This window comes from Flavobacterium rakeshii, from assembly GCF_009741375.1.
Taxonomy (GTDB): domain Bacteria; phylum Bacteroidota; class Bacteroidia; order Flavobacteriales; family Flavobacteriaceae; genus Flavobacterium; species Flavobacterium rakeshii.
Window position 1 is genome coordinate 1 of record NZ_WOWP01000005.1, and the last position, 57671, is coordinate 57671.

Consider the following 57671-nt stretch of genomic DNA (forward strand, 5'->3'; position numbering starts at 1 on the left):
GGTTCCTGTATTTCCTTCGGCTAACCATAGCTCGTAAGCACTTTGTCCATCAGTACCATTTGTTCCTGCTGCACCATCGGCTCCGTTTGCTCCAATTAACGACGTTAAAAAGTCAGTGATGGTTCCTGTATTTCCTTCAGCTAACCATAACTCGTAAGCACTTTGTCCATCAGTACCGTCAACTCCGTTTAATCCGGCAGGAAGTGTTACAGTTACAGCTGTACCTTCCTCATTAGTATAAGTAACAGTTCCGTCACCATTATCAACTAATGTGGTTACTGTTTCATATTGCGTTACAAAATCTGATATGTTAATTACGGTAGTTTGCCCAAGTTCATTTGTAAAAGTTATTGTACCAGCATTTACATTTGCAACAATACTTGTTACTGCCTGATTATCCTGAATTATACCTGCAAGATTAATATTGGTTTGGTTACCGTTTTCATCTGTATAAGTAATAGATCCGTCAGCATTTTTAACTAAAGAAGTTAATGTCTCGGCATTTTGTACCAATGTAGGCAAATCAATAACAACCGGATTATTATTCTCATCCGTATACGTAAGTGTATTAGTTATTTGATCGTACACTAAAGTAGTTAACGTTTGATTACTTGGTATATCGATAACCGTTACTACTCCGTCTTCACTGGTGTAAGTATAAGTACCGTTACCATTATCAATAAGCGTGGTGATGGTTTCGTTAAGGACATCAACATCAGTTAAAATCCTGTTCCATTTATTATCATACCAATAATAATAGCCAGGGATTACATCTGCTATTTTTGAAGTATTGTAAACTAAAAGGCTTGAAACGTTACCATTTGTAATGGTTGCAGTGTCTGTCGTATCTGTTAGGGAAACCTGTGGTATTAAAATACCTTTATCTTCAGATACAATTTCGAGTTGTGCAGAGGCATTAGGGCTGGAGGTACCTACACCTACCTGCGCGTTTGCAGCTGCCGCTCCCAGTAACAAGACCAGGGCAGACAATAAGTTTTTCATCGTCATTAGTAATTAAATTTCTTTTTGGGTTTTGATGTCTAAAAGTCTTTGGGGAAAACTTTTAAATATTTTACGGTATTTGTGGGGGCAATTTTGTAATTTACATCTCTGTTTATAGATTTATATTAGACATATTTAACATCTCATTATATCATAACATATAACAAAGTCTTAAATACTGCCTTATGTAAATTCCAATTTTTAATCACCCGGACGGGGTTGTCCTAACAAACCCACATCACCTCTTGCAGCATGTTCTTTTTTGTTTCAAAAAACTGTAAAAAGCATTAACCAATACTTAAATTATTTTACAGATTTTTTACTCCTCAGGGGAAAAAATCAGGAACGGTTACTTTTTGGGGGCAGTTATCGTTCTCTGTTAATAAAAACTTAATTTTCTGATGCAAATGTCTAATTTTAAATCGCATATGGCGTAAAAAATAATTGGAAAAATAGCTTTCCCAATTATTTGAACATAGACAAAATATAGAATTCAAGCTTTAATTAAAGTTTAATACACAAACAATTATAATATTTACAAAACAATTATTATTTTACGTTATTTTTTACTCCAAACAAGCCACTTCTAAATCTTATAGAAACAAAAAATAATCGAGAATACACTTAAATCAAAGAAGTCAATTAAAACAAAATAATAAACACCCAATAAGAGTTGCACCACTAGCACCACTTGGTGAGAAGTTGCGATATATTATTTTTAGGATATTTAAAATAACACGAATAAAAAAGCCGAACTTTTTAGGTCCGGCTTTTAAAGATAGTATATGGAATTGGTATTTGGTGGTCTTAAACTATAAACACGTGTGTAAATTATTTTTATTGTAATTGAGATTAAAAGAGATTACTAATTTTTCAATACTCTAAAAAAACATTATGCCACGCCCTCCTTCTTAGTATAGTCTGACGGGGTACAACCCATGATATTTTTAAAATGTCTGTTAAAGGAAACTTTAGAATTAAATCCACTCTCAAAAGCAACTTCTTCTATTGTCATTTCACTTTCATTATGCTGAAGCAACCCACACGAATAACTTATACGATATTTATTAATGTATTGATTAAAATTTTCACCTATGTAAACATTAAATAATTGCGTAAGATGGTGCTTAGAAAGTTTCATTTTCTCTGCTAGCACCTCAAGAGAGATATCGTTATCAAGATATACTTTTTCATCGTCAAAAAAGTAATTCAATTTTTCTTCATACACTTCAAACATACTTTCGTTAAGTGCAGATTTAGCATATTTTTGAGGTGAATTTTTTAACGAAATAACATCCTTACTTTCTGTATTTACATCAATTATATTGTTAGATATACTTTGAGGATGTGAACTTAAACTTTCAACTAATCTATTACCCTCTTCCTCATCTGTTCCTTTACTAAAGTCATCATTTGCCGATCGTATATAAGCAATAAAACTATATACTTTATATCTAAAGGCTATAGCTACCATAAACAAGGCAAGTAAATAAAGAATTGAACTGAAAATTATAGGGTTAACTTTATCGGTATTTAAAAATTCTTTAATGAGATAAACTGAAGAGACAGTACTCACAAGTATAACAAGAACTGACGAAAAATTTAAAAGCTTACGAGCTAAAGGATCATTGTCGTGTTCATTTTTATCTTTATCATATAAAAGTGCCCAAACAGAATAAGATGTCATCGATACAAAAACCGAAAGAAACATTATATTATTATATGTCGGCAAATAATCATTTAAGGAGCTAAATTCATTTACAATGAGATAAGCAAAACAAAAAATAAAAGACGGGATAAAATGAACATAAACCGCTTTTCTAGAAAACTGATTATTAATACGTGAGTTTACAGCATAATATTTAAACGGGCCATATGTCAAAAAGAAAGGCACTGCCATGAAGGTATAATTACCACCTGCATATATACTAACTAAGGCAAATAATGCCTGCAGTGATGCAAATACCAAAAAAGCATTACATATCCTGTCGAATAATAAAACCGACTTTATTTGCGACGCAATATAAAGTGTAGCTGCTGTAAGAACAAGCAGTCCAATTAATACTAATTCAATCATAACAAATAATCATTTTTGCACGTATGCAGTTAAAGGATTACTATGCTTATCTTATACAATTCAGTTAAAAAAATCAGTTACATAATTAAAATTTTTCTGAAATAAATACACGACAATATACCAAGCGATTAAACCCGGAAATAATCATGAATAAATTCAGACTAAAACTAATCTACTTCTGTCTTGTAAAGTTTAGTATCAGATTGATGAGCATTATTGAAATTAAATGCCTTTAAAACTTTTAGGGGGGATTTTAAAAACATAGCATTAGTAAATTAATTTTTAGTTGTATTTTTATTTAATGGGGCGATGCAAATCTATGTATTAAATTTATATCATTGCATAAAATTATTTTTTTAGTTCTGTAGAATTATTTCTACAAATTAGGAATTGATCAAAAACATACAATAAATTTGGTTGATTTATAAGTTAAATTCATAGCCCCCGAAATGAATTATTTTCAATCTTTTATCTTATTGCTGCTATGCGTTGGCTGTAATACTATTAGTGCGCAGGAAAAGTTCCTGCATACTTGGTATTCAGCCGATAGTAACAACCTGCCTCAAAATACGGTTAACTCAATAGTAAAAGATAAATACGGCTATATATGGTTATCTACAGAGAATGGTATTGCACGATATGACGGACAAACATTTGACATTTACAACTCTGAAAATATTCACGGGCTCATATCAAACAGAATGCGACTTTTTAGCGGTATACCTGAAAAAGACAGCATTAATTTATTAAATGAAAGCCATCAGTTTTTACTGATTAATAACAGAAAAATTAAAAACCTCAACAAAAGAATATCTGAGCCTTATAAATCGGTTAAAGAAATAATTGAAAGCAATCACAACCCTGTATCATCATTATCATTTACAGAAGACTGTGAATATATAGACATTCAGGCTAACCAAAATTTATACATAATAGGAAACGACAGTATAAAACGGTACAACAAGCAAACAAATACGGCTGTAGAAATTGCCTACAAATATCCGGCTAACTCTCAGTTTTATATAATTAACTCATCACTTTACCTGAACACTAAAGACAGTAAAGCCATTGTTTTTGATTCAAACCTTAAAACCAAATCTGTAGAATACGACAGAAAATTTTCATCTCCTTATTTCATCTTCACCAACAATGCTGCCAGGCAATCGTTTATTTATACCCAAAAAAAGCTCTACTATTTAAAACCTCATAATAACTCAATAAAAACCGTTTTGGTTTCAGAAGACTTCGATATACCTCATAACAACATTATATCCTTTTTATATGACGAGTTCTCTAAAAAACTATATCTGGGAAGTGCTAATAAAGGATTGCTCGTAGTAAGAAAAGTAGGTTTTAATCATATCATACCCTCGCTTCCTCATACTATAGGTACAGATGGTGTATACTATGCCCTTTCGGATATTGGGCAAAACAAAATTTTAAGCAGTACCGGGGAAATATTTACCTCAAAAGGTTATAAAGAAATTACCGATATGGCTGGCTACTCAGACAAATACATGATGGTAGTTGATAATCATGGGGATGTTTGGACTAAACACAGCAAGATACTGTATCGTTTTAAAAAAGACTCTGATTATAAATCTTTTGACAAATGGACTCTTGATGTAAGCATTACAGCAATGACGAAGGCCCCCGACGGAAAAATATGGTTTGGAACATTAAATAAACCTAACATAAAGGGTGGATACCTTTACTATATTGACCCTAAAGACAGGCATTGCCGCCCTACTGTTTTCCTGAGAGTAAAAGAGGCTGCTGCCTCTATCAATGTACCTAACAACACTACGATTTGGACAGGAACATGGAAAGGACTAAGCAAATATGATATAAAAAGTAAAAAATGTTATAAAATACCCGACTTCCCCAGTTGCAATGTACGATCACTATACGTAGAACCTACCGGAGAAGTATGGGCCTCTAGTTATGGTAAAGGCTTCTTCCTTTATAAGCATAATAAAACCACTCAGTTCCCTCCCGATAAAAACCAATACCTGTTAACCAGTCATTGTATAATGGAAGACAATAACGGCTTTTTTTGGATTACCACAAACAAAGGTATATTCCAGATTAAGAAGCAGGACTTGTTAAACTATGCCGCAAAGGAATCTGCCGGTATATATTACCACAGTTACAATAAAAACTCAGGCTTCCCTAATAATGAGTTTAATGGCGGATGCCAGCCTTGTGGTGTATACCTTAAAAACCAAACAATATATTTCCCTTCAATGGAAGGTATTGTTTTTTTTAATCCGGATGATATATCCCCTATTGTACCAAAAAACCCTCTATATATTGATGAAATTGTAGTAGATGATAAAACACTACACACCTGTGAAACAATTGAGTTGGAGCGCAATTTTGGCCGATTAAACTTTATAGTAAACAGCCCTTATTTTGGTGAACCCTATAATGAAAATATTGAGTTTATGCTGGAAGGTCCGGTTAATCAGCAATGGACTGTACTAACCGAAAAAACAATATCATTCTCAACCCTACCACCAGGAGAATACATTCTAAAAACAAGAAAACTAACCGGATTCGGTTCAAAATGGACCTATAAAAATGTAGCATTCTCCATAAATCCTGCATTTTGGCAAACAACCTGGTTTCAGTTATTCATCCTAATTGTTGGCATCCTGCTAGTACTGCTTTTCATTAAACTACGTATAAAATACATACGCTACAAAAACACTGTACTGGAAAGCAAAGTTATACTGCAAACTTCACAACTGCAGGAAACTATACTAACACTAAGAAAAACAAAAGATGACCTGAGTAAACAAATTGATAATCATAAAAAGCTTATTAAGTCCATAACTCACGATATCAAGAGTCCGCTTAAGTTTCTTTCCATAACAGGCAGGTACCTGTATAATAATATAGATACTAATCAGGACAGCTTGAAAGAGAACCTGCAGTCTATATACACCTCATCATTCCAGCTGTATCATTTTGTAGATAACTTTTTAGAGTACGCAAAAGAAACAAACATTAACAACGATGAGTCTACACCTTACTCTTTATATCAACTGGCTGAGGAGAAAAAAGACTTTTTCAAAAACATAGCGCTTGCCCAAAAAACACATATTCAAAACAATATACCCCAATACTTTACAACTACTATAAACCGACATTTGTTATCTATCATACTGCATAACCTTATAGATAATGCTACAAAAAACACAACAGAAGGACTGGTTATAATAAGTTGTACTACAGAAAAAAATGGGTTAACCTTGTCTATTGAAGACAGCGGAAAGGGAATGACCAACAAAGAGCTTGAATACTACAACAAAATACTTCAGGGTAACTTAATGCAGGAAGAAACCTCAACTAAAGGAATGGGATTACCAATGGTTGCAGAGCTTGTTCATATTTTAGAAGGAAAAATAAATATTGCCCGCACTCAAAGTGGCGGAACAAACATTATAATAAACTTTATTGTTTAGCTCTGCTCCCGGTACATTTTAAACTTCTCTACCAGCGATACAACATTATTAATACCCAGCTTATCAAATATTCGGCTTTTATAGGTACTTACTGTAGACATTTTAATATCTAATCTGTTGGCAATTTCAAGATTACCCTCTCCCCGTGCCAGCAAATCTGCAATTTCAAGTTCTCTGTTAGAAAGACTATCTAATGGATTATCGGGTATTTTATTAATTACATTTTCAAATATGCGTTCCTTTACTCTATTACTAAAGTACCTCCCGCCCTGTAATATCTCGGTTACGGCTTCTACTATTTTTTCTTCAGAGCTAAGCTTATTCAAATAGCCATCAACTCCTGCATGCAGGTATCTTAAAGCATATTGTTCTTCATCAAAAGCAGAGAACATCAAAATTTTTGTAGCAGGCTGCAAATCCTTAACCCTACTAATCATCCCAACACTATTGCCTCCCGGCAAATTAATATCAAGAAGAAGTAAGTTAACAGATTGCTTCCTCAATTTCACTACAACTTCCTGAAAACTGTCTGCGTGATATATTTCAATGGTCTTGAACGCTTCCCTCAAAATCAATGCTACACCCTGCCTTACAACACTGTGGTCATCGGCTATCAATATATTCATACTATTTTTCGTTATACGGTGGGGATATAACTTTGTTTGATAAAAGTACTCAAAAATTCAAAAAAAAACATAAAAAGAAAATTAGACAATTTAGTTTTTAGTAAATTTTTAACTATAATATACTAAAGTAATCTTACTTCATATACAATATTCGCAGGTTTTAAACTCAATTTAACCTAAATCATCAAAAACAAAACCTCATTTTTTTCAAAACCATGAAGTTTATCATTAAGTTGATTATCTCAAAAAAACAACTTATACACTGTACATTTCTTCAAAATATTAAAAACAAATATTCTCAGGAAATAACCACAAAGGCTTTTCCGGAAAAAATAAATAAAAAATAACACTAAATAAACACTTAAAAAATAAGCTATTGATTTTATTTCCTTTAATTTTTAATATGCATGCATAAAAAATTTATTCAAGCCAAATAATTTGTAACTTGGTAAAAAACTAATTCAGAATTAAATTATGAACTATACTAATAAAATGCTTCGTGATAACGCGCTTGAGGGTAAAGTGATTGTTGTTACAGGTGGCGGTAGTGGCCTTGGTAAATCCATGACTAAATACTTTATGGAACTGGGAGCAAAAGTTGCTATCACATCAAGAGATTTAGAAAAACTACAAAACACAGCTAAAGAACTGGAGCAGGAAACAGGAGGAACTTGCCTGGCAGTGCAATGTGACGTTCGCCATTATGAAGAGGTAGAAAATATGCTTCAGGCTGTTTTAAAAGACTATGGTAAAGTAGACGTACTGCTTAACAACGCCGCCGGCAACTTTATCTCTCCTACCGAAAGACTATCGGCAAATGCATTTGATACCATTATAGATATAGTACTTAAGGGCTCTAAAAACTGTACGTTAGCCTTTGGTAAACACTGGATAGACACTAAACAGGAAAACACAGCAATACTTAATATAGTAACCACCTATGCATGGACAGGATCTGCTTACGTAGTACCAAGTGCCACAGCAAAAGCAGGTGTACTTGCCATGACCAGAAGCCTGGCTGTAGAATGGGCCAAATATGGCATTAGAAGTAATGCCATTGCACCAGGACCATTCCCTACAAAAGGTGCTTGGGACAGATTATTACCGGGCGATTTAAAAGAAAAATTCGATTTAGCTAAAAAAGTTCCGCTTAAACGCGTGGGAGACCATCAGGAACTGGCAAACCTTGCTGCCTATCTGGTTTCAGATTACTCAGCCTACGTAAACGGCGAAGTAATTACCATAGATGGTGGCGAATGGTTAAAAGGTGCAGGACAATTTAACCTGCTTGAAGCAATCCCCGAAGAAATGTGGGATATGCTTGAAGCAATGATTAAAGCCAAGAAAAGCAAATAGTTATAGTAACACATAAAAACACAAAAGCCCGAAAATTAAATTCGGGCTTATTTTTTTTATTCTATTTAGAATAGGTTTAAATAAAAACAATATATTTGCATCATTATTTTAAATCAATCTAAATAAAAAAACAATGAAAAAAGCTTTACTTTCATTAGCTTCTATTGTACTTGGGTTTTCAGCAATAGCCCAAGAAGTAGACGAAAACGGATATACAACCGTAAATGTTTCTATGCAGCCGGCTTATGCTAATCAGGTATATTTTAAGTTAGAAACAAATACACAAACCCCTGCAGTAACATCAAGCTGGGATATTGCCTTTCAAAAAGCAGGTGGTATGAGTCTTGGTGCTGTAAGAGTAAATGACGGGAAGGTTACCTGTTTTGAAGCATCTGCAGATATTACTGCTTGGGAAAGCATAGATGTTGCTAACGAAAGCAACTGGACACAGCTTTACAATTCAGAAACAGAATGGAGCACAGGTGCTTTTGATAACGGTAGTGAAAACACTCCATCATTTGGTTATGGTTGGGGTGTGTATGACATGACAACACACCACGTTACAGGTACAAGAATTTTTGTACTTAAAACTTCGGCTACTAATTACAAAAAAATAATTCTTCAGGATCTTGATCCAATGGCAGGTACATTTACATTTAAATATGCAACATGGAACGGCACAGAATGGTCTGAAGATGAAACTACTGTAATTGACTTCTCTGAAAATGAAGGAACAGAATTCATTTACTATTCAATGGAAACTAATAACACCGTAACAGTAGCACCTGCTGATACTGACTGGGATTTTGTATTCAACAAATACTTCGGAGAAGTTAGTATGGGAGGTACAGACACTGTTATGTATTCTGTAACCGGAGCTCTACACAACAGCAACACAGGAATCACTGTAGCAGTTAAAGATGAAGCAGGAGAAACTTCAGAAGATATTACATTACCTGCAGATGAAGATTATACCGAAGACATTAATACTATTGGTGACGATTGGAAAGCATTTGATCAGTCTACCATGTCGTATACCATTCCTGAAAAAACATACTATGTTAAATATGAAGACGGAACCGTATACAGAATGTACTTCCTTACATTTGAAGGGACATCAACAGGAAACCTAAGCTTTAAATACAAAAATGTATCATCTTCATTAGGAACAGGTGATTTTGATATGCTAAACACAAACTTTAGCTTATACCCTAACCCGTCATCAGACAAGAATGTAACGCTAAACTTCAGCACTCAAAACACTGATGCAAACCATGCAAACATAACTGTATATTCAATTACAGGAAGCATGGTTTACAATACAGTTATTACAAACGGGCAGCCACAACAAATAAATCTTTCTGCACTTAACTCAGGTTTATACCTTGTAAAGGTACAGGCAGGTAACTATACTGATACTAAAAAACTTATCATTAAATAACCAAAACAACCAATTAACCTTTCCGGAAAAGCCGATAATTAAATTTATCGGCTTTTCTGCGTTATTACAGGAAACACGGGGCAATAGCAAAACAAAAATTAATGTTAACAAATTCCACTTTCAAAAACCATAAATAATTGTATTTTTACGGTTCTAAAATTATTAAACATTCATGGGTAAGATCATTGCTATTGCTAACCAAAAAGGTGGCGTAGGAAAAACGACAACTTCAGTAAACTTAGCCGCAGCGCTGGGTGTATTGGAAAAAAAAGTATTACTAATAGATGCTGACCCTCAGGCAAATGCCAGCTCTGGGCTTGGCATTGATGTAGAAACTGTTGAGAGAGGCACCTACCAGATACTGGAACATACCAATACTCCGGATGAAGCTACTATTGACTGTAACGCTCCTAATGTTTCGGTTATCCCGGCACACATAGACCTTGTGGCTATTGAAATTGAGCTTGTGGATAAAGAAAACAGAGAATACATGCTTAAAACTGCGCTGGAAAGCGTTAAGGATAAGTATGATTATATACTGATAGACTGCGCCCCTTCTTTAGGACTTTTAACACTTAATGCCTTAACGGCTGCAGACTCTGTGGTTATTCCGATACAATGTGAATACTTCGCACTTGAAGGTTTAGGCAAACTACTTAATACCATTAAGAGCGTACAGAAGATACATAACCCTTCACTGGACATTGAAGGACTGTTACTTACCATGTATGATTCACGCTTAAGACTGTCTAATCAGGTGGTTGAAGAGGTACAGAAACACTTCAACGATATGGTTTTCAATACCGTTATACAACGTAACGTGAAACTTAGTGAAGCGCCAAGTTTTGGCGAAAGCATCATTAACTATGACGCAACAAGCAAAGGTGCTATTAATTACATTCACCTTGCAGAAGAAATAATAAAGAAAAACACACTAGTACAACAGTAGGTTCATGACAAAAGCAATTAAAAAACAAGCACTTGGAAGAGGATTATCTGCATTATTAAAAGATCCGGAAAACGACATCAAATCGGTTGAGGATAAAAATGCTGATAAGGTTGTTGGTAACATAATAGAGCTTGAAATTGATGCTATAGAAATTAATCCGTTCCAACCAAGAACAAACTTTAACGAAGAAACACTACAGGAACTAAGCACCTCCATTAAGGAACTGGGTGTCATACAGCCTATTACCGTTAGAAAACTGGAATACAACAAATACCAGCTTATATCGGGAGAGCGTCGTTTACGTGCTTCTAAACTGGCAGGCTTAAACACTATACCTGCTTACATTCGCCTTGCAGACGATAATGAATCGCTTGTTATGGCTCTTGTAGAGAATATTCAGCGTCATGACCTTGACCCTATTGAGATTGCCCTTTCTTACCAAAGGCTTATAGATGAAATCCAGCTTACTCAGGAACAAATGAGTGACCGTGTGGGTAAAAAGCGTTCTACAATTGCTAACTACCTGCGTTTATTAAAACTGGACCCTATAATCCAAACTGGTATTCGTGACGGCTTTATCTCTATGGGACACGGCCGTGCCATAATTAATATTGAAGATCAGGACGCTCAGGCAAATATTTACCAGAAAATAGTTAGTGGAAACCTATCGGTTAGGGAAACAGAAGCACTGGTTAAAGCTTATCAGGAAAGCCTGAAGCCTGAAAATGAAAAAACTACCGTAAAAGCAAACTCTTTTGCAGTAGAAGACGAGCAGAAAAATACAATCACTGAATTCTTTGGCGCAAAAGTTGATGTAAAGGTTGATGCAAAAGGTAAAGGTAAAATCACCATTCCTTTTCACTCAGAAGAAGATTTCAAAAGGATTATTAAACTTATCAAAAGTTAGTGAAAAACATACTGTTCATATTTATCTTTTTAATTACTTCGGCTTCATTTGCGCAGGAAAAAGAGAACGACTCCCTGCAGCTTACAATGAATACCGATGTTACTTTAAACAAACATGTCCATCAGGATCCCTTAGCACCGTCTAAAGCAGCATTTTATTCGGCTGTACTACCGGGACTTGGACAGGCTTACAATAAAAAATACTGGAAAATACCTATTGTATATGCTGCAATAGGTACTTCCCTGTATTACTATTCCTGGAACAACAAAAAATACCACGAGTACAGGGATGCCTACAAAACACTCTTAGCAGGCGGCACCGTAACAGGAGAACTTGCCGACATTGGCGAAGACAGACTTATTAGAGCCCAAAAGTTTCATCAAAAAAACAGAGACCTCTCAATGCTACTAGCATTGGGATTTTATGTTTTAAACATTGTTGAAGCCAATGTTAACGCCCACCTTATGCAGTTTAACGTTAGCGATAACTTATCGCTAAGACCTCAACTGCAACAAAACCAAATTGATTACAAACACAACATGGGATTAACCCTTAGTTACCAATTTTAATATATGAAAATTGCACTTTTAGGCTACGGAAAAATGGGAAAAGTAATCGAAAGGATTGCTTTGGAAAGAGGCCATGAAATTGTATTACGAAAAACAAGAGACAATTCTTTTGACGGACTTGAAAATGCCGATGTAGCAATAGAATTCAGTATTCCTGATGCAGCCGTTGAAAACATATCACAATGCCTTAATAAAAATGTACCTGTAATATCGGGAACAACAGGCTGGCTTGAAGAATACCACAACATAGTTAAACTGTGTGAAGAAAAAAAGGGAGCTTTTATTTATGGCTCTAACTTTAGCCTTGGAGTTAATATTTTCTTCCAGCTAAACGAATATCTTGCTAAAATGATGAGCAAACTGGAGCAGTACAAGGTATCTATGGAAGAGATTCACCATACTCAAAAACTGGATGCTCCAAGTGGTACTGCTATCAGTTTAGCAAAAGGAGTTATAGAAAACAGTAACTACTCCAGCTGGGCACTTAGTGATGCTAAACAGGATGAAATACTTATTGATGCCAAGCGTATAGAAAACGTTCCGGGTACGCATTCGGTATTCTATGATTCAGAGATTGATTCAATCGAAATTAAGCATACAGCACACAGCCGTGAAGGTTTTGCACTGGGATCGGTAGTCGCTTCCGAATGGATAATTGGTAAACAGGGTATCTTTACCATGAAAGATGTTTTGGATTTAAAGTAACATTTTTACCAAAAGACATACATATATAAAAAAACAATTTAAAGATGACTTTACTACAGTGGTTTATTTTTTTCCTGGCAGTACAGGTAGTACATTACCTTGGAACCTGGAAACTTTACAAAAAAGCAGGTAGAAAAACATGGGAAGCAGCAGTCCCTGTATACAATGCAGTTATACTGATGAAAATAATAAGAAAACCGGTTTACTGGGCTATCTTGTTATTCATCCCCATTGTTAACCTTATTATGTTCCCTGTAGTATGGGTACTTACATTAAAGAGCTTTGGTAAAAAATCATCTTTAGATACCATTTTAGGAATCGTAACCTTAGGGTTTTACATATACTACATAAACTATGTTGAAGATGTAAAATATATCACTCAGGAAGAATATGATGCCGAAAAGAAAAAAGAAAGCACTTTAGGCTCATTATTATTTGCTGTTGTAGTCGCTACTATAGTACATACCTATGTAATGCAGCCGTTTACCATACCTACAGCTTCCCTTGAAAAAACATTACTTATTGGTGACTTCCTTTTTGTAAGTAAATTTCATTATGGTGCCCGTACACCAATGACTGCTGTTGCTGCACCAATGGTACACGATACTTTACCTGTAATAGGTAAATCATATACAAACTGGCCTCAACTCCCTTCATTCAGGTTCCCTGGTTTTGAAGAGGTTGAAAAAAATGACATTGTAGTATTTAACTGGCCTACTGATACCGTTAGATATTTTGGAGACACAAAATCAATTGGCTTAAGAAAACCTATCGATAAAAAATCGAACTATGTTAAGCGATGTGTAGGTACACCGGGAGATACACTGTCTATTAAAAACGGCACTGTTTATATTGACGGAAAAGAACTTCAGTTATCAGACAGGGCTAAGCTTCAGTATTTCCATACTATATACATTAAGCCCGGAACACTTTCTACACAACAGGTATACCAAATACTTCATGAAAACGGTTCAACCGAATTCGGACAGGTTAATTCAAAAAGTACAGTTTTTGCAAACCTTACTTTAGAAGGTGCTGAAAAAATCAAAAGTATTACAGGTATTGATTCTATAGTAAAATACATCAACCCAGCCGAAGGCACTAAAACATTCCCTCACACCAAACCTTCATGGAGCGGTGATAATATGGGACCTGTTTATATACCTGAAGCAGGAAAAACAGTTACACTTACAAAAGAGACACTTCCTTTTTACGAAATGATTATTAAGGAGTATGAAGGTAATAAACTTCAGGTGATGGGTGATGAAATCAGGATAAACGGAGAAATAGCCACATCATACACCTTTAAACAAAACTATTACTGGATGATGGGTGACAATCGTCACAACTCATTAGACAGCCGTTACTGGGGATTTGTACCGGAAGACCATATTGTTGGTAAACCTGTATTCATTTGGATGAGCCTTGATCAAAATGTACCCTGGAAAAACTTTAGCAAAAAAGTACGCTGGGAAAGAATGTTTACTACTGTAAGCGGTGAAGGCAAACCGGTTTCTTACTTTAAGTACTTCCTTATACTACTTGCCGGATGGTTTGTATTTGATTACTTCAGAAAGAAAAAGAAAAAAGCAAATAGTTAATTTGATTTTTGTTTATTGGTTTATTTGATAGTTGATGTATACATATTCTTTTGAAAAATTGGAGGTATGGATAGAGGCTAAAGAGTTTACAAAAAACTTTATAGCGTAACTAATAGTTTTCCGGATTCTGAGAAATTCAGTTTGGTTTCACAATTAAGGAGAGCCTCGGTTTCTGTATGTTCAAATATTGCCGAAGGATCTGCAAGAAATACAAACAAAGACAAAGCACATTTTACCACAATGGCATTTGGATCGGCAGTTGAAGTTCTAAATCAGATAATAATATCATTTGAATTAGGCTTTATCAACAATAATGTATACCAAGAACTTAGACTATTAATAGAAAGTATTACAAACAAATTAAATGCATTACGCAACTACCAAATAAACAAATAAGCGTATTCACAAACAGACTTTCATAATGAGCATTTTAATACACCCTACCTACTTCCCTTCTATCAGTCACTTTGTTGCTATGACAAAAACAGATAAAATTGTTTTTGAAGCAGAAGATAATTTCCAGAAGCAAACAAACAGGAACAGGATGTATATATACAGCCCTAATGGTATACAGCTTTTAAACATACCGGTAAAACATAATACCGACAATAAACATCAAAAGTTTAAAGACGTTAAAATAGAGCCTGCTTTTAACTGGCAAAAACAGCATTTTAAATCACTTGAAGCTGCTTACCGAACCTCACCCTTCTTCGAGTATTTTGAAGACGACATAAGGCCTGTATTCGAGAAAAAACATACCTTCATGATGGACCTTAATTTCCAGATAATGGAAATCGTTACAGATTGTCTTGGAATGGATTTCTCTTATGAAAAAACTGCAGAATATTTTCATGAAGTTGAAGGTATACAGGACTTACGACATCTTGCAAACGGAAAAAAAGATCCTTCTCAGTTTGAACCTTACACACAGGTTTTTGAAGAAAAACACGGCTTTATAAACAACCTAAGTATACTTGATCTTTTATTTAATGAAGGTCGTTATGCTATGGAGTACTTAAAAAATCAGGAGCTGTAAAAATAATTACTCCTTATCCTTTTTCACAAAAGCCAGTCTTGATATTATAGGGTAATGATCAGAATTTACAAACATGTCATATGTTTTAAATTCTTTTACATGCAATCTGTTATCAGCAAATATATAATCTATCCTTGCAGGGTAGTATTTGTAGTTATACGACTTCCCAAAACCGCTACCTGCCTCTTCAAACGAATCTTTTAAATCTCCCCTTATGCTTCGGTAAACATAAGAAAAAGCACTGTTGTTAAGGTCTCCGCAAATAATCATTGGGTAGTGACAGTCTTTTTTATGCTGCTGTACTATTTCGGCCTGTAATTGTTGCTCTTTAAAAGCCTCACTTAAACGCCTGAATATTATTTTTGATTTCTCCTCATCAATTTTCTCATGAATATCCGGGCTTATTTTAACCGATTGCAAATGCATACTGTAAAACCTTAATGTATCTTTACCTTTTGTTACATCGGCATATATAACACTGTTACCCGTATTAGGAAAAGTAAGACTCCCCGTATTTAAAATAGGAAACTTTGAAAAAAAGGCATGTTGGCTCTTCCCTTTTTCCTTATATATATAACGATATTCAAACTGCTTAAATAAGTCGTTCCCCTTTTTATTATACTCCTGTAAACAAACTACATCAGGTTTTCTTTCCTTAACGAAATTATCTATTTTTTGAGGCACAAGAGTATCGTCTATCCATTTGTACAAATTGAACATCCTTACATTATAGCTCATCACTACAAAATCATCGGGAGTTACTTCTTCTTTGTCAGATGAGAATCTGTACAGTTTACTAACAAAAGTAATCCCGAGTAACAGTACCAAACCCGAAAGCAGCATTTGTCTTTTGGTTTGCAGCAACCAGTACATAAAAAAGATGAAATTAAGCACCAGCAGCAAAGGCAATATTAAAGTAAAAACAGAAAGTAACGGAAATAACTTAGGCGCCAAAAAAGGTAAGACATAAGCAAGGAACGTCAGCACGGTTAAAACCATGTTGATAAAGTACATTAGCTTATTAAACCAGGAAAGGTTTTTCATGGGGAAACCCGGTTATTTATTGGTTGTTATTTGCCTACTTTAAACAAGAATTCTTTCTCTTCTTTAGTCAGGCTGTCATAGCCTGACTTACTAATCTTGTCCAGTATATCATCTATTTTTTGCTGTGTAATATCTTTAGACTGCTTTGCGAAAGTTGAACTTGCTGTACTCCTGTTATTAGTCGTAGCAGTATTTTTATTTCTGTGTACTTTTTTAAACGGGGTAGACTTTTTAGGTTTAAACAAGTTAGCAAAAAAATCGATTATCACTGTTATTATACTGCTAAGATCGGTTCCTCGTTGTAATAACCTTATATAAATGTATCCAAACAAAGCTCCGGAAAGGTGTGCTATATGCCCGCCAGAATTGCCACCGGAAGCCTGGATAAGATCAAGCACTACATAGAATAACGCAATATGCCACAATTTAAGTGTACCTATAAGCGGTAACCTAACAGGATAATAAGGCGCATATACAGCCGATGCTATTAAAATAGTCATAATAGCTGCCGATGCCCCTACCATTTTTGCCTGAGACAACACTAAGCCCGGAAGCACATTAAAGCTTAAAATAAATATTAAGCCTGCAAACACACCTCCTAATATATAGAGACCAAAAAACTGTTTTTGTGTAAAGAAGGTCAGGAAAAACCTGGCAGAGAAATACAACATAAGCATATTAAAAAGCAAATGAAGTACGCCTGCATGTAAAAACATATAAGCTATTAACGACCAGGGTTTCCATAGTAAATCGGCCGGGTTAGAAGATAAACTAAGCCAGTCAACCCCTAAACTATTCCAGTTTAAAAAAGACAGGTTAGCACCAAATAAAGGAAGTACCCCAAACAGAATCATTGGTATGGCAAACAAACCTATATTCCAAAATATAAGTCTTTGTGTAATACCTCCCATACGGTACTCCATTTTTAAGTCGTCTAAAATTCCCATATTAATTCCATCTATTATTTTTAAACTGATGATTTTTCCAATACAGCATCATAAGGAAACCTATAAGTGCTCCTCCTACGTGTCCAAAATACCCTACTCCACCTGCAGCTCCTATAATCATTTGTCCTTTAAAACCTGATATTAAATCTCCTATTATATAAAAAGCAATAAGATATTTAATTTTTACAGGAAGAACAAACATTAAATAAACCTCTCTGTTTGGGAAAAGAAATGCAAATGCAGCCAGAACCCCATATATGGCTCCGGAAGCACCTATACCAATCACCCTATAACTCATAAGGTTATTAAACTCTCTTAGAGTAAGAATCTCCTCCCATTTAACCATGGATTTACCTTCATTCAACACAGCCAAAACATCTGCTTTATTATAACCCTCGGTTGCCAAAATATTTAAACTATCATGAAAAGCAAAATATGATATTCCCTGAGTTGCTAATATAGCGCCTACACCACAGGACAGATAGAAAAACAGGAATTTACTCCCTCCCCATTGATCCTCAAGCGACGGACCAAAGAAAAACAGAAGCAGCATATTAAAAAATATATGGCGTATATCAGCATGAATAAACATATAGCTAACTATTTGCCATGGCTTAAAAGAAGGATTACCAAAATAATGAAAGGCTAAATACTCATAAATTATACTTTGGCCAATTATTATTTTACCTACAAAGAAAATTATATTTATAATTATAAGTTGTTTTACAACTTCGGTCATTCTAAACATCATAGGGCAAATCGTTTATCTAAATCTTCTACGCTTAGTGTAATAAAAGTAGGTTTATTAAAAGGTGAAACTCCGGGCTCCTTGCAGGCAAAAAGCGCATTTACCATAGTTTCCTGCTCCCTCTCGGTCAATATTACTCCGGTTTTAACTGCCAGGCTTCGTGACATTGACTTTGCAATGCTGTCGCTTTGGCTAAAACTGGTATCGGGCACTTCCTGTTCTAAATCATTAAGCAGCTCTTCAAGCAGTATGGAAACCTCACTTTCGGCAACATTTACCGGAAGTCCGGAAACCACTATATGGTCGTCGCTAAATTCATCAAAAACAAAGCCAGTATTTTGTAACGATTCCTTCATTTCCTTTATTATGCCAAGTTCACTTTTATTAAAGTGAAGCGTTAGCGGGAACAACAACTGCTGACTTGAACCATGCTGAACTGTAATATTAGCTAGGAATTGCTCATACAGCACGCGCTGATGTGCCCTTTTCTGGTCTATTATCACCATGCCCGACTTAATAGGACTTACGATATATTTTTTATGTATTTGGTATGTTTTATGAGCCGTTTGCTCTACTTCCTCATCATTAAACAGCGAACCTGTCACTTCTTCCGATTCAAAGCTTATTTCGGCAATTTCGTCAGTCGATGTATTCAGTCCGTTATACAGGCTCTCCCACGATGGCATCTTATCCTTTTTGAAGGAAGGTGAAGAATAGGACGATGAGGAGGAAAAAGACGATGACGAAGAGGAGCGCGAACCACCTCCTGAAAAGGATTGTGTTGGTTTATCATCACTATCATCGGCAAACGGGTTAAAGGTAGAATCTACCTGAATAGTAGGCATACCTACATCTTTCTTTTCATAATCGTAAGGAGTATCCAGCGTGGCATCCCTGTCAAAATCCAGTACAGGTGCTACGTTAAACTGCCCTAAACTATGTTTTATAGCCGAACGGAGTATGGCATAAAGCGCATGCTCATCGTCAAACTTTATCTCAGTTTTTGTTGGGTGAATGTTAATATCAATAGTATTAGGCGGAACATCAAGGTACAGGTAATACCCCGGTTGTGTACCGTCTTTAAGCAAACCTTCGTAAGCAGCCATTACCGCATGGTGCAGGTAGGCACTTTTTATAAACCTGTCGTTTACAAAAAAGAACTGTTCTCCCCTGTTTTTCTTGGCAAATTCGGGTTTGCACACAAATCCGTTAATACTAACAATCTCGGTAGTTTCGTTTACAGGGACAAGCTTTTCATTGGTACGTCCGCCAAAAATATTTACAATACGCTGGCGTGTGTTTGAAGCCGGAAGGTTAAACATTTCGCTTCCGTTATGTATTAAAACAAAGTGAATATTGGCATGTGCCATGGCAACACGTTCAAACTCATCTACCACATGGCGAAACTCAACCGTATCTGACTTTAGGAAGTTTCTCCTTGCCGGAATATTAAAGAAAAGATTCTTAACCGAAAAAGAAGTCCCCTTTGGCAATACCGCCACATCCTGACTTACAAATTTACTTCCCTCTATAACGATATGTGTACCCAGCTCGTCCTGATCCTGTTTGGTTTTCATTTCCACGTGGGCAATAGCCGCTATAGAAGCCAACGCCTCTCCCCTAAAACCTTTTGTACCCAGGGCAAACAAATCTTCTGCATGGCGTATTTTTGAGGTTGCATGGCGCTCAAAACACAGCCTGGCATCGGTAACGCTCATACCTTTACCGTTATCTATAACCTGAATAAGGGTTTTACCGGCATCTTTAACTACAAGTTTTATCTCTGTAGAGCCCGCATCAACCGAATTTTCCATTAATTCTTTCACCACCGAAGCCGGTCTTTGTACTACCTCTCCGGCAGCTATCTGGTTGGCAACGTGGTCAGGAAGAAGTTGGATTATACTCGACATTAGAAAGTAAATAGGGATTAATTGATGAACCTCAAAGTTAAGGAAATTTATGGCATGCTAAAAGCCATTTATTTTGTAAACTTGTTTATCCAAAAAATACAATAAAGCACTATAAAGCAACACAATATCTTAAAATTCTTAAATTATGGATAAAAAATATTTTTGTAGAAACTGTAAAGGATTACGAAATCACAAAGAAATGTTTTCAAAAAAAACACGTGGAGAAGATGATATTGACTATTTTATGTGGATTGAAGACTATTTCGTCATTGAATGTCTTGGATGCGAAACAATATCCTTCTTAAGAATATATGGAGATACAGACATGTCATATTATGATGACGAGGGCAAACATCAATATTATTTTAATGAATATATTTATCCTGAATATATTGAAAAAGGAAATGAAATAGAAAGAATAGGCTATTTACCTAAAAAAATAAAATTAATATATGAGGAAACAATTGATGCATTAAAAAGTAATTCTTATATACTTACCGCGGGTGGATTAAGAGCAATTATTGAAGCTATATGTAATCACCTTAAAATTAAGAAAGGTAATTTAGAGGAGAGAATTGATTCCCTTCATAGTAAAAGTCATTTGACATTAAGTGAATCAAAAAGACTTCATTCTATAAGATTTTTAGGAAATGATGCCTTACATGAAATGGAAATCCCTAAAAAAGAACAATTATACATACTATTAGAAATAGTCAACCACTTACTTTTAAATTTATTCATAAATGACAAATTAATACAAGGAAAAGTTGACACCGTCATTGACAACTACGATGAATTTATAAGGCTCCTAAATAATAAAATTAAAAAGGAAATGCTAGAAAAGCATTACACTTTGAACCAACTACTAGGAAACTCAAAGAGACTAATAGCTAAAAAAAACTTTTCTATATTTGAGAAGAAGTTAATCGAAGAAATTGAAAATGGTGAAATTGACTACTTAAGCATTACCTCCAAGAATACAGAAACATTCTACAAAATAGAAAAAGAACCAGAACTATCATTACATTGGTTTTAATCACTGAAATATTTAAAAAAATAAAAAAGCCCACTCAAATGAGTGGGCTTTTATTTTATATTAAGCCTGACCTGCAGGCCCGAAATTTAATGGAATTGGTGGTTGTTCTGATTCCTTAATCTCACCATGAGCGGCTTCAAAACGATGAATATTCTCACCAAGTACCTTTAGCAGCCTTTTGGCATGCTGAGGTGTTAATACAATACGTGATTTAACTTTAGCTTTTGGCACTGCCGGCATTATGCTTACAAAATCCACTACAAACTCGGAAGCCGAGTGGTTTATAATTGCCAGGTTAGAATAGATGCCTTCGGCTGTTTTTTCATCCAGTTCAATGTTAATTTGACCCGGTTGCTGTTTTTGATCACTCATTTTGTATTAGTAATTAAATTCCTCTTTAGGAGTTAATAATTCATTATACTCTTCTTTAGAACCTACGATAATGTTGTCGTAATCCCTCATACCTGTACCAGCAGGTATTCTGTGTCCTACAATAACGTTCTCTTTAAGTCCTTCAAGTCCGTCTACTTTACCAGCTACAGCTGCTTCGTTAAGTACTTTAGTTGTTTCCTGGAACGATGCTGCCGAGATGAACGATTTAGTTTGTAGCGATGCTCTTGTAATACCCTGTAGTATTGGAGTAGCCGTTGCCGGAACAACGTCTCTTGCCACAACAAGGTTTTTATCACCACGCTTAAGGATTGAGTTCTCATCCCTTAACTGACGCGGAGTAATAATCTGACCTGGTTTAAGAGTATCAGAATCACCTGCATCTTCTACAACTTTCATTCCGTACAGCTTATCATTCTCCTCGATAAAGTCGCTAGTGTGAGCTAACTGATCTTCAAGGAATAATGTATCTCCCGGATCTTCAATCTTAACTTTACGCATCATCTGGCGGATAACAACCTCAAAGTGCTTATCGTTGATTTTTACACCCTGTAGTCGGTAAACTTCCTGAATCTCGTTTACAAGATACTGCTGTACTGCAGATGGTCCCTGTATTCTAAGGATATCATCCGGAGTAATAGCACCGTCTGAAAGTGGCAGACCCGCTTTCACGTAGTCATTCTCCTGAACAAGAATCTGGTTAGAAAGCTTCACAAGATATTTCTTGATTTCACCAAACTTAGACTCAACTATAATCTCACGGTTACCTCTCTTAATTTTACCGAATGACACAACACCGTCGATTTCAGAAACCACAGCCGGGTTAGAAGGGTTACGTGCTTCAAGAAGCTCTGTAATCCTTGGTAAACCACCCGTAATATCACCCGCCTTAGAAGAACGTCTAGGAATCTTAACAAGTACTTTACCTGCCTTGATTTTCTCTCCGTTATCTACCATAAGGTGAGAACCTACCGGTAAGTTGTAAGAACGGATTAACTCTCCGTCATTACCGTAAATTAATAAGGTTGGGATTAATTTCTTATTCCTTGCCTCAGAGATTACTTTTTCCTGGAATCCTGTTTGCTCATCGATTTCAACAATAAACGTTTGTCCCTGTTCGATATCTTCGTAAGCAATTTTACCGGTAAATTCAGAAATAATTACACCGTTATAAGGGTCCCATTTACATATTACAGTTCCTTCTGCTACAACGTCTCCGTTTTTCACATAGATGCTGGAACCGTAAGGTATGTTATGTGTATTTAATACAATTCCTGTAGTTTCGTCAACAAGTTTTAACTCAGTAGAACGTGATACCACGATATCCACTTCGTTACCTTCGTTGTCTTCACCTTTAACTGTTTTAAGATCTTCGATATCAAGCTTACCGCGGAATTTAGTGATGATACTAGACTCCTCAGAAATGTTACCTGCTGTACCACCCACGTGGAACGTACGTAGTGTAAGCTGTGTACCAGGCTCACCAATTGACTGTGCTGCAATAACACCTACTGCCTCACCTTTTTGTGTCATTTTGGCTGTTGCTAGGTTACGACCGTAACATTTAGCACAAATACCTTTTTTAGCCTCACATGTTAGTGGAGAACGTACTTCAACGCTCTCTACCGGAGAAGCATTAATAGCTCTAACTTCAGCCTCTGTGATTTGCTCACCTGCGTGAACAAGAACCTCAGAAGTAAGCGGATTAACAACATCCTGTAGTGCTACACGACCTAATATTCTTTCACCAAGAGATTCTACAATCTCTTCGTTTTTCTTAAGTGCTGTTACTTCAATACCTCTTAATGTACCACAGTCAACAGAGTTTACAATAACGTCTTGAGAAACGTCATGTAGCCTCCTTGTAAGGTAACCCGCATCGGCCGTTTTAAGAGCCGTATCCGCAAGACCTTTACGAGCACCGTGAGTAGAGATAAAGTACTCAAGGATTGATAGACCTTCTTTAAAGTTAGATAAGATAGGGTTTTCAATAATCTCACCACCACCGGCAGTAGATTTCTTAGGCTTAGCCATAAGACCACGCATACCTGTAAGCTGACGAATCTGTTCCTTAGAACCCCTCGCCCCAGAGTCAAGCATCATGTACACCGAGTTGAATCCTTGCTGATCCTCTCTAATGTTCTTCATTGCAAGCTCAGTAAGAAGCGCGTTGGTAGAAGTCCAAACGTCAATTACCTGGTTGTAACGCTCATTGTTAGTGATAAGACCCATGTTATAGTTCATGGTAATTCCATCAACCTGCTCGTTTGCATCGCTAATAAGTTCTTGCTTTCTTGCAGGGATAATAATATCACCTAAGCTGAAAGAAAGACCACCTCTAAATGCGAAACGGTAACCCATGTCTTTAATATTATCAAGGAAGGCAGCCGTTGTAGGTACATCAGTAGCATTTAAAATCTTACCGATAATATCCCTTAACGATTTTTTAGTCAATACCTCATTGATATATCCAGCCTGCTCTGGTACTACTTCATTAAATAATACCCTACCTGCTGTAGTTTTGATAACCTGATAAACAAGTTCTCCTTTATCATTAAAGTCTTTAGTTCTAACCCTAACAGATGCATTAAGCTCTACTCTACCCTCATTTAAAGCAATATTTACTTCTTCTGCAGAATAGAAAGTAAGACCTTCACCTAAAATTTTGTGTGTCTCTGTAGACAAACGCTCTTTGGTCATATAGTAAAGACCAAGAACCATGTCCTGAGATGGTACAGTAATAGGTGCACCGTTAGCAGGGTTAAGAATGTTGTGTGAAGCAAGCATTAAAAGCTGTGCCTCAAGTATAGCCTCTGGCCCTAGAGGTAAGTGAACCGCCATCTGGTCACCATCAAAGTCGGCGTTAAATGCCGTACATACTAATGGGTGTAGCTGGATCGCTTTACCTTCAATAAGTTTAGGCTGGAATGCCTGTATACCTAAACGGTGAAGAGTAGGAGCACGGTTAAGTAGTACCGGGTGACCTTTAATTACATTTTCAAGGATATCCCATACTACTGGCTCTTTCTTATCTATAATCTTCTTAGCCGACTTAACTGTTTTTACAATACCTCTTTCGATAAGCTTACGGATAACGAATGGTTTGTAAAGCTCAGCAGCCATATCTTTTGGTAAACCACACTCAAAAAGTTTCATTTCAGGTCCAACAACGATAACCGAACGTGCAGAATAGTCAACACGTTTACCAAGAAGGTTTTGACGGAAACGTCCCTGCTTACCTTTTAATGAATCAGAAAGTGATTTAAGCGGTCTGTTTGATTCAGTTTTAACAGCAGAAGCTTTTCTTGTATTATCGAATAACGAGTCAACAGATTCCTGAAGCATACGTTTTTCGTTACGAAGAATAACCTCCGGCGCTTTGATTTCCATAAGTCTCTTAAGACGGTTGTTACGTATAATAACCCTTCTGTAAAGGTCATTAAGGTCAGACGTAGCAAAACGTCCACCATCAAGAGGCACTAACGGACGAAGCTCTGGCGGGATAACAGGAATAACTTTAAGAATCATCCACTCTGGGCGGTTTTCCCTGTTAAGGTTCGCCTCACGGAAAGATTCTACAACCTGTAGTCTTTTAAGTGCTTCAGTTTTTCTTTGTTTAGATGTCTCGGTATTAGCACTGTGACGAAGGTTGTATGACAACTGGTCAAGATCAATTCTCGCCAATAAGTCCATAATACACTCAGCCCCCATCTTAGCGATAAACTTGTTAGGGTCTGTGTCATCTAAATATTGGTTTTCCATCGGAAGGGTATCTGCAATGTTCAGGTACTCTTCTTCAGTTAAAAAGTCTAATTCTTTAAGGGATTCCCCATCAGGACCCTTAGCAATACCCGGCTGGATAACCACATACCTTTCATAGTATATGATCATGTCTAATTTCTTAGACGGAAGGCCAAGAAGATAACCAATTTTGTTTGGTAATGAACGGAAGTACCAAATGTGAGCAATAGGCACAACAAGGTTGATGTGTCCTACTCTGTCACGACGTACTTTTTTCTCCGTAACCTCTACACCACAACGGTCACAAACAATCCCTTTATAACGGATTCTTTTGTACTTACCACAAGCACATTCAAAGTCTTTTACAGGACCGAAAATACGCTCACAGAAAAGTCCGTCTCTTTCCGGTTTGTGAGTACGATAGTTAATGGTTTCCGGCTTTAGAACCTCACCTCTTGACTCTGCAAGGATGGACTCCGGAGAAGCAAGACCTATCGATATCTGGTTAAATCTTTTAACGGTATTTTTATCTTTTAATCTCGTCATGATATGAATCTATCAATTATATTAAAAACGCTGTAAAGGGAATGGCGCTAAAAGCACCATTCCCGTGGAAATTTATTCTTCTAATCTGATGTCTAGTCCAAGACCTTTAAGCTCGTGCATCAATACATTGAATGATTCCGGTAGCCCTGGTTCCGGCATGGTTTCACCCTTAACGATAGATTCGTAAGTTTTAGCCCTACCTATAACGTCATCTGATTTAACTGTCAGGATCTCTCTCAGTGTGCTTGAAGCACCGTATGCCTCAAGTGCCCAAACCTCCATCTCTCCAAAACGCTGACCACCAAACTGTGCTTTACCTCCAAGAGGCTGCTGCGTGATAAGCGAGTAAGGACCAATAGAACGTGCGTGCATCTTATCATCTACCATGTGACCCAGCTTAAGCATATAAATTACACCTACTGTAGCCGGCTGGTGGAAACGCTCTCCTGTACCTCCGTCATATAAGTACGTATGACCAAATCTTGGTACACCTGCCTCATCAGTAAGCGCGTTGATCTCATCAAGAGAAGCACCGTCAAAAATTGGCGTTGCAAATTTCTTGCCTAAGTTCATACCTGCCCATCCAAGTACAGTTTCGTAGATCTGACCAATGTTCATACGCGATGGTACCCCTAGTGGGTTAAGAACGATATCTACCGGAGTTCCGTCTTCAAGGAATGGCATATCCTCGTGGCGTACTATTTTAGCAACAATACCTTTGTTACCGTGACGACCTGCCATTTTATCACCCACTTTAAGTTTACGTTTCTTAGCGATGTAAACCTTAGCAAGTTTTAATATTCCTGACGGAAGCTCATCTCCTACAGTGATAGTGAATTTCTCTCTTCTTAATGCACCCTGAAGGTCGTTCAGCTTAATTTTATAGTTGTGGATAAGGTCGTTAACCATTGCATTGGTTTCGTCATCCGTAGTCCACTGTCCTTTTGTTAAGTGAGCGAAATCTTCAACAGCATAAAGCATTTTCTGAGTGTATTTTTTACCTTTTGGTAAAATTTCCTCACCCAGATCATTCATTACTCCCTGAGAAGTTTTTCCGTTAACGATATTAAATAACTTATCAATAAGTCTGTCTTTAAGCTCAGTGAACTTAACTTCAAACTCCATTTCAAGTTTAGTTAAATCGTCTTTATCTTTTGTACGTTTGCGTTTATCTTTTACGGCTCTTGCAAATAATTTTTTGTCAAGAACAACACCATGTAATGATGGAGAAGCTTTTAACGAAGCATCCTTAACATCACCTGCTTTATCTCCAAAGATTGCTCTAAGTAGTTTTTCTTCAGGTGTAGGGTCTGACTCTCCTTTTGGAGTAATCTTACCGATAAGGATATCACCAGGTTTAACTTCTGCACCAATCCTGATCATACCGTTTTCATCAAGATCTTTAGTAGCCTCTTCACTTACGTTAGGAATATCGTTAGTTAACTCTTCGTTACCTAATTTAGTATCCCTTACCTCTAATGAATAATCGTCTACGTGGATCGATGTAAAGATATCATCACGAACAACTTTTTCAGAAATTACAATCGCATCCTCAAAGTTATACCCTTTCCAAGGCATGAACGCTACTTTAAGGTTTCTACCTAAAGCAAGCTCACCATTTTGAGTTGCATAACCTTCACAAAGCACCTGTCCTTTAGCAACCCTGTCACCTTTTCTAACGATAGGTTTAAGGTTTATACTTGTACTCTGGTTAGTTTTTCTGAACTTAATTAATTTGTATGTTTTCTCATCCGTATCAAAGCTTACACTTCTCTCACGGTCTGTACGGTCATACTTAATAGTAATCTCGTTAGCATCTACATACTCAACAGTACCATTGCCTTCGGCATTAATAAGTACTCTTGAATCTGAAGCTACCTGACGCTCTAAACCAGTACCCACGATAGGAGATTCAGGACGTAACAATGGTACGGCCTGGCGCATCATGTTTGATCCCATCAGTGCACGGTTCGCATCATCGTGCTCAAGGAAAGGAATCAACGAAGCTGAGATAGAAGCAATCTGGTTAGGAGCAACATCTGTATAATGTACAACGTTTGGCTCAACAACCGGGAAGTCACCTTCCTCACGGGCAATTACTTTCTCTGCAGTAATAGTACCGTTATCGTTCATCTCAATATTTGCCTGAGCAATCAGTTTACCTTCTTCCTCTTCTGCACTTAGGTAAATAGGTTCGGAAACAATATCAACTTTACCGTCTTCAACTTTACGGTAAGGAGTTTCGATAAAGCCCATTCCGTTTACCTTAGCATAAACACCAAGAGAAGAGATCAAACCAATGTTTGGACCCTCTGGTGTTTCAATAGGACATAAACGTCCGTAATGCGTATAGTGAACGTCTCGCACCTCGAAACCTGCTCTCTCTCTCGAAAGACCACCAGGTCCTAATGCAGACAATCTTCTTTTGTGCGTAATCTCAGCAAGTGGATTGGTTTGATCCATGAACTGAGAAAGCTGGTTTGTACCAAAGAAAGAGTTGATAACTGACGACAATGTTTTAGCATTGATAAGGTCAATTGGTGTAAACACCTCGTTATCCCTAACGTTCATACGCTCTCTAATGGTTCTCGCCATACGAGCCAAACCTACGCCAAACTGAGCTGAAAGCTGTTCACCTACAGTTCTTACACGACGGTTTGATAAGTGATCGATATCATCAATCTCTGCTTTAGAGTTGATAAGCTCGATTAAATACTTAACAATAGTAATGATATCCTCTTTGGTAAGCACCTGCTTATCCATAGGGATGTCAAGACTAAGTTTTTTGTTCATTCTGTAACGACCTACCTCACCTAAGTTGTAACGTTGATCAGAGAAGAACAATTTATCTATGATGCCACGAGCAGTCTCTTCATCCGGCGGTTCTGCATTACGCAGCTGACGGTAGATGTGCTCTACAGCTTCTTTTTCTGAGTTTGTTGGGTCTTTTTGTAAAGTATTGTGGATAATAGCATAATCTGCCTGATTATTATCCTCTTTATGAAGCAGAATTGTTTTTACATTAGAATCGATAATCTCCTCAACATTATCCTTATCAATGATAGTATCCCTGTCTAATATAATTTCATTACGCTCGATAGAAACAACTTCACCTGTATCTTCATCCACGAAATCTTCGTGCCATGTATTAAGAACACGTGCAGCAAGTCTTCTGCCTATATACTTTTTAAGACCGGTTTTAGAAACCTTAACCTCTTCTGCAAGGTCAAATATCTCTAGGATATCTTTATCCCTTTCAAAACCTATTGCCCTAAATAATGTTGTAACCGGTAATTTTTTCTTTCTGTCAATGTACGCATACATCACATTATTAATATCGGTTGCAAACTCTATCCAAGAACCTTTAAAAGGAATTACCCTGGCCGAATATAATTTTGTTCCGTTAGCGTGGAACGACTGACCGAAGAAAACACCCGGAGACCTGTGTAACTGAGATACAACCACACGTTCTGCACCGTTGATAACAAAAGTACCGCTAGGAGTCATGTATGGTATAGTACCTAAATACACGTCCTGTACAATTGTTTCAAAATCCTCATGTTCTGGGTCTGTACAATATAACTTAAGCCTTGCTTTTAACGGCACGCTGTAAGTTAAACCCCTATCAATACACTCTTCAATTGTATACCTTGGCGGATCAACAAAGTAATCAAGGAACTCCAGTACAAACTGATTTCTGGTATCAGTAATCGGAAAGTTTTCCATGAAGGTGTTGTAAAGACCTTCGTTGCCTCTTTCGTCAGATTTGGTTTCCAGTTGAAAGAAATCCTTGAAAGACTTCACCTGGATATCTAGAAAATCCGGATATGCAGGAATGTTTTTCGTAGAGGCAAAATTTAATCTCTCAGTCTGATTTGTTATCATCAATGGACAAAATTTTGATTAAAAAAGTTTTATAAGAAAACGTATAAATGTTAATTATACGAAAAATGGTTTAGGCCTTTGAGAGTCTTTCTCAAGGCCTAAACCTGGGTTTTTTAAACCGAAGAGTATGCTTATTTAAGCTCTACTACTGCACCAGCTTCTTCTAAAGCTTTCTTAAGACCTTCTGCCTCATCTTTAGCAACGCCTTCTTTAACGTTAGCCGGAGCAGAGTCTACCATGTCTTTAGCTTCTTTAAGTCCAAGACCTGTAAGTTCTTTAACAGCTTTAACTACTGCTAATTTAGAAGCACCAGCTTCTTTAAGAACTACAGTGAACTCAGTTTGCTCAGCAGCAGCTTCAGCACCAGGACCAGCTGGACCAGCCATAGCTACAGCAGCAGCTGCAGGCTCGATACCATACTCATCTTTTAATATTGTAGCTAGTTCGTTAACTTCTTTAACTGTTAAGTTAACTAATTGTTCTGCGAATTGTTTTAAATCTGCCATTTTCTATCGTTTTAATAATTTTGAAAAATATATAATTTATTAAGTGCGTACACGCTGTAAATATTATCCTTCTTTCTCAGATAATGTTTTAATAATTCCTGCAAGTTTACCGCCGCTTGATTTAAGAGCAGACACAACATTTTTAGCAGGAGACTGAAGTAACCCGATGATATCACCGATAACTTCTTCTTTAGATTTAAGTGAAGCAAGAGCCTCTAGTTGCTCATCACCAATAAATACTGCTTCATCTATATAAGCTCCTTTTAAAACAGGTTTGTCTGATTTTTTACGGAACTCTTTTATTACTTTAGCAGGAGAATTTCCTATCTCTGCAATCATGATAGACGTATTTCCTTTTAAGATAGTAGGAAGGTCACCATAATTGTTTTCAGAAGTTTCCATCGCTTTCTCAAGCAGGGTGTTCTTAACAACCTCTAGCTTGATACCCGCTTTAAAGCAAGCTCTTCTTAAGTTTGAAGTAGTTTCTGCATCAAGACCTGAAATATCAGCAACGTAGATTACGTTTGTTCCGGCTAATTGTGCAGTTAAATCTTCAATAACTCTTGATTTTTCTTCTCTGGTCATAATAAAACTTTTTAACTACCAATTATACCGCTTTAGGGTCTAAAGCAATAGCAGGACTCATAGTACTAGAGATGTGAATACTCTTGATATATGTACCTTTTGCTGCAGTTGGTTTTAATTTAACTAATGTTTGAATTATTTCGTGAGCGTTTTCAGTGATCTTCTCAGCATCAAAAGATACTTTTCCGATAGCAGCGTGAACGATACCAGTTTTATCAACTTTAAAGTCAATTTTACCAGCTTTCACTTCCTGAACCGCTTTACCTACTTCCATTGTTACAGTACCGGTTTTAGGGTTAGGCATCAAACCTCTTGGACCTAAAATACGACCTAACGGACCTAGCTTACCCATAACGCTTGGCATAGTGATGATAACATCAACATCTGTCCAACCGTCTTTGATTTTCTGAAGATACTCATCTAAACCTACGTAGTCAGCACCAGCAGCTTTAGCCTCTTCTTCTTTATCAGGAGTTACAAGAGCAAGAACTCTTACATCTTTACCTGTACCGTGTGGTAGTGTTACAACTCCTCTTACCATTTGATTCGCTTTTCTTGGATCTACACCCAAACGAACTGCGATATCAACAGACTCATCAAATTTTGCAGAAGAAACTGTTTTGATTAATGCAGATGCATCTTTCAGAGAGTACAGTTTGTTCTTTTCAATTTTTGAAGCAGCCTCTTTTTGCTTTTTTGTTAATTTTGCCATGTCTTTTTTTTCTTAATTAGATTAAAAAGGAGCTGTTCCTGATACTGTTATACCCATAGATCTTGCAGTACCGGCAACCATACTCATTGCGCTCTCGATTGTGAAAGCATTCAGGTCAGGCATCTTATCTTCAGCGATAGCTTTGATTTGATCCCAGGTAACGCTAGCAACCTTTTTACGGTTTGGCTCCCCTGAACCTGATTTGATTTTAGCAGCCTCTAATAACTGAACAGCTGCAGGTGGCGTTTTAACAACAAAGTCAAAAGACTTGTCTTTGTACACAGTAATTTGAACTGGTAACACTTTGCCAGGTTTATCTTGTGTTCTAGCATTAAACTGCTTACAGAACTCCATGATGTTAACCCCAGCAGCCCCCAAAGCAGGTCCAACCGGTGGCGACGGATTCGCAGCACCTCCCTTAACTTGTAGTTTAACTACTTTACTAATTTCTTTAGCCATTTCTTTAAAAGATTTAGCACATCTTCATTGGAAGCGAATGATGTGATTTTATATTAGTGTAACAAAAATTATACTTTTTCAACTTGCATAAAGCTTAACTCTAACGGTGTTTTTCTTCCGAAAATTTTCACCATTACCTCAAGCTTACGCTTATCCTCATTTACTTTTTCAACTGTACCGTTAAACCCGTTAAAAGGACCATCTATAACCTTAACCGTTTCACCAACAGTGTAAGGTATAGCAACATTATCTGTTTTAACAGAAAGCTCATCAACTTTTCCAAGCATCCTGTTAACTTCAGACATACGTAAAGGTACAGCATCTCCGCCTTTAGTTTCACCAAGGAAACCAATAACTCCGGAGATTGATTTTATAACGTGAGGAACTTCTCCGGTAAGGTTAGCTTCAACCATAACGTACCCCGGAAAATAAACTCTGTCTTTGCTAATTTTTTTACCATCTCTAACCTGTACCACTTTTTCTGTAGGCACAAGAACCTGAGAAACATAGTCAGACATCCCTAACCTGCTTATCTCAGTTTCGATGTAGTTTTTAACTTTATTCTCCTGACCGCTTACCGCTCTAACCACATACCATTTTTTGACATTGTTATCAGTCATCGTAATAAAATTAATTTTTTAAGAAACTATAAATATTCGCAATAACAACCTCAAACCCTCTATCAACTCCAAATGTTGCCAAGGCAAATATAATCGAAAAAAGAGCAACAATAATGGTCAGCTTTTGAACTTCTGCCCACTCAGGCCACGTTACATTTGTCTTTAATTCTGCAAATGCCTCTGATACATAATTGGTAACCTTTGCCATATATTTTTAGTTTTTGCACGGGTGGAGGGATTCGAACCCCCATCAACGGTTTTGGAGACCGCTATTCTACCCTTGAACTACACCCGTTTGTTATAAAAGCCGGTGAACAAAAAAGCCACCGGCTTTAATTTATTTATTTAAACTAATAAATTAGTCTAGAATTTCAGTAACCTGACCAGCACCTACTGTTCTACCACCCTCACGGATAGCGAAACGTAAACCTACGCTAAGAGCGATTGGGTTAAGTAATTGTACGTCGATAGTTAAGTTATCACCAGGCATTACCATTTCAACACCAGCTGGTAAGTTAATAGTACCAGTTACGTCAGTTGTACGTACATAGAACTGTGGACGGTAGTTGTTGTGGAATGGAGTGTGACGACCACCTTCTTCTTTCTTAAGGATATAAACCTCAGCCTTGAAGTGAGCGTGTGGCTTAACAGAACCTGGTTTACAGATTACCATACCACGACGGATGTCAGCTTTATCAATACCACGAAGAAGTAGACCTACGTTATCACCAGCCTCACCTCTGTCAAGGATTTTACGGAACATCTCAACACCTGTAATAGTAGAAGTTAATTTATCAGCACCCATACCGATGATTTCTACAGGATCACCTGTGTTAGCAACACCTGTTTCGATACGACCTGTTGCAACAGTACCACGACCTGTAATTGTAAACACGTCTTCAACCGGCATTAGGAATGGCTTCTCGATATCACGTACTGGCTCTTCGATCCACTCATCAACAGCGTTCATAAGCTCCATTACAGTATCTACCCATTTTTGCTCACCGTTAAGCGCACCTAGAGCAGAACCTTTAACTACAGGACCATTATCACCATCATACTGATAGAAAGATAATAGATCACGGATTTCCATTTCAACAAGCTCTAAAAGCTCAGCATCGTCTACCATGTCAACTTTGTTCATGAATACAACGATTCTTGGAACACCAACCTGACGACCTAATAGGATGTGCTCACGAGTTTGTGGCATAGGACCATCAGTCGCAGCAACAACAAGGATAGCACCGTCCATCTGAGCAGCACCAGTTACCATGTTCTTAACGTAGTCAGCGTGACCTGGACAGTCAACGTGAGCGTAGTGACGCTTAGCAGTTGCATATTCTACGTGAGATGTATTAATAGTAATACCCCTTTCTTTTTCTTCAGGAGCATTATCAATCTGATCAAATGATCTTGCTTCAGAAAGACCAGCATCACTTAATACTTTAGTGATAGCTGCAGTCAATGTAGTTTTACCGTGGTCAACGTGTCCAATAGTACCAATATTCAAGTGCGGTTTGGAACGATCAAAAGTTTCCTTTGCCATGATTTAATAATTTAATCTTAGTTATATAATTAGTGTTCAAATATTTACTAATATCGAGCCAATGACGGGATTTGAACCCGTGACCTCTTCCTTACCAAGGAAGCACTCTACCCCTGAGCTACACCGGCTTAACCCTGAAGGCTCGTTACCCTCAATTTAGTGGGGAGAGCAGGATTCGAACCTGCGAAGGTTTCCCAACGGATTTACAGTCCGTCCTCGTTGGCCGCTTGAGTATCTCCCCTAACCTTATTTTCAGTTGCTTTTCAAAAAAACTTTGAGCCGATGGAGGGACTCGAACCCACGACCTGCTGATTACAAATCAGCTGCTCTAGCCAGCTGAGCTACACCGGCAACTTACAATAAAAAAGTCCGCTATTTCTAACGGACTGCAAATGTATAGATTTTTTATTTTAATCAAAACATTTTTGAACTTTTTTTTCAGTTATGAGTGCGCTCTGATTTTTTGCTTCCTCTTTACTAATAAACGCTCCATCGAGTCAGCCGCCAATTCTACAGCCTCTTCAAATGTTTTACACTGCTTTTTAACTATAAATTCATCACCCGGCACATTAATTTTGAGCTCTGCAATTTTATTCACTTTTGCACTCGTATTATCCAGCTTAAAAAACACATCAGAATGAACTACCCTGTCATAATACTTATCAAGCTTATCTAACCTTGCCTGTACATAGCCAATTAGCTTTCTGTCAACATTAAAGTTGACTGCATGAACATTTACTTTCATAAACATAACTTTTAAATAGTTAAACATTATGAATTATTTCGGTTACGGGGATGCGCATCCTTATACACTTTTTTAAGTTCCGATAAACTGCTGTGAGTATATATTTGAGTGGAAGACAAACTTGCGTGACCTAATAATTCTTTTACTGAGTTTAAATCTGCCCCGTTGTTAAGCAAATGAGTCGCAAAAGTATGCCTAAGCACATGCGGACTCTTTTTTACTTTCACAGAGACAACACTAAAGTAACTATTTATTAACCTATAAACAAAAGATTCGCTCACTTTTTGACCCCTCTTATTTAAAATTAACACATCCCTGTCTACAAAGTTTTCAAGCTCACTTCTTTCTGTAAGATATTTAGTAATAAGTTCAGCCGTACAGGGCAATACAGGCAAAATCCTTTCCTTATTACGCTTCCCTAAAACCTTTAAAGTACCCGCATTTTTATCATACGACGAAAGCTTTAAACCAATAAGCTCTGCCCTACGTATGCCGGTAGTATAAAAAAGCTCAATAATAAGTCTATCTCTTACCCCTTCAAAATCATCAGAATACTCCACTTCAGCATACACCTCCTGAAGCTCTTTTTCTGAAAAAGGAACCTGGACTTTTTTTTCGGTTTTGAGTGATTTGTGTTTCTGTAGCGGATTGGCAGTTATCTGCTTTGAACGCAACAGAAATTTGTAGAATGATTTAAGCGAAGATATTTTTCGGTTTACAGAACGATTAGACAACCCCTGCTCTACCAGAAAAACAATCCACCCCCTTATATGCGCATACACTACTTCCTCAAGCACAATACTCCCATCCTCCTGTTTTATAAACTTTTCAAAATCAGAAAGATCATTAGTATAAGCCCGAAGCGTTAAAAGAGAATAATTCTTCTCCTTTAATAAATAATCTGCGTATGCCTGTTTAGAATTAACCATAAAAAAACCGTTAACAGCAAAGTTAATCAACTTTTCTGCTAACGGTTATTATTTTTAGTTCAAAAAAACTACTAGCTCTCTAGAGCGTCTTTTAGTCCCTGAACATAAGCTGCTTTCTGGATTTGAGCTCTTCTTACAACAGAAGGTTTCGTAAATTGCTGACGACTTCTTAGCTGTCTAACAACTCCTGTTTTATCAAATTTTCTCTTATAGCGCTTTAGAGCTCTATCGATATTTTCTCCGTCTTTAATTGGTATAATCAACATATATAACACCTCCTCTCGTTAAGGGTGCAAACTTATAAAATATTTTTTGATTACCAACCAATTAATTTCGATTTTTATTTTACCGACCATACCGTGTATCCATGCGGCGGTGCTTCTACCTTAACCCATGTATCAGCCTGAGTAGTTGGCTCCCATCCTGAATTACCTGTATAATCTTTAATAACGGTATTAGCCCAATTAGTATCTACCCATCGTTCCCGCCATGAATCGCTGTTATTGATATACACTATAAGCCCCGGACTTCCGTTTCTCCTGGCAACATATTCATCATTATCAGCATACAGATATGACGTAGTACCCGACGCCTTATTGTTATGTATCCAGATAAGGTTATTCATTTTATTTTTATCAAGCCATTCCTCATAGTCCCTATAGAACACACAAGGATAACCTTCATGAGTCATTATATATGCATAAGCTAATAGTTTATGGTTATAAATTTCATCGGTATCATGGTTAGCTACAAATGTAACCGCCTTATACGAATTTCGCTTCAATAGCATATCTCCGTTAAGCTGCGTAAGATCGTTCCCCATAAAAGCATCACGCATCCTGTAATAACAGGCAAAGTCAAACGCACTGGCTTCAGCCTGATTAGCCCAGGACTCCAGTGTAGCAGCATTACCATCCCAATACTCTCCCACCGTAAAGCCACCTACAGCGTTTTTAAAATTTTTCACTACCCATGGCTCAAAACCTTTCACATAATCAAAACGCCAGCCATCAAAACCCATTACATTTTTATAATACTTAGCAATGGAGTTAGAGTTATTATAGAGCCAATCCTGAACATACTGCTTATCATGACACAAGTCAGGGAAGCCACCGAAAGCCCCTGCATCAGCCGAATGATAATCGTTAGGATGGAAATCATAGTATGACCTTGTAAACATACCGGACGCAGGCTGAAAATCAGTCCAGGTATTACCCCCCGTAAAAGGATTGTACTGCGACGCCCCACCACTGTTATGATTAACAACTATATCGGCAATTACATCAAGATTGTTAGTATGCGCTGCCGATATGAGCGCCTGTATCTCACTAAGCGAACCGAAGCGGGTCTCTACACTTCCCATTTGGTTATAACTACCAAAATCGAAATAATCAAACGGATCATATCCCATTGAATAACCTCCGTTTTGTGCCTTGGTTGCAGGCGGAAGCCAAATGGCATCAAAACCTGCACTACTCCAGGAAGACACCTTCCCCTGCACAGTATTCCACCATGTTCCTCCGGCAGGCACATCCCAATAGAAAGCCTGCATCATTACTTTACCCCCCGCAGCCTTGGTATTAAACTCGGTCGTCGGGATTTCATTGTTGGTCTGGATGTCTTGCTCAACATCCGCTTCCTCACCACAGCTTACAAAAGCCGCAGCAAGCAATAAAACAGATATGTACTTCATAATTAAAAGGGTTAAGTTTTATTTAATCTAAAAAATTAACCTTAATTTTTTACGAAGTTTTTATTTAAAACACAACTACAACGTTGTAATGTTAATAAATTAAACAAAAAAAGAGCAACCTTATATAAGTTGCTCTTTTTTAATTATTTAAATTATAAATAACTACTCTTTTAGAATGTTACGGGAAATTACAAGTTTCTGAATCTCAGTAGTTCCTTCCCCTATGGTACATAATTTAGAATCCCTGTAGAATTTCTCAACCGGATAATCTTTAGTATAACCATAACCTCCGTGTATCTGTACTGCTTCGTTAGAAACCTTAACACAAACCTCTGAAGAATACATTTTACCCATTGCTCCGGCAAGTGTAACTTTTTGGTTTGTATTTTTAAGATAAGCCGCTTTATGAAGCAACAGCTCGGAAGCTTCGATTTCAGTTGCCATATCGGCAAGTTTGAAAGCAATACCCTGGAAGCTGCTTATTGGCTGACCAAACTGGTAACGCTCTTTAGAATATTTTAAAGCCGCCTCATAAGCTCCTTTAGCAATACCTAATGATAAGGCTCCAATAGAGATTCTTCCGCCATCAAGCACTTTCATAGCCTGAATAAAACCATCTCCAACTTCACCTAGTCTGTTAGCATCCGGTATACGGCAGTTATCAAAAATAAGCTCAGCAGTCTCGCTGGCACGCATACCCAGTTTATCTTCTTTTTTTCCGCTGGTAAAACCTTCCATTCCTTTTTCAAAAACAAAAGCTGTCATACCTCTTGAATCACCTTTTTCTCCGGTACGAACAATTACTACAGCTACATCTCCAGATTTAGCATGCGTAATAAAGTTTTTAGCACCATTTACAATCCAATGGTCACCATCTTTAACAGCCGTAGTATTCATACCACCGGCGTCTGACCCTGTATTGTGTTCAGTAAGACCCCAGGCACCTATAAACTCGGCAGTAGCCAGTTTAGGTAACCATTTCTTTTTTTGCTCTTCGTTACCAAAAGTAAGAATATGGTTTGTACATAATGAGTTATGTGCCGCCACAGATAATCCTATTGAAGGATCTACTTTTGATATTTCTTCTATTACTGTAATATATTCGTGATAACCAAGACCAGATCCTCCGTAAGCTTCAGGTACCAAAACCCCCATATAGCCCATCTCACCAAGCTTCTTAAAAAGATCTACAGGAAAATGTTGTTTTTCGTCCCATTCCATAATATTAGGACGTATGTGCTGCTCTGCAAAATCTTTGATAGAGTCAGCGATCATTTTTTGCGTTTCGTTATATTCAAAATTCATTTTGACTGATTATTTTTTTAGAATTCCAAATATAACGCAATTATTTTTTCTTTTTGAACAGGAAAACCATTTATTTTTAACAAATCCTCAATTTTAACGAATTTTCCCAACATACTCCTGTGAGTAATAATAGCACGAGCCAGATCTTTATCAAAATAAGGAAATCGGGACAGCTGATTCAATGAGGCATTATTTACATTTATCTTTAAGGTTTGAGGTACTTCTATAACCTGAAAATGTTCTTTAAGAAGTATTATAGCCTGCTGTGGAATTTGAGAAAAATCATCCATTTGTTCCATACTCACATAGCCTCCTAATTGTTCTCTTCTCTCTATTATAAGTTTAGAATAATAATCCCCTATACCGTGTATTTTAATTAGCTCTTCTCTGGTAGCCTTATTAATATCGACAATAACTATTTCGTCTTTGTGAGTAACTGTAGGAACAACATGCTGTTCATTATCACTTTGCTTACTAATCGGTTTAACGGGAAACCTGAAATAAGGAGACAGTTTTGCCAACACAGTATCATGAACACCTGTTACATTTTGAAATTCCTGAGCCGAATTTATAAATGCACCGCTCTGCCTGTATTCGTTTAGCTTATTTAATTGTTTGAGGTTAATCCCTAAAACATACGCTTTGTAGTCTGAAATATAATTGGGATTGAAAGGGAATATAGTATCACGTTTTTGAGACTTTTGTGACTGGAGCCTGTCTATTTCCGTTTGATGAGAGAGCCATTCTTTCTCTTCCTGTGAAGTAAATTTATCCCCGGTAAATAAAACCGATGCACATATATAGTAACCTAATTGAACTACCAAAATTAAAAGCAGTAATGCAACAACTCCTTTTTGCTGCTGTTTGGTAAAACGCAAAAAGAAATCGTAAGGCTTTTTCATTCGGTAAAATTTAAAGGAAAGTTTTGTTTACAAATCAAACACCGAACTGCGCTTGGTATAAACAGCATCTTTCAGCCTTAGCCAAAATGCCAGTGTTAGGTACACACCAAACCAAAGTCCAACGGTAAAAAAGGAGATATAAATAAAAAACAGTCTTACATTAGTCACCCTCATACCTAACCTGTCGGAAAGGCGTGCGGAAACATGAAAGCCGTTCCTTTCAAAAAAATGCCTGATGTTTGTTACAAATGACATAGCTTTAGTTTAGATTCCAAATTTACACAATTAACTTTTAATAAGCTCTAGCCCTAAAGCACATTGCATACATTTTTTATGGTCGCAATATTCTTTTTTTAACTGAAGTAACGCCTGACTGTCAAAAGCCGACTCTACAGCTACTTTATAAAACCTGAACTTATCAATTACAGCATTTTTCTCAGGCTTTAAAACAGTTAGTAAATCCAACACTTCATCATCAGTCTCTTTACCTATATAGCGGTTGTATGCAAACTTAAACGGCACTATGGTATTAATGATAAGTAAATCGATAAAAGCAGGCGACAAGGCTTTTCGTTTTTTGGTACTTTCCTTATCAAACTGATAATGCGTTTTCCAATATTCACTTACCTGTAAGGTAAATAAATCGTATATCTCCTGAAGCGTATTAGCCTCTATAAGTTTAGAGAACAGATTTTGATGCAGGTGATACAATTGTGCCAATTGCGACAATCGTATGGTTGGGAAATTATCAGGCCTTAGTTTAAAGAATTGGAGTTCGTCCAGATATACTTCCGGCAACCTGTGTTTGTGTGTAATATAATCGAACCTTGTTTTTAAATCTTTAAAATACACATCCTCCTTATCTCCTTTAAGCAAACCTGCCCTACCCATAAAAAGAGCCTCGAGGTTTTCGGCTTCAAAAGCCTCTTTTCGTATCACAGTAAACGGAATTGATTTTGCAAGTTTATAAAACACCTCACCGTTAGTATTAAGTCCGAAATTTTTTGCCAGAAAACAAAACAACACCGCTTCCCAGTCGTTAGCCGTTTCAGAAGCCAGTTCCAATATAGGTTTTGACTTTCGTTCCAGTCGTTCAAAAAACAACCTGTCTTTCCAGTTAGACATTACAAAACTATTTATTGAAGCCAGTTCCTTTTCGCAATAAATCCATGTTTTAGGAGTAGTAAGCATCCTGTAATTCTCAACAGTTGCTTTATCAGTAAAATCTTTAAGCTGTAAAACAGGAATCTCGGTATTATCTTTCCTGTATACTTCCGTATCATGTTCCCATACTACATGTAGTACCACATTATCGTAAGCCGAATCATTTTCATGATTGTGTATATACCAGTCGGACGACTTTAAATGTATCTCAACATTACCTGCCCATTTTTGATTACCAATAGTAAGCCGGGCATTAAAAAAATCAGGACCGGCCTGTTGCAGGTATTGTCCGGAATTAATAATCTCAATTTTTTCTCCTTTAACAGTTTGCAGGTTTAGTACATCGAACTTTTTAAACTGCCATAGGTAATGCAGGAAGTCTTCTTTCATGAGGGTGTGGTTATATAAACCCCTAAAATACAGAAAAAACTTAAAAAAGCTTAATTTGATTGTGTACCAGTAAATATAATTTAGCACAGGCACGTGCATCAGACAATGCTTCGTGGTGTGTAAGTTCTATACCATTACGCTCACTGCAGTATTTAAGGTTAGCCGGCTTGTATCCTTTTTTCCTGTAAATACGGCAGGTACACTCCCATCTTTCCGCTAAATTAAGCTCGTCATAATCCAAACCATAAAACCCCATTGTTTTAGAAAGCACGTTACGATCAAAAACCTCATTATGAGCCACCAGTTTTTTACCCAACAAACGTTTTCTTATTTCTGGGTAGAGTTGGTAAAACGTTGGTTCTTGTAAAGTATCGTTTGGCTTTATACCATGTACCTGAATATTCCTGTACCAGTATTCGTTATCGGGTGGCTGGATAAGAGTATAATACTCCTCTGTTATCACTCCGTCTTCAACTGTCACGATACCCACAGCACAGGCACTATAAGGATGCCCGGTTGCAGTTTCAAAATCTATAGCTGTAAACGTACTCATAACAAATAAAAAAGAGCCATAAGGCTCTTTTCAAATATACTCAATATTATTTTATTGAACTTATAATGTCGTGTTTGGTTATAATGTGGTGTCTCCCGTTACCAAGATCAACCAGTACCGCCTGATTATCTTTATTGATAAGCTTTGAAACTTCCTCAATAGAAGTATTTGCTGTTACCACCGGATAAGGTTTACCCATAACCTCCCTAATAGGTTTTTCGGCTATATCCTTGTCTTCAACATAGCTTCTAAACAAATCGGTCTCATCTACCGATCCTACAAATCCGTTTGTGTCTATAACCGGGATTTGTGATATTTTATATTTACGAAGGCGCTCTATAGCATGAGATACCAACTCTTCAGTCCTAACTACTACAAGAGGCTTATCAGCATGGTCTTTAATCAGGTCTTCTGCTTTAGTAAGTTCCTCATCAAGGAAGCCTCTTTCACGCATCCAGTCGTCATTAAACATTTTACCTACATAACGGCTACCGCTGTCATGGAATAATACTACAACAACATCCTCCGGTTTGAAGTTTTCTTTTAACTGAAGCACTCCTTTTATAGCAGCCCCGGCAGAGTTACCTACAAATATACCTTCCTCTAAAGCCAGTCTTCGGGTAAACACTGCGGCATCTTTATCGGTAACTTTAGTAAAACCATCTATAAGCGAAAAGTCTACATTTTTAGGAAGAATATCCTCCCCTATACCTTCTGTGATATAAGAGTAAATTTCGTTCTCATCAAATACCCCTGTTTCGTGGTATTTTTTGAAAACCGAACCATAGGTATCAATTCCCCAAACCTTAACATTAGGGTTTTGCTCTTTAAGGTATTTAGCAACTCCCGATATAGTACCACCTGTACCAACACCAACAACAAAATGCGTTATCTTACCTTCAGTCTGTTCCCAAATCTCCGGACCAGTTTGCTCATAATGTGCTAGAGTGTTAGAAGGATTATCATACTGGTTTACATACCATGCATTAGGTGTCTCTTCCGAAAGTCTTTTTGAAACCGAATAATATGAACGCGGGTCTGTTGGTTCAACATCTGTAGGACAAACTACAACTTTAGCTCCAACTGCCCTTAGGATATCCATTTTCTCTTTAGACTGCTTGTCTGAAATAACACAAATAAGTTTATACCCTTTAACGATTGCTGCAAGAGCAAGGCCCATACCTGTATTACCCGATGTACCTTCAATAATAGTACCTCCCGGTTTTAGGCGACCGTCTGCTTCGGCATCCTCAATCATTTTTACAGCCATCCTGTCTTTTACAGAATTACCCGGATTAAACGTTTCTACCTTAGCCAAAACCAAAGCATCTACCTCTTTAGTTATTTTGTTAAGCTTCACTAAAGGTGTGTTACCAATGGTTTCAAGTATATTTTTTGCGTATTTCATTTCAATAATTAATGTGTCCTGAATATGAGGACAAAGATATACAGATAATGTTAAAAAAACAGTTAATGTAAAGATTCTTAGGAGAAGAAGTCCCAAATCACACCAAAGCGGATAACCGCATCCCTGTATGGGTAGCTTGGTGCCGAAAAATAGTTATAGCCCGAAAATGACGAATTGAAATGTTCGTATTTAAGAAACACTCTAAAAGTCTTGATTTTCGCATTAAGGAAGAAATCCATTAAAGGAAAATCACCAATCTTTTTCTTATCCTGAACATAAAACTCTCCCAATAAAGGATTGTAATCATTAGCATAGTACTTTGTAAAATACTGGAAAGTAACACCTGTTTGGATAAATAAAGCTTTCTTGAAAAAATGATCAGAAAAATAGAATGTATTACGGGTAATAAAATCAGGCACGTTAAGTATTTTATCACTTTGAGTAACATTTTGATAAAGCACTGTATTATCCAGTCCAAACTTGCCAAACTTAAACTCTTTAGCCGCCTTAATGGAAAGGTAGTTTATAGTACCATCGTACTGTGCAGGACTAACAATAACAGGTTCAATCTCATCTTCATCAAAAGCCACTTCATTCCTTTCAAAATACAAATGATCATTAAGCACAGTATACTGCATGGAAGCATCAAGCCATTTGGTTTTTGCTTCAAACTCAAAACTGTTTATTTTTTCATTCTTAAATTCATTGAACCAGTTGTAGTTTATATAGCCACTTTGATATAACCTGTAATTAAGATCAGGCAGCTTATTCATGTTTTGATACCTGAAGCTTAAAACATTTTGTTCATCAAAAGTATATCTGGCAGATGCCTGAATATTTGCCAATGATTGATTGGTTATAGAGTTTGAAAATAAAACCGAACCCTTTAGTTTATCTTTATGATAAGTGTAGCGTGCACCATATGTATTAATCCTGTCATTAATAGCATTTGGTATAAAATTATCACCAAAAATGATTCTCTTATAAAAGTAATTATAGGTATAATCTTCAAGGTAAAACTCAATCATGCCAATATCCTCATTGCTATAAGCAGCCCCAAGCATATTATACAACCTGTTGTAACGCGTTTTATTATTAATAGATGAAGTATAAAAATCACCAAATCGTTGGTTAGCCGTAGGCTGGGTATACAGAAATGATTTATTTTCATAATTAAACTGATGGTGAAAAACCAAACTATTTGGGTTTGACTTACTCAGCCTAAAAGTATGATCTACAAAAAAACGATTACCTTTCATTAAAGATGTAGCATCTTTATTATAAACATCCAGTCGCTCTCTGTCAGTATAAAGCGGATCTCCGCTTTCAAAAAAATCAACATCAGTAATACCACCGTTCTCCTGATTAGAAATATCCTGACCTGTAAAATGTACTTTCAAAACATACCTTTTATCACTGGTATTATAACTTGAAATAAACCTAAAGTTTCCGCTACTTGAAATAGAATTTATGTACTTACCTATAGAACGTATCCCTTTGTATGCGACAGTAAAATTAAGATTATCTGAAGTATTAACACTAGCCAAAGCATCAAGTATTTGCCCTTGTGATAAAACTGACTTATAGAACAAATCAGTATATGGGGTTGGCACATGATAATAGTTTATGTCATTTACCTCCATATAAGCAGCATGTTTTGCTTTAAACCCAAAATCAGGAAAAGCATTATATTCAGTAAGTCCGTAATCCAATACATTATAGGTTTGACCTTCATTAGGAAAAGCTAATAATCCAAAATTGTCTTTCCTTAAATAGTTAGCTTTATAATCGTTTTGAATCGTTAAAGTAGTATCTACGTAGGTGGTATCTCTATCAATAGTGATTATCTTATACATATCAACATTAGCGATAGAATCTGAAACTTTACTACCCGCTTGTTTTGAAGCTGTGGATTTATCACCAGACTGAACTGACGAACTATTACCGCTTAGCCTAGGTTTTACAGTGCCTTTTTCCCTGATTTGTGAAAACATCATAATCGGTAAAAAAAACAATAATAAAATAAAATGTTTCTTCAACATTGAATATTAGAATTTTGACAAAGATAATTTTTTAAAGATATATAAACATATAAAAAAACCCGCTATATAGCGGGTTTTTAACTTATATAAATAAGTTTAGTATTATTGCTTGATTAACTCAAGTGTATTATCAGCATAAACAGTAGTAGCACTTCTTAATCTAAAGTTAAGAGAAACAGAACCTCCATTTAAACAAGTTGATAAACCATCAAAACCTTCAACATAAATACTTGTACTACCATTTACAAACAAGAAGTTACTTGTATACTCAGGGAATGAAATAATTCCACCCTCATTAACGTAAATAGTAGTTTGAGAGTTAGGATCAATACCATAAATATTGTTAACAATTAAAGAGTTTGGCTCTTCTCCTAAAACAATACTACACTGATATTGCTCCTGCCCATCACGTAATGCATTATAAGTACCTACCATTGCATTTAAATCATAAGCACCTACAAGAAATTCATGAGTAGGAATATCATGATCTTCAAAACCAACAGTAACATTAGCATTACTAGTAGATGTTAAAGTTACTTTGAACTGAGTACAAGAAATTTGAGCTGTAGCAGGAACCGTAAAAGTGATATTAGCACTTAATTCACCTTTAGGTATATAAACTGACCCAGGTATGTTAATAAAAGATGATGAACCATCAATATCTTCAACAGTATAATAAACTGTAAGCCCATCATTTACTGGATTGTTCTCAAATTCATTACCACCTAAATCAATAATATCAAGCGATTTAATAACAACAGGAACACTTGCAGTTATTGTTGACTCAGCTCCCGGAGTCGCAGTTCCATAACTTATATCTTCACTTTTAAATTGAACCCATCCAATTGAAGGATCGTTACCGAATTTATCACCATTAGGATCATGGTAATCACAGCTAGTTAAAGATATAGCTGCAAAACCTAATAAACCGTATATAAATTTTTTCATAATTTAAATTTGTTTTTACTATATCTTAGTTAGTTTTTGTTAATCTGAATCTACTACTAGTTGCTGAACTACCATTACCACAAGCATTGGCACTATCTTCTGTAAAAGAAACATTGATTATAGCATCATTAGTTGTATCATAAGAACTAGAATTATCACTAGCTCCCCATACTATAGTTCTTGTTCCATTTTCAACACAAATAAGCTCTGAATCAAAAGTACCACTAAAGTCAAGAACATCACACTTAAAGCTTATAGCAAAAACAACTTTATCATTTAAAATAGTAGGGTAAGGACTTGCTCTAAAAGTACGCTCGTAAGCATTTACACCTACATTAAGCACAACATCTTCTGTTGCAAATATTGCTGCATTATTAAACATTGATGTAACAGGAGTAAGCACATAATTACCAGTAAAATCTGCCTCAAGTGGACAAACCTCATAAACTCTAACTTCAGCTTCAGCAAAACCTATAGATTCATCACCAAAATCAGAATCTGCAATTTTGATTTTAAAAGTCTTAACCTCATCATCAACAAGGTTATTATCCTGACCTGTAATATCAATAATACCCTGATATTGACCTGCAGGAATAGTTATAGTAGAAGGAACACTATAAGTAGCAGCATTAGCTGTACCTGATATAATTTCAACATTATAAACTCTATCAGAATTAGATACAGTACTTGAATTAAAAGTTACAGTAGTTACTCCATTTGCATCTCTTTCAACAGGTAGTGAATAAACATCACTAGAGAATGATAATAAAGTTAAATTTGATGGATCTTCACCATGGAAAATCGTTGGCTCAACATCGTCACATGAAGCAACAATGGCAGCCAGGCAAAATATTTTTAATAAGTTCTTCATACTCTTTCTTTTAAATATTAGTAACCAGGGTTTTGCGCAATCGTTGGGTTTGCACTAATCTCTGAGTTAGGGATTGGCAAAGTAAACTTATAGCTGGTTGGAGCTAAATCACAATCTGCACCAAAAGAAGCACAGTCTACACTTTCTCTATTAATACCAACACCAATTTCAGTACCAATTCTTTTTAAATCAAGATATCTGTGACCTTCTAGAGCAAATTCCTTTCTTCTTTCAAGAAGGATATCTGTAAGTGCCGCGTTAAGATTAGCGTAAGAAGGTAAAGGAGTATTACCACCATTATTAGTTGCAACCCTGATATCTCTTAAAGCCTTAATATCTGTAGCTGCTGCATTTAGGTTACCTAAACGCGCCTGTGCTTCAGCTCTGATTAAAACCATTTCTGCAGCTCTAAACACTTTAACATCATTAAGCATCGCACCATCTTCAGTTGCACCAAGATATTTACCCTGAGGTAAAATATTATTAGGCGAATTTAAACCTACTATTTCATTATCAGTGTTAAGAATAATAAATCTTCTAACGTCACTAGATGGCAAAATATTAAGTAGTCCATTAGATATTTCAAAGAAAGGACTACCATTTACACCTGCACCATTTGCAGACCAAAGACTTGTTATAGTATTATCTCCCTGACGACGAGACAAAGCAAAAATTAGCTCCTTTGCTGCAAGATTATCACTTTCATAAAGAGAACCAAGCTCTACATAACCAGATAATCCATAATTTTCGTTCTGAAGTAGAGAATTAGCAAGAGTATATGCTTCAGTATAATTACCTTCAAAAAGCTTAACTCTAGCTCTCATTGCCGTGATAACATCCGGGTTAATATAAAACTTACTTTCTTCTGCAACTGTTGTATATTCTCCTAAAGAATTAAATTCAGTCCCCATTAACTGAGCTGCCTGAGTTAAATCAGATTCGATTTGTTGGAAAACTTCACCTACAGTATTACGTGGAAACACCTGATCTACTTCAGGTACAAAATCCATAACAATTACACCTGGCGCAGTTAAATCCTGATAATTTGTAGCAAAATACTGAATAAGTTCAAAATGACAAAAACCTCTAAATGCTAATAATTGAGCTTTAATCTCATTTGCATCATCTCTTTCCGCCTCAGTTTCAAGAGTAGGATATACTCTATCCCATGCTCTCAATACTCTATTAGAAAAGTTAATAACTGCATATCTACTATTCCAAAGTGTAGTTGGGAAATTACTTCCCGGCTGAAGGATAAAATTATAAGTTTGATTACCCTGACCTGAGCTACTTATACCTCTTTTTAGGTTATCAGTGAAAAGGTCATTAAATAAAATCTGATCTCCACTACCATTTCCTCCTGCATCAGGACTATATACAGCATAAACACCAATCAATCCCCCACGTAAATCGTCTACGGTTTGAAACGCTAACTCTTCAGATAATTCTGATTCCTGAATTATATCTGTTGCATCCTCACAGGACATCATTCCAATAAATGCCGCAAGTAAGCTTATTCTTAATATTTTTTTCATAGTTGTCTTTTTTAGAAATTAATTACAGCTCCGAAAGTATAAATTTTAGGAGTTGGATAGTTACCCCTATCCGTTGAACGGAAACCAGCTTCAGCATCCCATCCTCTGTAAGAAGAGAAAGTTAATAGATTCTCACCTTGTACATAAAGTCTTAAACCTGATATTGGTAAATCCTGTAATATTTCTTTACTAAATGAGTATCCGAATAATACATTTCTAAGTCTTAAGAAAGATGCATCTTCTAAATATCTATCAGTTGAATTGATATAATCAACAGCACCATAAGGGTTACCTACTCTAGGAACTGAAGTAATATCACCCGGATTTTGCCATGCAGTTGCTGTACTTGCAACCCTGTTAGAACCATCATCAATCACGCTAGTCTCCTCAAGCTCACCATAATCAAGGTTATTTCTGTAAAGATCTGCAAAGTAACTCCATTGAGTACTAAACTCAAATCCTTTGTATTTCACTAAAGTACCAAAACCACCTTGCCAAGCAGGATAGCTTGATTTACCTGTATTAACTCTATCAGAATCATCAATAGTTTCTGTTAAACCACCATCAGCAGTATAGAAAAGAGCATTACCATTAGCAGGGTTAACACCAGCATATCTTACTACATAGAAAGTCTCAACAGAAGAACCTTCGATTAATGAAGTAGAACCATTGCTAAATACTATACCGTCATAACTTTCAGGTAAATCTCTAATAAAGTTTTTATTGTAAGATGTATTAGCGTTAAGAACGATAGTCCAATCCTGGTTACGGAATACATTATATTTTAAGCTAACCTCAACACCTTTATTCTCTAATGAACCAATATTTGTATCAAGAGTAGAAGTACCGTTAATTGGAGAAATTGGAGTTGGCTGGAACAGGTCAGTAGTACGTTTTCTATAAACATCTACACTACCTGATAATTTGTTATTCCAGAAACCGAAATCAACACCAATATTACTTTGAGCTGTTTGTTCCCATCTAAGATCAGTATTACCGATTTGAGTAGCCACTGTACCAACAGAACCATTATAAGTAGCACCCTGACCATACAAGTTACGTGTACGATTTAATGCACTATATTGAGCATTGTTAATACGCTGGTTACCTGAAGTACCATAAGAAGCTCTTAACTTAAGTTCTGTTTGTGGGAATCTTTTACTAAAAAATTCTTCTTGATCAATATTCCATCTACCACCAACAGACCAGAAAGTACCCCACTTATTATCGTCAATAAAACGGAATGAAGCATCACGTCTAACAGTTGCAGAAACACCATATCTACCTTTATAATCGTAATCAAAGTTACCAAAGTAAGAGAACAAACCTTCTGAAACCTTAGTTGAACCAACTGTAGGAATATAAGGCTGAGTACCATCTGTATGTAAAGTTGTACCTGGGATGAAAGCAGCACCTGTACCAACTAATCTAGAATCAAGTCCTAACTGTGTAAAGTTAATACCATCTAAGTGAGCTTTATTATACTCAACAAAAGCTGTAGCATCAATAGTATGATCACCAAAAGTATTGTTATAGTTTAATCTTGTTACAGAGTTAAACCTAAAATCTCTACTTGTAGCTTCTTGTTGAGAACCTCCGTATTCAGTCTCGTTAGTACCATTAACCTGGAATGGACCTAAAATACTGTTAGGATGTAATATTTGAAGAGCTCTAGTACCAGAAAAATCAACACCCATCTGGAAACCAGCAGTAAGATTTTTAGCAAAATTCCAATCAGCAGCAAAGCTTGTAAGAATTTTTATTTCATCGTTAACATTAGTATTCATGTCAACAGAGTTAAGCAATACATAAGGAGCTTTATCAACTGTAATACCCGATATATCACCAGGAGCAATACCTCCATCAGTAGTCACACTACCATCTGGAGCATATGGATTAAGGTATGGTAAACCATGTAAAGCAGCTCTAAACGGAGCAAAGTAAATTTGGTTAGAACCAGCACCATTCATACCGTTTGACCTAGAGAAGTTACCACTAAAATTGAACGAGTAGTTAAATTTACCATCTTCTGATTTACCAGAGAAGTTATTTCTAACACTAAAACGTTTAAAGTTTGTACTTTTAAAAATACCATCTTGCTCAAAATAACCTAATGAAGTAAAATTATTAGTATTTTTTGAACCTGTAGTAATAGCAAGGTTATGAGACTTAGTAACTCCTTTTCTAAAGAAGATATCAGACCAGTAAGTATTATTTTGTCTTGATACTAAATCAATTTCAGTATCAGATAAAGCAGCTCCATAACCTACACCAACTCTTTTCTGGAAGTTTAATAACTCATTAGAGCTCATTAACTCCATATTTAGAGGCTGAAGCTCACTGTAACCATATTGAGAAGTATATCTAAACTCCATCTTTTCATCATATCCACCTCTTTTAGTAGAAATAACGATTACACCATTAGCACCTCTGTTACCATAAATAGATGTTGCAGCAGCATCTTTATAAACCTGAACAGAAGCAATATCATTCTGGTTAATACTTCTAAAACCATCTTCATCTACCGGCACACCATCAATAATAAATAACGGCTCAACATTACCATTAATAGTACCAACACCACGAAGAATGATTGTACTATCAGCACCCGGCTGACCAGATCCTGTACCAATGTTAAGACCAGCTATCTGACCTTGTAAATTTTGAAGAACAGAAGCATTAGCTCTATCTTCAATAGCTTCTGCCGATATACCGGCAACAGCCATAACAGATTTTTTCTCTGTTGTTCTACGATAAACGTCTTTCTGAACAACATCAAGAATTTGTCCTTCAGCAAGAACAACATCATAAGAATTTTGAGCACCTACAACTCTAGATTGAGGCTCAAATCCTACATAGGTAAACTCAAGTGTTTCACCAACATTAACTTTGATAGAGTACTTACCATCAAGGTCAGTTTGAACACCACGCTGAGTCCCTTTTACAAATACGTTAGCGCTTGGAAGAGGGCCGGTCGCATCTGACACCGTACCACTCACTACTTTCTCCTGCGCAAAAGAGAAATTAATTGTCAACGCCATTAAAAGCGTCATAATCCAAGTAAACTTCGATCTCATACTTTATTAATTTGAGTTAGTTAACCGCAAACTTCTTAATAATTTATTAATAAAACAAATATTACTTCGGAATAATAATGTTAAATAGAGGCTAAATTGCATTATCAAGAATTTGCTAATCATATAGTTATTAGATACCTTTTTTGTTAAAAGGTTGCGCAGGATTTTCATAAAAACAAAAAAAACTGCCTAAAAGGCAGTTTTTCAGATATTAAGATATTTTTAACCAGTTAAATACAATATTATTTAACTATTACTTTTTTAACCTCTGTATAACCATCATAATTAATATTCAAGATATACATACCAGCATTAAGCGAAGAAACATTAACCGTATTAACTACAGAATCAAATTGCCTTACAATACGCCCCTGTAAGTCATACATAACTACACTTCCTTTTGTTGGCTGACCTAACGACCCCATATCAATATTAATCACATCTGTAGCAGGATTAGGATAGATCGTTACTTTATTAAATTCATTATCATTAACATTAAGCGCATTTGTAATCCCTCTTACAATTAAAGAGTACGCCTGCTCACCACCAGAAAGTTGTGTATTTGGTTTATGAGTAACTGTTATAGTATATACACCTGCAGATTGAGGCTCAACTTCAACAAACTCAACATTATCCCTATCATTATCACCCTGCGAAACACCAACAGTAACACTTTCACTCATTCTCCATGGGAAATAAGGAAAAATATTACCTGGCTCAGTAACTCTCACATCAATATCGTTAACAAGTCTATGAGTATCATCCTGAGTAGAAGTTTGTACTGGTCCGGCAGGATCTGTCCATACAACAGTAACTTTTAAAGTTTCTGCACCAGTAACAGTAACCTGTTTAGTATAGGTTTCTCCCTGACCCAATACATTCTCTTCAATAATAGAACTAACACCAACTCCATCAATTACATCAACAGCTGTTTTAGCATTAATAACACCCCAACCAAATCTAAAATCAGGACCCGGTGCACTTCCTGCCTCATCCGCACTATTAATCATCAAAGCTTTTAAGGTCGCAGCACGCATAAACTCATCATTCACACTGTAGTAATATTGCTGTAACAAAGCAAGAGTACCCGCTACACCTGGCGACGCCATGGATGTACCATTCTCATATTTATAATCACCCACATAATTACCTCCCTGAAGCACAGGCCAAGTAGAATAAACATCACTACCTTTCATAGCGATATCCGGTTTTATCCTCAAGTCATCAGTAGGACCTTTACTACTAAAAGACGAAAGAGAGAAATCAGATGCTGCTCTTTCAAGCATATCATCTTTTGCGCCAGTTATTGATGCAACTATAATTGGGTTTTTCGCATTTTTATCAGCTGTTAATAAAAAAGAATTCCCTTGACTTCCATCATTACCAGCAGCCATTACAGCTTGGTAATAAGCTGAAAAATAATGAACATCATCCCAAGTTTTGGCATCATTAGTATACCCACCTTTCATTAAATCTGAAGCATTCTCATAATAAACACCATAAGAGTGGTTTGAAATAAGTAGTCCATAATCCATAGATGCATCTAAAGCCTCACCTGCATCCTGAACTATATTATACGCTTTAAGTTCGGCGTTATAAGCCATACCTCTAGCAGCTATATCACCATCTCCAGAACCTATAAGGGTACCCGCCACGTGTGTTGCGTGAGCAGAATTACCAAAAGAATCACTATCACCAGCAGTAAAACCAACTCCATCCATAGACTCAACCCTACCGATTAAATCCTGGTGAGTATTTAAACAACCGCTCAACTCCCACATACCAATTATCATACCTTCGCCGTCAAGATCAACACCTAAATCACCTCCAGGCCAAAGATGTGTAACCATTGCTGTAGCAGCACTACTTTTAGGGCCATCATTATTATAGTTCCCCTTATAAACAGGAAAACCTGTTTCTGTAACACCTGTTAAATAAGAAACCCCTTCCTCGCTTTTAAGTTTTAGAGGCCATCCGTTTTGCTCTGCCATTTGAAGAGCTTTTTCATAATTTTCAGATGCTTCTTTCTTTAAAGCTTTAGCTAACTTATTACCTTCTTCAAGATTGTAGTGACTTAAAATCTTAGCTTTTTGTTCTGGTGTAACCTGAGCAGAGGCATTAAACCCTGCCGCCAGTCCCATTGCCAAAAGCAAAAAAGCCGATACAGTATTTTTTTTCATAACTGTTTTAATAAAATTAATAATAAACAACCAATAGACCTTTTCTTTACAAAAACCTCAAAACCAAAAGATTTTGAAACCTTTTTTAAAAAGAAAAGCAAAAATATAAATAATTACAAATTAACCTATATTAATTTTAATTTTAACGCAACTAAATTACATTTGCGTATAAATTTTTACGTAAAAATTAGATTTTCAGATTTATGTTATCTCTAAAATTTTCAGAATTCTCTATTGAAACCGGCACTGACGAAGCAGGCCGAGGATGTCTTGCAGGCCCCGTAACCGCAGCAGCAGTTATTTTACCTGATAATTTTGAACTAAAACTCCTGAACGATTCCAAGAAACTAACCGAAAAAACCAGAGAACACCTAAGACCTCTTATTGAAGAAATGGCGCTATGTTATCATGTTACAAATATTGAGCCAGAAGTGATCGACGAAATAAACATACTAAATGCTTCAATTAAGGCAATGCAAAACTGCATCACAAAACTAAACCCCTCACCTGAATATATTATAGTAGACGGAAACAGATTTAAACCTATAAACAACATCCCCTATAGCTGTATTATTAAAGGTGACGGAAAATACCTTAGCATTGCAGCAGCATCAGTACTGGCAAAAACCTACAGAGATGAGTACATGAACAAAATTCATGAAGAATTCCCTATGTATAACTGGAAGAAAAATAAAGGCTACCCCACTGTTGAACATCGTGAGGCCATTAAGAAATATGGCATTACCAAATACCACCGTAAATCCTTCAGATTATTGCCTGATCAACTTGAAATTAACTTCGAGGTTTAATTAAACCTTTAACAACAGCTCTTCTTCTGCATTAACTATTTCTGCTTCAAACAGCTCTGTAAAATATTTAAGTATTTTCTGTTTAATCTCCTCTTCATCCACCTTATCCACTCTTAATTCCACATTAAGAGAAGTTACAGCCTTATCTTTTATTCCACACGGAATAATATTATCAAAATACCCTAAATCAGCATTTACATTAAAAGCAAAACCATGCATGGTTACCCAGCGTGAAGCTCTTACACCCATAGCACATATTTTACGGGCAAACGGAGTACCCACATCAAGCCAAACTCCGGTTTCTCCTTCACTCCTAACTCCGTTAAGACCATAATCTGCCATTACCTTTATAATCACATCTTCTAAAAAACGAAGATATTTATGTATATCGGTAAAAAAGTTCTCTAAATCCAGTATAGGATAACCTACCACCTGCCCGGGCCCGTGATAAGTTATATCACCTCCTCTGTTTATTTTATAAAAAGTAGCTCCTTTATCTGCCAGTTGTTTTTCATTAAGCAACAGGTTTTGCATATCTCCGCTTTTACCTAATGTATAAACATGAGGATGTTGGGTAAACAACAGGTAATTTGGCGTATCGTCATTTTTTTCCTCACGCCTGTTTTTCACCTTTACATCAAGTATACCGCTAAAAAGGGTTTCCTGAAAATCCCAAACCTCTTTATAGTCTTTCATCCCTAAATCAAGGAACTGTACCTGCTTATTCATAACTGTAATATATAGTTCACTACAAAATTACAAAACTTCTCTCGGTTTAACCCTATAAAAAAACCGGACACCTATTAAGGCTGCCCGGTTTAACAATATCATTTCAGTCTTTATTAAAATTTAACTTCAAGTCCCATATCTTCCGGCTTGTCAAAATAATCCAACAAAGAATATTTAATCGTTACCGTTTTTTTATCATCACTTATCACTGCCGATTTATCTGAAACAGATTTAACGGGCTTTGGAAACTCATAAATAACTGTATAAGTAGACTCTTCAATCATTGCCTTCATCATCTCTTCACTTGCGGCATCTTCATCGTTTTTTTCTCCCTCTTTTGCTTTAGCAGGCTTTATGGTTTTCACAAACTTTTTACCATCATAAAAATACTTAACATCAGACTCTTTTTTCTCCAAATTCATCCCCGACTGAGCAGCTCCAGGTCTATTCATCTTATTAAGCTCACTAAAAGCCTGCATGATATCTGTAATATCTTCTGCCTTTTTAAAATCGGTAAAGATATCCATCTTGAACTCTGAAGTTTTAGGATCCATCATCATATGTACCTTAAAATCCTCCAGCTTTTTTAACCTCTCCTGATCTGCCTTAGGCAATTTTGCGATACTGTCCCTTTTTTCATCCAGAATTTCCTTAAAGGTAAAAGTAGAATCTTTTCTCTCCTCCCCTTGCTTAGCCATTTCATCTCCGGCCATAGCCATTAACTGAGATGCATCTACCTCAAGGCTCATTTGCCCACTCCCATCATCTTTAACTGTAACTCTTTCGGTAAAATTACATGATGTGGCAAACATCAGCATTAGCAGGCTTAACCCATAAAAAAATATTGTTCTCATAATTGGTGTTTATTTTGTTAATCTTAGCTCAAATATAATTTTTTAAAACCTAACAAAAAGCACTAATGCCGTTAAAAATGCAAATTGATTATTTGTTAATAATCACTATCTTTGCAGGCTTAAAAAAACATTAATAACATGCAGCTTTCAGAACAAGAAATCATTCGTAGAGAAAAACTGGACACGCTGAGAAACCTCGGCATCAATCCGTATCCCGCTAACCTATTCCCTGTAGACCATACATCTAAACAGGTTAAGGAAGATTTTGCTGAAGGCAAGAAGGTTGTTATTGCAGGCCGTGTGATGTCTTTCCGTATCCAGGGAAAGGCTTCTTTTGCCGAAATTCAGGATAGCGAAGGACGTATACAGATATACATAAACAGGGATGAAATTTGCCCTGGTGAAGATAAAACCAAATACAACGAGGTATTTAAAAAACTTATTGACCTTGGTGACTTTATAGGTGTAAAAGGTACACTTTTCACTACTCAGGTAGGAGAAAAATCAGTACGTGTAACCGACTTCTCCCTGCTAAGCAAAACGCTTAGACCGTTACCTATGCCAAAAACAGATGCCGATGGTAAAGTATACGACAGTTTTAATGACCCTGAGCTTCGTTACCGCCAGCGTTATGTAGATTTAGTGGTTAACCCTCAGGTAAAAGAAGTATTTGTTAAGAGAACAAAACTTTTTAACGCAATGAGGAGCTTCTTTAACGACAAAGGTTACTTTGAAGTTGAAACTCCAGTATTACAACCAATACCGGGTGGTGCTGCCGCAAGACCGTTTGTTACTCACCACAACTCTTTAGACATCCCTCTATACATGAGGATTGCTAACGAGCTTTACCTTAAAAGACTTATAGTAGGTGGTTTTGACGGTGTTTATGAATTTAGTAAAAACTTCCGTAACGAAGGGATGGACAGAACCCATAACCCTGAGTTTACGGCTATGGAAATATATGTAGCCTACAAAGACTACAACTGGATGATGGAGTTTACCGAAAACCTGCTTGAGCATTGTGCAACAGCAGTAAACGGAACTACAGTAGCCACTTTTGGCGAACACACGGTAGACTTTAAAGCTCCGTATGCCCGTGTTACTATGACAGATGCCATTAAAC

47 protein-coding genes, 4 tRNA genes and 1 pseudogene (1 of these 52 running past the window's edge) are annotated in these 57671 nt (G+C 36.5%); 13 read left to right on the forward strand and 39 right to left on the reverse strand.

Going from position 1 to position 57671, the window contains the following annotated elements:
* Positions 1-1002: pseudogene (locus tag GN157_RS01230) on the reverse strand (hypothetical protein); the annotation flags it as partial.
* Positions 1003-1894: 892 nt separating this feature from the next.
* Entirely contained in the window at positions 1895-3079 is a 1185-nt protein-coding gene (locus GN157_RS01235; protein ID WP_157481325.1) for a helix-turn-helix domain-containing protein, read from the reverse strand.
* Positions 3080-3528: 449 nt separating this feature from the next.
* On the opposite strand from GN157_RS01235, the gene GN157_RS01240 reads away from it, so the two are divergent.
* Positions 3529-6549 (forward strand): ligand-binding sensor domain-containing protein, encoded by a 3021-nt coding sequence (locus GN157_RS01240; protein ID WP_157481326.1) that lies wholly within the window; start codon positions 3529-3531, stop codon positions 6547-6549.
* On the opposite strand, the gene GN157_RS01245 is transcribed toward GN157_RS01240, so the two are convergent.
* Positions 6546-7175: a response regulator gene (locus tag GN157_RS01245; RefSeq protein ID WP_157481327.1), complete on the reverse strand. Its 630-nt coding sequence runs from the start codon at positions 7173-7175 to the stop codon at positions 6546-6548. The genes GN157_RS01240 and GN157_RS01245 overlap by 4 nt on opposite strands.
* A gap of 474 nt (positions 7176-7649) precedes the next feature.
* On the opposite strand from GN157_RS01245, the gene GN157_RS01250 reads away from it, so the two are divergent.
* The 9 genes from GN157_RS01250 to GN157_RS01290 all read left to right on the forward strand — a co-directional run bounded on the left by GN157_RS01250 (position 7650) and on the right by GN157_RS01290 (position 15739).
* Positions 7650-8531 carry an SDR family oxidoreductase gene (locus tag GN157_RS01250; protein ID WP_157481328.1) on the forward strand — a complete coding sequence of 294 codons (882 nt, stop codon included), beginning with the start codon at positions 7650-7652 and terminating at the stop codon, positions 8529-8531.
* A gap of 133 nt (positions 8532-8664) precedes the next feature.
* Entirely contained in the window at positions 8665-9972 is a 1308-nt protein-coding gene (locus GN157_RS01255; RefSeq protein ID WP_157481329.1) for a T9SS type A sorting domain-containing protein, read from the forward strand.
* Positions 9973-10144: 172 nt separating this feature from the next.
* Positions 10145-10921, forward strand: a complete 777-nt coding sequence (locus GN157_RS01260) for a ParA family protein (RefSeq protein WP_035135521.1) — start codon at positions 10145-10147, stop codon at positions 10919-10921.
* Positions 10922-10925: 4 nt separating this feature from the next.
* Positions 10926-11828, forward strand: coding sequence for a ParB/RepB/Spo0J family partition protein (locus GN157_RS01265; protein WP_157481330.1), 903 nt, complete (start codon positions 10926-10928; stop codon positions 11826-11828).
* Positions 11828-12397, forward strand: coding sequence for a DUF5683 domain-containing protein (locus tag GN157_RS01270; protein ID WP_317163492.1), 570 nt, complete (start codon positions 11828-11830; stop codon positions 12395-12397). Before GN157_RS01265 ends, GN157_RS01270 begins: the two co-directional genes overlap by 1 nt.
* Before the next feature lie 3 nt (positions 12398-12400).
* Positions 12401-13102, forward strand: a complete 702-nt coding sequence (gene dapB / locus GN157_RS01275; protein ID WP_157481331.1) for a 4-hydroxy-tetrahydrodipicolinate reductase — start codon at positions 12401-12403, stop codon at positions 13100-13102.
* 44 nt (positions 13103-13146) lie between these two features.
* Complete coding sequence (gene lepB, locus GN157_RS01280) at positions 13147-14703, forward strand: signal peptidase I (protein WP_157481332.1); 1557 nt, start codon at positions 13147-13149, stop codon at positions 14701-14703.
* 141 nt (positions 14704-14844) lie between these two features.
* Complete coding sequence (locus tag GN157_RS01285; RefSeq protein ID WP_317163493.1) at positions 14845-15099, forward strand: four helix bundle protein; 255 nt, start codon at positions 14845-14847, stop codon at positions 15097-15099.
* Positions 15100-15124: 25 nt separating this feature from the next.
* Positions 15125-15739, forward strand: a complete 615-nt coding sequence (locus tag GN157_RS01290; protein WP_157481333.1) for a WbqC family protein — start codon at positions 15125-15127, stop codon at positions 15737-15739.
* A gap of 6 nt (positions 15740-15745) precedes the next feature.
* On the opposite strand, the gene GN157_RS01295 is transcribed toward GN157_RS01290, so the two are convergent.
* Genes GN157_RS01295 through mutL form a run of 4 tightly spaced genes read right to left on the reverse strand, consistent with a single transcriptional unit; the run spans position 15746 to position 20388 of the window.
* On the reverse strand, positions 15746-16783 hold the full coding sequence (locus GN157_RS01295; protein ID WP_157481334.1) for an endonuclease/exonuclease/phosphatase family protein: 1038 nt from the start codon (positions 16781-16783) through the stop codon (positions 15746-15748).
* Between the two features lie 26 nt (positions 16784-16809).
* On the reverse strand, positions 16810-17730 hold the full coding sequence (locus GN157_RS01300) for a rhomboid family intramembrane serine protease (protein ID WP_157481335.1): 921 nt from the start codon (positions 17728-17730) through the stop codon (positions 16810-16812).
* A gap of 1 nt (position 17731) precedes the next feature.
* Positions 17732-18481: a rhomboid family intramembrane serine protease gene (locus GN157_RS01305; RefSeq protein ID WP_231749021.1), complete on the reverse strand. Its 750-nt coding sequence runs from the start codon at positions 18479-18481 to the stop codon at positions 17732-17734.
* Entirely contained in the window at positions 18478-20388 is a 1911-nt protein-coding gene (gene mutL / locus GN157_RS01310; RefSeq protein WP_157481336.1) for a DNA mismatch repair endonuclease MutL, read from the reverse strand. Before mutL ends, GN157_RS01305 begins: the two co-directional genes overlap by 4 nt.
* Positions 20389-20533: 145 nt before the next feature.
* On the opposite strand from mutL, the gene GN157_RS01315 reads away from it, so the two are divergent.
* Positions 20534-21424: a DUF4145 domain-containing protein gene (locus tag GN157_RS01315; RefSeq protein WP_157481337.1), complete on the forward strand. Its 891-nt coding sequence runs from the start codon at positions 20534-20536 to the stop codon at positions 21422-21424.
* 60 nt (positions 21425-21484) lie between these two features.
* On the opposite strand, the gene GN157_RS01320 is transcribed toward GN157_RS01315, so the two are convergent.
* The 30 genes from GN157_RS01320 to GN157_RS01465 all read right to left on the reverse strand — a co-directional run bounded on the left by GN157_RS01320 (position 21485) and on the right by GN157_RS01465 (position 54156).
* The gene (locus GN157_RS01320; RefSeq protein WP_035135501.1) at positions 21485-21796 is read right to left on the reverse strand and encodes a DUF3467 domain-containing protein; all 312 of its coding nucleotides are present in this window, start codon (positions 21794-21796) and stop codon (positions 21485-21487) included.
* A 6-nt stretch (positions 21797-21802) separates the two neighbouring features.
* Entirely contained in the window at positions 21803-26101 is a 4299-nt protein-coding gene (gene rpoC / locus GN157_RS01325; protein WP_157481338.1) for a DNA-directed RNA polymerase subunit beta', read from the reverse strand.
* A gap of 72 nt (positions 26102-26173) precedes the next feature.
* Positions 26174-29986 (reverse strand): DNA-directed RNA polymerase subunit beta, encoded by a 3813-nt coding sequence (gene rpoB / locus GN157_RS01330; protein ID WP_157481339.1) that lies wholly within the window; start codon positions 29984-29986, stop codon positions 26174-26176.
* A 131-nt stretch (positions 29987-30117) separates the two neighbouring features.
* Complete coding sequence (gene rplL / locus GN157_RS01335) at positions 30118-30492, reverse strand: 50S ribosomal protein L7/L12 (protein ID WP_157481340.1); 375 nt, start codon at positions 30490-30492, stop codon at positions 30118-30120.
* 63 nt (positions 30493-30555) lie between these two features.
* Positions 30556-31077, reverse strand: a complete 522-nt coding sequence (gene rplJ, locus GN157_RS01340; protein WP_035135495.1) for a 50S ribosomal protein L10 — start codon at positions 31075-31077, stop codon at positions 30556-30558.
* Between the two features lie 22 nt (positions 31078-31099).
* A complete protein-coding gene (rplA, locus tag GN157_RS01345) occupies positions 31100-31789 on the reverse strand; it encodes a 50S ribosomal protein L1 (protein ID WP_035135493.1) in 690 nt (229 codons plus the stop codon).
* Between the two features lie 21 nt (positions 31790-31810).
* Complete coding sequence (rplK, locus tag GN157_RS01350) at positions 31811-32248, reverse strand: 50S ribosomal protein L11 (RefSeq protein ID WP_035135491.1); 438 nt, start codon at positions 32246-32248, stop codon at positions 31811-31813.
* A gap of 68 nt (positions 32249-32316) precedes the next feature.
* On the reverse strand, positions 32317-32868 hold the full coding sequence (gene nusG / locus GN157_RS01355; protein ID WP_035135489.1) for a transcription termination/antitermination protein NusG: 552 nt from the start codon (positions 32866-32868) through the stop codon (positions 32317-32319).
* Positions 32869-32878: 10 nt separating this feature from the next.
* Complete coding sequence (gene secE / locus GN157_RS01360; protein ID WP_157481341.1) at positions 32879-33076, reverse strand: preprotein translocase subunit SecE; 198 nt, start codon at positions 33074-33076, stop codon at positions 32879-32881.
* A gap of 16 nt (positions 33077-33092) precedes the next feature.
* Positions 33093-33163: transfer RNA gene (locus GN157_RS01365), tRNA-Trp, on the reverse strand.
* A gap of 63 nt (positions 33164-33226) precedes the next feature.
* Positions 33227-34414 carry an elongation factor Tu gene (gene tuf, locus GN157_RS01370; protein WP_035135485.1) on the reverse strand — a complete coding sequence of 396 codons (1188 nt, stop codon included), beginning with the start codon at positions 34412-34414 and terminating at the stop codon, positions 33227-33229.
* Positions 34415-34470: 56 nt separating this feature from the next.
* Positions 34471-34542 (reverse strand) — tRNA-Thr (locus GN157_RS01375).
* 32 nt (positions 34543-34574) lie between these two features.
* A tRNA-Tyr gene (locus tag GN157_RS01380) sits at positions 34575-34655 on the reverse strand.
* Positions 34656-34691: 36 nt separating this feature from the next.
* A tRNA-Thr gene (locus GN157_RS01385) sits at positions 34692-34765 on the reverse strand.
* Between the two features lie 91 nt (positions 34766-34856).
* On the reverse strand, positions 34857-35159 hold the full coding sequence (hpf, locus tag GN157_RS01390) for a ribosome hibernation-promoting factor, HPF/YfiA family (protein ID WP_157481342.1): 303 nt from the start codon (positions 35157-35159) through the stop codon (positions 34857-34859).
* Positions 35160-35185: 26 nt separating this feature from the next.
* Positions 35186-36088 carry a tyrosine-type recombinase/integrase gene (locus tag GN157_RS01395; protein ID WP_157481343.1) on the reverse strand — a complete coding sequence of 301 codons (903 nt, stop codon included), beginning with the start codon at positions 36086-36088 and terminating at the stop codon, positions 35186-35188.
* A gap of 71 nt (positions 36089-36159) precedes the next feature.
* The gene (gene rpsU, locus GN157_RS01400; protein ID WP_035135481.1) at positions 36160-36354 is read right to left on the reverse strand and encodes a 30S ribosomal protein S21; all 195 of its coding nucleotides are present in this window, start codon (positions 36352-36354) and stop codon (positions 36160-36162) included.
* A gap of 74 nt (positions 36355-36428) precedes the next feature.
* Entirely contained in the window at positions 36429-37781 is a 1353-nt protein-coding gene (locus tag GN157_RS01405; RefSeq protein ID WP_157481344.1) for an alpha-amylase, read from the reverse strand.
* Between the two features lie 162 nt (positions 37782-37943).
* Positions 37944-39086, reverse strand: a complete 1143-nt coding sequence (locus GN157_RS01410) for an acyl-CoA dehydrogenase family protein (RefSeq protein WP_157481345.1) — start codon at positions 39084-39086, stop codon at positions 37944-37946.
* 17 nt (positions 39087-39103) lie between these two features.
* Positions 39104-39988 (reverse strand): ComEA family DNA-binding protein, encoded by an 885-nt coding sequence (locus GN157_RS01415; RefSeq protein ID WP_157481346.1) that lies wholly within the window; start codon positions 39986-39988, stop codon positions 39104-39106.
* Between the two features lie 27 nt (positions 39989-40015).
* On the reverse strand, positions 40016-40243 hold the full coding sequence (locus GN157_RS01420; RefSeq protein ID WP_035135473.1) for a hypothetical protein: 228 nt from the start codon (positions 40241-40243) through the stop codon (positions 40016-40018).
* Positions 40244-40273: 30 nt separating this feature from the next.
* The gene (locus GN157_RS01425) at positions 40274-41542 is read right to left on the reverse strand and encodes a DUF2851 family protein (protein WP_157481347.1); all 1269 of its coding nucleotides are present in this window, start codon (positions 41540-41542) and stop codon (positions 40274-40276) included.
* Positions 41543-41582: 40 nt separating this feature from the next.
* Entirely contained in the window at positions 41583-42095 is a 513-nt protein-coding gene (locus tag GN157_RS01430; RefSeq protein WP_157481348.1) for a 3'-5' exonuclease, read from the reverse strand.
* Positions 42096-42141: 46 nt separating this feature from the next.
* Positions 42142-43503 (reverse strand): pyridoxal-phosphate dependent enzyme, encoded by a 1362-nt coding sequence (locus GN157_RS01435; RefSeq protein ID WP_157481349.1) that lies wholly within the window; start codon positions 43501-43503, stop codon positions 42142-42144.
* Between the two features lie 77 nt (positions 43504-43580).
* A complete protein-coding gene (locus GN157_RS01440; RefSeq protein WP_231749023.1) occupies positions 43581-45500 on the reverse strand; it encodes a putative porin in 1920 nt (639 codons plus the stop codon).
* A gap of 147 nt (positions 45501-45647) precedes the next feature.
* Positions 45648-46493 (reverse strand): hypothetical protein, encoded by an 846-nt coding sequence (locus GN157_RS01445; protein ID WP_157481351.1) that lies wholly within the window; start codon positions 46491-46493, stop codon positions 45648-45650.
* A 25-nt stretch (positions 46494-46518) separates the two neighbouring features.
* Positions 46519-47364 (reverse strand): hypothetical protein, encoded by an 846-nt coding sequence (locus GN157_RS01450; RefSeq protein ID WP_157481352.1) that lies wholly within the window; start codon positions 47362-47364, stop codon positions 46519-46521.
* Positions 47365-47381: 17 nt separating this feature from the next.
* The gene (locus GN157_RS01455; RefSeq protein ID WP_157481353.1) at positions 47382-48899 is read right to left on the reverse strand and encodes a RagB/SusD family nutrient uptake outer membrane protein; all 1518 of its coding nucleotides are present in this window, start codon (positions 48897-48899) and stop codon (positions 47382-47384) included.
* Between the two features lie 11 nt (positions 48900-48910).
* Entirely contained in the window at positions 48911-51976 is a 3066-nt protein-coding gene (locus tag GN157_RS01460) for a SusC/RagA family TonB-linked outer membrane protein (RefSeq protein ID WP_157481354.1), read from the reverse strand.
* Positions 51977-52218: 242 nt separating this feature from the next.
* On the reverse strand, positions 52219-54156 hold the full coding sequence (locus GN157_RS01465; protein ID WP_157481355.1) for a S8 family serine peptidase: 1938 nt from the start codon (positions 54154-54156) through the stop codon (positions 52219-52221).
* Positions 54157-54359: 203 nt separating this feature from the next.
* On the opposite strand from GN157_RS01465, the gene GN157_RS01470 reads away from it, so the two are divergent.
* The gene (locus GN157_RS01470) at positions 54360-54965 is read left to right on the forward strand and encodes a ribonuclease HII (RefSeq protein WP_157481356.1); all 606 of its coding nucleotides are present in this window, start codon (positions 54360-54362) and stop codon (positions 54963-54965) included.
* Here the strand turns inward: GN157_RS01470 and lipB are convergent, their stop codons facing one another.
* Together lipB and GN157_RS01480 are read right to left on the reverse strand one after the other, a co-directional pair.
* Entirely contained in the window at positions 54966-55694 is a 729-nt protein-coding gene (lipB, locus tag GN157_RS01475) for a lipoyl(octanoyl) transferase LipB (RefSeq protein ID WP_157481357.1), read from the reverse strand.
* Positions 55695-55807: 113 nt separating this feature from the next.
* On the reverse strand, positions 55808-56548 hold the full coding sequence (locus GN157_RS01480; RefSeq protein ID WP_157481358.1) for a hypothetical protein: 741 nt from the start codon (positions 56546-56548) through the stop codon (positions 55808-55810).
* Between the two features lie 138 nt (positions 56549-56686).
* On the opposite strand from GN157_RS01480, the gene lysS reads away from it, so the two are divergent.
* Positions 56687-57671, forward strand: the 5' portion of a protein-coding gene (gene lysS, locus GN157_RS01485; protein ID WP_157481359.1) for a lysine--tRNA ligase. It continues 710 nt past the right edge of the window; 985 of the gene's 1695 nt are visible here — the first part of the coding sequence; the start codon lies at positions 56687-56689; its stop codon lies beyond the right edge, outside the window.

Coding starts and splice junctions, on each gene's coding strand:
- GN157_RS01480 (WP_157481358.1), bottom strand. CDS start 56,548: ATGAGAACAATATTTTTTTATGGGTTAAGCCTGCTAATGCTGATGTTT.
- tuf (WP_035135485.1), bottom strand. CDS start 34,414: ATGGCAAAGGAAACTTTTGATCGTTCCAAACCGCACTTGAATATTGGT.
- GN157_RS01420 (WP_035135473.1), bottom strand. CDS start 40,243: ATGTCATTTGTAACAAACATCAGGCATTTTTTTGAAAGGAACGGCTTT.
- GN157_RS01250 (WP_157481328.1), top strand. CDS start 7,650: ATGAACTATACTAATAAAATGCTTCGTGATAACGCGCTTGAGGGTAAA.
- rplK (WP_035135491.1), bottom strand. CDS start 32,248: ATGGCTAAAGAAATTAGTAAAGTAGTTAAACTACAAGTTAAGGGAGGT.
- secE (WP_157481341.1), bottom strand. CDS start 33,076: ATGGCAAAGGTTACCAATTATGTATCAGAGGCATTTGCAGAATTAAAG.
- lipB (WP_157481357.1), bottom strand. CDS start 55,694: ATGAATAAGCAGGTACAGTTCCTTGATTTAGGGATGAAAGACTATAAA.
- hpf (WP_157481342.1), bottom strand. CDS start 35,159: ATGAAAGTAAATGTTCATGCAGTCAACTTTAATGTTGACAGAAAGCTA.
- GN157_RS01410 (WP_157481345.1), bottom strand. CDS start 39,086: ATGAATTTTGAATATAACGAAACGCAAAAAATGATCGCTGACTCTATC.
- GN157_RS01300 (WP_157481335.1), bottom strand. CDS start 17,730: ATGGGAATTTTAGACGACTTAAAAATGGAGTACCGTATGGGAGGTATT.
- GN157_RS01255 (WP_157481329.1), top strand. CDS start 8,665: ATGAAAAAAGCTTTACTTTCATTAGCTTCTATTGTACTTGGGTTTTCA.
- GN157_RS01465 (WP_157481355.1), bottom strand. CDS start 54,156: ATGAAAAAAAATACTGTATCGGCTTTTTTGCTTTTGGCAATGGGACTG.
- GN157_RS01435 (WP_157481349.1), bottom strand. CDS start 43,503: ATGAAATACGCAAAAAATATACTTGAAACCATTGGTAACACACCTTTA.
- GN157_RS01405 (WP_157481344.1), bottom strand. CDS start 37,781: ATGAAGTACATATCTGTTTTATTGCTTGCTGCGGCTTTTGTAAGCTGT.
- rpoC (WP_157481338.1), bottom strand. CDS start 26,101: ATGACGAGATTAAAAGATAAAAATACCGTTAAAAGATTTAACCAGATA.
- lepB (WP_157481332.1), top strand. CDS start 13,147: ATGACTTTACTACAGTGGTTTATTTTTTTCCTGGCAGTACAGGTAGTA.
- GN157_RS01265 (WP_157481330.1), top strand. CDS start 10,926: ATGACAAAAGCAATTAAAAAACAAGCACTTGGAAGAGGATTATCTGCA.
- rpoB (WP_157481339.1), bottom strand. CDS start 29,986: ATGATAACAAATCAGACTGAGAGATTAAATTTTGCCTCTACGAAAAAC.
- GN157_RS01425 (WP_157481347.1), bottom strand. CDS start 41,542: ATGAAAGAAGACTTCCTGCATTACCTATGGCAGTTTAAAAAGTTCGAT.
- GN157_RS01315 (WP_157481337.1), top strand. CDS start 20,534: ATGGATAAAAAATATTTTTGTAGAAACTGTAAAGGATTACGAAATCAC.
- GN157_RS01235 (WP_157481325.1), bottom strand. CDS start 3,079: ATGATTGAATTAGTATTAATTGGACTGCTTGTTCTTACAGCAGCTACA.
- GN157_RS01430 (WP_157481348.1), bottom strand. CDS start 42,095: ATGAGTACGTTTACAGCTATAGATTTTGAAACTGCAACCGGGCATCCT.
- GN157_RS01245 (WP_157481327.1), bottom strand. CDS start 7,175: ATGAATATATTGATAGCCGATGACCACAGTGTTGTAAGGCAGGGTGTA.
- GN157_RS01320 (WP_035135501.1), bottom strand. CDS start 21,796: ATGAGTGATCAAAAACAGCAACCGGGTCAAATTAACATTGAACTGGAT.
- dapB (WP_157481331.1), top strand. CDS start 12,401: ATGAAAATTGCACTTTTAGGCTACGGAAAAATGGGAAAAGTAATCGAA.
- nusG (WP_035135489.1), bottom strand. CDS start 32,868: ATGACTGATAACAATGTCAAAAAATGGTATGTGGTTAGAGCGGTAAGC.
- mutL (WP_157481336.1), bottom strand. CDS start 20,388: ATGTCGAGTATAATCCAACTTCTTCCTGACCACGTTGCCAACCAGATA.
- GN157_RS01260 (WP_035135521.1), top strand. CDS start 10,145: ATGGGTAAGATCATTGCTATTGCTAACCAAAAAGGTGGCGTAGGAAAA.
- GN157_RS01395 (WP_157481343.1), bottom strand. CDS start 36,088: ATGGTTAATTCTAAACAGGCATACGCAGATTATTTATTAAAGGAGAAG.
- GN157_RS01450 (WP_157481352.1), bottom strand. CDS start 47,364: ATGAAGAACTTATTAAAAATATTTTGCCTGGCTGCCATTGTTGCTTCA.
- GN157_RS01455 (WP_157481353.1), bottom strand. CDS start 48,899: ATGAAAAAAATATTAAGAATAAGCTTACTTGCGGCATTTATTGGAATG.
- rpsU (WP_035135481.1), bottom strand. CDS start 36,354: ATGTTGATTATACCAATTAAAGACGGAGAAAATATCGATAGAGCTCTA.
- GN157_RS01460 (WP_157481354.1), bottom strand. CDS start 51,976: ATGAGATCGAAGTTTACTTGGATTATGACGCTTTTAATGGCGTTGACA.
- rplJ (WP_035135495.1), bottom strand. CDS start 31,077: ATGACCAGAGAAGAAAAATCAAGAGTTATTGAAGATTTAACTGCACAA.
- GN157_RS01440 (WP_231749023.1), bottom strand. CDS start 45,500: ATGATGTTTTCACAAATCAGGGAAAAAGGCACTGTAAAACCTAGGCTA.
- GN157_RS01295 (WP_157481334.1), bottom strand. CDS start 16,783: ATGAAAAACCTTTCCTGGTTTAATAAGCTAATGTACTTTATCAACATG.
- GN157_RS01290 (WP_157481333.1), top strand. CDS start 15,125: ATGAGCATTTTAATACACCCTACCTACTTCCCTTCTATCAGTCACTTT.
- rplA (WP_035135493.1), bottom strand. CDS start 31,789: ATGGCAAAATTAACAAAAAAGCAAAAAGAGGCTGCTTCAAAAATTGAA.
- rplL (WP_157481340.1), bottom strand. CDS start 30,492: ATGGCAGATTTAAAACAATTCGCAGAACAATTAGTTAACTTAACAGTT.
- GN157_RS01415 (WP_157481346.1), bottom strand. CDS start 39,988: ATGAAAAAGCCTTACGATTTCTTTTTGCGTTTTACCAAACAGCAGCAA.
- GN157_RS01445 (WP_157481351.1), bottom strand. CDS start 46,493: ATGAAAAAATTTATATACGGTTTATTAGGTTTTGCAGCTATATCTTTA.
- GN157_RS01470 (WP_157481356.1), top strand. CDS start 54,360: ATGTTATCTCTAAAATTTTCAGAATTCTCTATTGAAACCGGCACTGAC.
- GN157_RS01305 (WP_231749021.1), bottom strand. CDS start 18,481: ATGATGTTTAGAATGACCGAAGTTGTAAAACAACTTATAATTATAAAT.
- GN157_RS01240 (WP_157481326.1), top strand. CDS start 3,529: ATGAATTATTTTCAATCTTTTATCTTATTGCTGCTATGCGTTGGCTGT.